The organism is Aeromonas sp. PS2Canimalfood6, assembly GCF_048276795.1.
Classification (GTDB): domain Bacteria; phylum Pseudomonadota; class Gammaproteobacteria; order Enterobacterales; family Aeromonadaceae; genus Aeromonas; species Aeromonas caviae.
Map to the genome: position 1 here is coordinate 1 of NZ_JBLUXC010000028.1, position 51,552 is coordinate 51,552.

General features: G+C 64.0%; 45 protein-coding genes. 19 read left to right on the forward strand and 26 right to left on the reverse strand.

What is annotated here, in order from left to right; genetic code table 11:
- Positions 1-148: 148 nt before the first annotated feature.
- On the reverse strand, positions 149-1,852 hold the full coding sequence (locus ACNPAA_RS12515) for an amidase (RefSeq protein ID WP_171865563.1): 1,704 nt from the start codon (positions 1,850-1,852) through the stop codon (positions 149-151).
- A gap of 127 nt (positions 1,853-1,979) precedes the next feature.
- Positions 1,980-3,077, reverse strand: coding sequence for an agmatine deiminase (gene aguA, locus ACNPAA_RS12520; RefSeq protein ID WP_171865564.1), 1,098 nt, complete (start codon positions 3,075-3,077; stop codon positions 1,980-1,982).
- Positions 3,078-3,232: 155 nt separating this feature from the next.
- Here aguA and ACNPAA_RS12525 point away from each other — a divergent pair, with 155 nt between their 5' ends.
- Entirely contained in the window at positions 3,233-4,144 is a 912-nt protein-coding gene (locus ACNPAA_RS12525) for a LysR family transcriptional regulator (RefSeq protein WP_201872771.1), read from the forward strand.
- 418 nt (positions 4,145-4,562) lie between these two features.
- Positions 4,563-4,898: an endonuclease domain-containing protein gene (locus tag ACNPAA_RS12530; RefSeq protein ID WP_010672925.1), complete on the forward strand. Its 336-nt coding sequence runs from the start codon at positions 4,563-4,565 to the stop codon at positions 4,896-4,898.
- A 145-nt stretch (positions 4,899-5,043) separates the two neighbouring features.
- Here ACNPAA_RS12530 and ACNPAA_RS12535 read toward each other — a convergent pair whose 3' ends face one another.
- Positions 5,044-5,610, reverse strand: coding sequence for a TetR/AcrR family transcriptional regulator (locus tag ACNPAA_RS12535; protein ID WP_114523140.1), 567 nt, complete (start codon positions 5,608-5,610; stop codon positions 5,044-5,046).
- 167 nt (positions 5,611-5,777) lie between these two features.
- On the opposite strand from ACNPAA_RS12535, the gene ACNPAA_RS12540 reads away from it, so the two are divergent.
- Together ACNPAA_RS12540 and ACNPAA_RS12545 are read left to right on the forward strand one after the other, a co-directional pair.
- Positions 5,778-6,815, forward strand: a complete 1,038-nt coding sequence (locus tag ACNPAA_RS12540) for an alkene reductase (RefSeq protein ID WP_161470181.1) — start codon at positions 5,778-5,780, stop codon at positions 6,813-6,815.
- Positions 6,816-7,006: 191 nt separating this feature from the next.
- Positions 7,007-7,918 carry a bifunctional helix-turn-helix transcriptional regulator/GNAT family N-acetyltransferase gene (locus tag ACNPAA_RS12545; RefSeq protein WP_113069660.1) on the forward strand — a complete coding sequence of 304 codons (912 nt, stop codon included), beginning with the start codon at positions 7,007-7,009 and terminating at the stop codon, positions 7,916-7,918.
- Positions 7,919-7,974: 56 nt separating this feature from the next.
- Here ACNPAA_RS12545 and ACNPAA_RS12550 read toward each other — a convergent pair whose 3' ends face one another.
- From ACNPAA_RS12550 to ACNPAA_RS12565, 4 genes are all read right to left on the reverse strand, one after another.
- Complete coding sequence (locus ACNPAA_RS12550) at positions 7,975-8,919, reverse strand: bile acid:sodium symporter family protein (RefSeq protein ID WP_113069659.1); 945 nt, start codon at positions 8,917-8,919, stop codon at positions 7,975-7,977.
- Between the two features lie 103 nt (positions 8,920-9,022).
- On the reverse strand, positions 9,023-9,361 hold the full coding sequence (locus ACNPAA_RS12555) for a nuclear transport factor 2 family protein (RefSeq protein WP_104451827.1): 339 nt from the start codon (positions 9,359-9,361) through the stop codon (positions 9,023-9,025).
- A gap of 168 nt (positions 9,362-9,529) precedes the next feature.
- On the reverse strand, positions 9,530-11,119 hold the full coding sequence (gene prfC, locus ACNPAA_RS12560; protein WP_089503670.1) for a peptide chain release factor 3: 1,590 nt from the start codon (positions 11,117-11,119) through the stop codon (positions 9,530-9,532).
- A gap of 243 nt (positions 11,120-11,362) precedes the next feature.
- On the reverse strand, positions 11,363-13,225 hold the full coding sequence (locus ACNPAA_RS12565) for a diguanylate cyclase (RefSeq protein ID WP_043155378.1): 1,863 nt from the start codon (positions 13,223-13,225) through the stop codon (positions 11,363-11,365).
- 195 nt (positions 13,226-13,420) lie between these two features.
- On the opposite strand from ACNPAA_RS12565, the gene ACNPAA_RS12570 reads away from it, so the two are divergent.
- Positions 13,421-14,425, forward strand: coding sequence for a sensor domain-containing diguanylate cyclase (locus tag ACNPAA_RS12570; protein ID WP_143238062.1), 1,005 nt, complete (start codon positions 13,421-13,423; stop codon positions 14,423-14,425).
- 12 nt (positions 14,426-14,437) lie between these two features.
- Here ACNPAA_RS12570 and viaA read toward each other — a convergent pair whose 3' ends face one another.
- Both viaA and ACNPAA_RS12580 read right to left on the reverse strand, forming a co-directional pair.
- Complete coding sequence (viaA, locus tag ACNPAA_RS12575; protein WP_417891799.1) at positions 14,438-15,892, reverse strand: ATPase RavA stimulator ViaA; 1,455 nt, start codon at positions 15,890-15,892, stop codon at positions 14,438-14,440.
- A 95-nt stretch (positions 15,893-15,987) separates the two neighbouring features.
- A complete protein-coding gene (locus ACNPAA_RS12580) occupies positions 15,988-17,601 on the reverse strand; it encodes an ATPase RavA domain-containing protein (protein WP_041211041.1) in 1,614 nt (537 codons plus the stop codon).
- A gap of 216 nt (positions 17,602-17,817) precedes the next feature.
- Between ACNPAA_RS12580 and ACNPAA_RS12585 the strand changes: the two genes are divergently transcribed.
- Both ACNPAA_RS12585 and rimI read left to right on the forward strand, forming a co-directional pair.
- Entirely contained in the window at positions 17,818-18,255 is a 438-nt protein-coding gene (locus ACNPAA_RS12585) for a DNA polymerase III subunit psi (protein WP_049635924.1), read from the forward strand.
- 74 nt (positions 18,256-18,329) lie between these two features.
- On the forward strand, positions 18,330-18,779 hold the full coding sequence (rimI, locus tag ACNPAA_RS12590) for a ribosomal protein S18-alanine N-acetyltransferase (RefSeq protein WP_113978432.1): 450 nt from the start codon (positions 18,330-18,332) through the stop codon (positions 18,777-18,779).
- A 72-nt stretch (positions 18,780-18,851) separates the two neighbouring features.
- Here the strand turns inward: rimI and ACNPAA_RS12595 are convergent, their stop codons facing one another.
- The gene (locus ACNPAA_RS12595; RefSeq protein WP_042016521.1) at positions 18,852-19,394 is read right to left on the reverse strand and encodes a hypothetical protein; all 543 of its coding nucleotides are present in this window, start codon (positions 19,392-19,394) and stop codon (positions 18,852-18,854) included.
- A gap of 181 nt (positions 19,395-19,575) precedes the next feature.
- On the opposite strand from ACNPAA_RS12595, the gene ACNPAA_RS12600 reads away from it, so the two are divergent.
- On the forward strand, positions 19,576-21,366 hold the full coding sequence (locus ACNPAA_RS12600; RefSeq protein WP_161470180.1) for an AMP-dependent synthetase/ligase: 1,791 nt from the start codon (positions 19,576-19,578) through the stop codon (positions 21,364-21,366).
- A 60-nt stretch (positions 21,367-21,426) separates the two neighbouring features.
- On the opposite strand, the gene ACNPAA_RS12605 is transcribed toward ACNPAA_RS12600, so the two are convergent.
- From ACNPAA_RS12605 to ACNPAA_RS12620, 4 genes are all read right to left on the reverse strand, one after another.
- The gene (locus tag ACNPAA_RS12605; protein WP_043155385.1) at positions 21,427-22,641 is read right to left on the reverse strand and encodes an aldose 1-epimerase family protein; all 1,215 of its coding nucleotides are present in this window, start codon (positions 22,639-22,641) and stop codon (positions 21,427-21,429) included.
- 227 nt (positions 22,642-22,868) lie between these two features.
- Positions 22,869-23,561 (reverse strand): aspartate/glutamate racemase family protein, encoded by a 693-nt coding sequence (locus ACNPAA_RS12610; protein ID WP_043155387.1) that lies wholly within the window; start codon positions 23,559-23,561, stop codon positions 22,869-22,871.
- Positions 23,562-23,696: 135 nt separating this feature from the next.
- Positions 23,697-24,287, reverse strand: a complete 591-nt coding sequence (locus tag ACNPAA_RS12615; RefSeq protein ID WP_010672906.1) for a LysE family translocator — start codon at positions 24,285-24,287, stop codon at positions 23,697-23,699.
- A 102-nt stretch (positions 24,288-24,389) separates the two neighbouring features.
- Positions 24,390-24,986 carry a LysE family translocator gene (locus tag ACNPAA_RS12620; protein WP_039039402.1) on the reverse strand — a complete coding sequence of 199 codons (597 nt, stop codon included), beginning with the start codon at positions 24,984-24,986 and terminating at the stop codon, positions 24,390-24,392.
- Between the two features lie 116 nt (positions 24,987-25,102).
- Here ACNPAA_RS12620 and ACNPAA_RS12625 point away from each other — a divergent pair, with 116 nt between their 5' ends.
- The 3 genes from ACNPAA_RS12625 (at position 25,103) to ACNPAA_RS12635 (ending at position 28,749) form a co-directional block, all read left to right on the forward strand.
- A complete protein-coding gene (locus ACNPAA_RS12625) occupies positions 25,103-26,476 on the forward strand; it encodes a PLP-dependent aminotransferase family protein (protein ID WP_417891800.1) in 1,374 nt (457 codons plus the stop codon).
- Between the two features lie 29 nt (positions 26,477-26,505).
- A complete protein-coding gene (locus ACNPAA_RS12630; protein ID WP_041211035.1) occupies positions 26,506-26,970 on the forward strand; it encodes a hypothetical protein in 465 nt (154 codons plus the stop codon).
- Between the two features lie 141 nt (positions 26,971-27,111).
- Positions 27,112-28,749, forward strand: a complete 1,638-nt coding sequence (locus ACNPAA_RS12635; RefSeq protein ID WP_210538377.1) for a hypothetical protein — start codon at positions 27,112-27,114, stop codon at positions 28,747-28,749.
- 36 nt (positions 28,750-28,785) lie between these two features.
- On the opposite strand, the gene ACNPAA_RS12640 is transcribed toward ACNPAA_RS12635, so the two are convergent.
- From ACNPAA_RS12640 to ACNPAA_RS12650, 3 genes are all read right to left on the reverse strand, one after another.
- The gene (locus ACNPAA_RS12640) at positions 28,786-30,099 is read right to left on the reverse strand and encodes a sodium-dependent transporter (protein ID WP_041211033.1); all 1,314 of its coding nucleotides are present in this window, start codon (positions 30,097-30,099) and stop codon (positions 28,786-28,788) included.
- Between the two features lie 412 nt (positions 30,100-30,511).
- Positions 30,512-31,825 carry a sodium-dependent transporter gene (locus tag ACNPAA_RS12645; RefSeq protein WP_128272362.1) on the reverse strand — a complete coding sequence of 438 codons (1,314 nt, stop codon included), beginning with the start codon at positions 31,823-31,825 and terminating at the stop codon, positions 30,512-30,514.
- A gap of 209 nt (positions 31,826-32,034) precedes the next feature.
- On the reverse strand, positions 32,035-32,874 hold the full coding sequence (locus tag ACNPAA_RS12650) for an isopenicillin N synthase family dioxygenase (RefSeq protein WP_010672899.1): 840 nt from the start codon (positions 32,872-32,874) through the stop codon (positions 32,035-32,037).
- A 199-nt stretch (positions 32,875-33,073) separates the two neighbouring features.
- On the opposite strand from ACNPAA_RS12650, the gene ACNPAA_RS12655 reads away from it, so the two are divergent.
- Positions 33,074-33,637 carry a DUF2799 domain-containing protein gene (locus ACNPAA_RS12655; protein WP_010672898.1) on the forward strand — a complete coding sequence of 188 codons (564 nt, stop codon included), beginning with the start codon at positions 33,074-33,076 and terminating at the stop codon, positions 33,635-33,637.
- 53 nt (positions 33,638-33,690) lie between these two features.
- Here the strand turns inward: ACNPAA_RS12655 and ACNPAA_RS12660 are convergent, their stop codons facing one another.
- Positions 33,691-34,512, reverse strand: coding sequence for a Cof-type HAD-IIB family hydrolase (locus tag ACNPAA_RS12660; RefSeq protein WP_069652461.1), 822 nt, complete (start codon positions 34,510-34,512; stop codon positions 33,691-33,693).
- 228 nt (positions 34,513-34,740) lie between these two features.
- Positions 34,741-35,979 carry an MFS transporter gene (locus ACNPAA_RS12665; protein WP_323938080.1) on the reverse strand — a complete coding sequence of 413 codons (1,239 nt, stop codon included), beginning with the start codon at positions 35,977-35,979 and terminating at the stop codon, positions 34,741-34,743.
- A 148-nt stretch (positions 35,980-36,127) separates the two neighbouring features.
- Here ACNPAA_RS12665 and ACNPAA_RS12670 point away from each other — a divergent pair, with 148 nt between their 5' ends.
- On the forward strand, positions 36,128-36,751 hold the full coding sequence (locus tag ACNPAA_RS12670; protein WP_041214535.1) for a helix-turn-helix transcriptional regulator: 624 nt from the start codon (positions 36,128-36,130) through the stop codon (positions 36,749-36,751).
- A 309-nt stretch (positions 36,752-37,060) separates the two neighbouring features.
- Positions 37,061-37,537, forward strand: coding sequence for an Lrp/AsnC family transcriptional regulator (locus tag ACNPAA_RS12675; RefSeq protein WP_010672894.1), 477 nt, complete (start codon positions 37,061-37,063; stop codon positions 37,535-37,537).
- Positions 37,538-37,666: 129 nt separating this feature from the next.
- Here ACNPAA_RS12675 and ACNPAA_RS12680 read toward each other — a convergent pair whose 3' ends face one another.
- From ACNPAA_RS12680 to ACNPAA_RS12690, 3 genes are all read right to left on the reverse strand, one after another.
- Positions 37,667-37,984, reverse strand: a complete 318-nt coding sequence (locus ACNPAA_RS12680; RefSeq protein ID WP_041211026.1) for a hypothetical protein — start codon at positions 37,982-37,984, stop codon at positions 37,667-37,669.
- 148 nt (positions 37,985-38,132) lie between these two features.
- A complete protein-coding gene (locus ACNPAA_RS12685; protein WP_029313696.1) occupies positions 38,133-38,363 on the reverse strand; it encodes a hypothetical protein in 231 nt (76 codons plus the stop codon).
- Positions 38,364-38,398: 35 nt separating this feature from the next.
- On the reverse strand, positions 38,399-38,824 hold the full coding sequence (locus ACNPAA_RS12690; protein WP_029313694.1) for a MarR family winged helix-turn-helix transcriptional regulator: 426 nt from the start codon (positions 38,822-38,824) through the stop codon (positions 38,399-38,401).
- Between the two features lie 176 nt (positions 38,825-39,000).
- Here ACNPAA_RS12690 and ACNPAA_RS12695 point away from each other — a divergent pair, with 176 nt between their 5' ends.
- From ACNPAA_RS12695 to ACNPAA_RS12710, 4 genes are all read left to right on the forward strand, one after another.
- Positions 39,001-40,005: an NADP-dependent oxidoreductase gene (locus ACNPAA_RS12695; protein WP_049635933.1), complete on the forward strand. Its 1,005-nt coding sequence runs from the start codon at positions 39,001-39,003 to the stop codon at positions 40,003-40,005.
- Positions 40,006-40,183: 178 nt separating this feature from the next.
- Positions 40,184-40,624 (forward strand): nucleotide triphosphate diphosphatase NUDT15, encoded by a 441-nt coding sequence (locus ACNPAA_RS12700; protein WP_104455281.1) that lies wholly within the window; start codon positions 40,184-40,186, stop codon positions 40,622-40,624.
- A 172-nt stretch (positions 40,625-40,796) separates the two neighbouring features.
- A complete protein-coding gene (chrA, locus tag ACNPAA_RS12705) occupies positions 40,797-41,939 on the forward strand; it encodes a chromate efflux transporter (protein WP_210538379.1) in 1,143 nt (380 codons plus the stop codon).
- 137 nt (positions 41,940-42,076) lie between these two features.
- Complete coding sequence (locus ACNPAA_RS12710) at positions 42,077-42,946, forward strand: AraC family transcriptional regulator (protein WP_161469971.1); 870 nt, start codon at positions 42,077-42,079, stop codon at positions 42,944-42,946.
- 70 nt (positions 42,947-43,016) lie between these two features.
- Here the strand turns inward: ACNPAA_RS12710 and msrB are convergent, their stop codons facing one another.
- From msrB to malQ, 4 genes are all read right to left on the reverse strand, one after another.
- Complete coding sequence (gene msrB, locus ACNPAA_RS12715; RefSeq protein WP_010672886.1) at positions 43,017-43,403, reverse strand: peptide-methionine (R)-S-oxide reductase MsrB; 387 nt, start codon at positions 43,401-43,403, stop codon at positions 43,017-43,019.
- Positions 43,404-43,459: 56 nt separating this feature from the next.
- Positions 43,460-45,598 carry a glycogen debranching protein GlgX gene (gene glgX / locus ACNPAA_RS12720; protein ID WP_244812840.1) on the reverse strand — a complete coding sequence of 713 codons (2,139 nt, stop codon included), beginning with the start codon at positions 45,596-45,598 and terminating at the stop codon, positions 43,460-43,462.
- The gene (gene glgB / locus ACNPAA_RS12725) at positions 45,598-47,775 is read right to left on the reverse strand and encodes a 1,4-alpha-glucan branching protein GlgB (protein WP_221365829.1); all 2,178 of its coding nucleotides are present in this window, start codon (positions 47,773-47,775) and stop codon (positions 45,598-45,600) included. Before glgB ends, glgX begins: the two co-directional genes overlap by 1 nt.
- An 82-nt stretch (positions 47,776-47,857) precedes the next feature.
- Positions 47,858-50,047: a 4-alpha-glucanotransferase gene (malQ, locus tag ACNPAA_RS12730; RefSeq protein ID WP_417891802.1), complete on the reverse strand. Its 2,190-nt coding sequence runs from the start codon at positions 50,045-50,047 to the stop codon at positions 47,858-47,860.
- Positions 50,048-50,393: 346 nt separating this feature from the next.
- Here malQ and gap point away from each other — a divergent pair, with 346 nt between their 5' ends.
- Complete coding sequence (gene gap, locus ACNPAA_RS12735; protein WP_010672882.1) at positions 50,394-51,389, forward strand: type I glyceraldehyde-3-phosphate dehydrogenase; 996 nt, start codon at positions 50,394-50,396, stop codon at positions 51,387-51,389.
- Positions 51,390-51,552 lie beyond the last annotated feature (163 nt).

Sequence of the window (51,552 nt, forward strand, 5' to 3'; positions counted from 1 at the left end):
AGCATTAATAATGGTCATAGGCTTCGCGCGTGTTGATTTTGTTTGGCGATAAAATTAGATCACAAACGAAGCCTTTTTTATATCTATTTCAATTGGTTGGCGCTAAAGATCCTGTACATGAACCCTAGCTATTTAATACCAAAAACAATCACCCCAACGGCGGCGTCCGCGGCGGCACCATACGCTTGCTGCCGGTGGACTCGAAGGCCGAGGCGACGCGCAGCAGGTTGTTGTCGTCATAGGCGCGACCGGCGAAGGTCAGGCCCACCGGCATACCGATATCGGTCATGACGCCCATGGGGACGGTGACGGTCGGCACGCCGAGGTGGCGAATAGCGAGGTTGCCGTTGGCAACCCAGATGCCGTTGCTCCAGGCGATATCGGCGGAGGCCGGATTCACGTCCGCGTCAGCCGGGGCGACGTCGGCGACGGTCGGGAACAGCACGGCGTCGAGCTTGAGCCCGTCCATCCACTCTTCCAGATCCAGCTTGCGGGTCTTCTCCAGACCACGCAGGCCGTCCGGCACAGAGGCAATCTCGTCGAAACGCTTGAGACCGCGCTTGGCCATCTTGACGTACTCGTCCATGCCCGCCGCCAGATCGCCCTCGCGGTTCGGCAGGGTGCCCGGATCGTGGGGGAAGATCTTCGGCCCATCGACATCTTCAAGTTTGTTCAACTTGGGATCGCCGTTGGCGCGCAGGAAGTCGTCAAATGCCCAGCCGGAGAGCTCCCACAGCTCGTCATTGAGAAACTCCGGGCTCACGATGCCGCGATTGAACACGGTCGGCGCGCCGGGTCTGTCCCCTTCGCAGTTGGAGACCAGCGGGAAGTCCACTTCGATGACTTCTGCGCCCGCGGCTTCCAGCGCCTTGCGCGCCTCTTCCCAGAGGGCAATCACGGAGTCGCGGGTATGGATACGCTGACCGGTCGGGCCGCCGATGCCGGGGTGCTCGCTGGTGCCGGCCAGTTCATCCTTGTTGATAAACATGCGTGGCACGCCGAGGCGCTTGCCCTTGAGGGCATCGGGCTTGGCAGCCAGCTCCAGATAGGAAGCCGGACGCACTTCGGAGGCCTTGGGCAGTTGCACCCAGGGCTGCATGCGCCACAGATCACCGCGAGTGTCGGCATCGTCGGCGACCACCACATCCAGCACTTCCAGCAAATCATTCATGGTGCGGGCATAGGGCACGACGACGTCCATGGTCGGGGTCAGCGGCCAGTTGCCACGCACCGAAATCACGCCACGGGATGGGGTGTAGGCACACAGGCCGTTGTTGGAGGCAGGACCCCGGCCGCTCGACCAGGTCTCTTCCGCCAGACCAAAGGCAGCGAAACTGGCGGCGGTGGCAGTACCGGCACCGTTGGAGGAGCCGGAGGCAAAGGGCGCGGTCAGGTAGTCCGCGTTGTAGGGGCTCTCGGCACGGCCATAGACGCCGCGCTGCATGCCGCCATTGGCCATCGGCGGCATATTGGTTTTGCCAAGGCAGATGGCACCGGCGGCGCGCAGCCGTTCCACGGTAAAGGCATCGCGCTGGGCCACCAGATCCTTGAAGGCCGGGCTGCCGGAGGCGGCGGTCAGCCCCTTGACCAGATAGCTGTCTTTGGCGGTGTAGGGGATGCCGTCGAGCGGGCTCAGGGTCTCGCCACGGGCGCGGCGGGCATCGGAAGCCTCGGCTTCTTTCAGCGCATCGGGATTGGCGACCACCACGGCGTTGAGTTTGGTGGCAGTCTCGGGGCCGTTGTAGGCCTCGATACGGGCCAGATAGGCCTTGACCAGTTCGACTGCTGTGGTGCGGCCTGATTCGAGCGCGGCACGCAGCTCGGCAATGGAAACCTCGGTCACTTCGATCATGGGGATCTCCTGTAAAAGGGTGACTGTTTGTCATGATGATCGCCGCATCAGCGCCTGCGACCATCACACCATCAAGAGAGAAAACCCCACGGCGTGGGGTTTTGAATTTCTACATTCTTCGACCAGTTTACTGACCTGAAGGGATCTGCTGGGTAATACAGTGGATATTGCCACCGCCCAGCAGGATCTCGCGAGCCGGTACGCCGATCACGGTGTGCTCCGGGAAGATCTCTTCCAGAATGCGCTGGGCTTCGCCATCGGTGGCGGCATCCAGCAGCGGGTAGACGATGCGATCGTTGGTGATCAGGAAGTTCACATAGGAACCGGCCAGACGGCCTTCTGCCTCGCGCGGCACACCGCTGCCGCTCTCGACACCGGCAGACTCCTCTTCGGTGCAGAACAGCGGGCCCGGCTGGGGCAGCTTCCACACTTTCAGCTTGCGACCCTTGGCATCCACCGCCGCTTCCAGCACCTTGAGGGCGGCCACGGAGCGGGCGTACTGGGGATCGTTCTGGTCATCAGTCCAGTGCAGCGCCACTTCACCCGGACGCACGAAGCAGCACATGTTGTCGATGTGGCCGTCGGTTTCGTCCATATAGACGCCTTCGTCCAGCCAGATAAAGCGGGTGACGCCCAGATAGTCGCGCAGGTGAGCTTCGATCTGCGCTTTGGTCAGGTGCGGGTTGCGGTTTTCGTTGAGCAGGCACTCGGCGGTGGTCAGGCAGGTGCCTTCGCCATCAACGTGGATGGAGCCCCCTTCCAGAATCAGCGGCGCATCGTAGCGAGCCATGCCGTGTTGGGTCAGCATCTGGGCTGCCACTTCCTCATCCTGATTCCACGGGTAGTAGAGACCGCCCTTGTGACCGCCCCAGGCGTTGAAGCCCCAATCCACCCCACGGCACTCGCCGGCCGCGTTGGTGACGATGGTCGGGCCGGTATCGCGAGCCCAGCAGTCATCGCTGTTCATCTCGACCAGAGTGACGTGAGCGGGCATGATGGCGCGGGCCTGCTCCATAAACTGGGCCGGTACCCCCATAAAGACCGGGGTGGCGCCACCGATGGCATCCGCCACCTTGGCGAAGGTCTCTTGCGCGAAGCGACCGGCTACGCGCCAGTTGTCCGGGCGAAACGGCCAGATCATCCAGACGGCCTGCTGGTGCGCCCACTCGGCGGGCATGGTGAAGCCGTCGGCGGCCGGCGTGGAGTTAATGGTCTTGATGCTCATCGCAAGGCTCCTTGCATGGATTGAGGCCCCCGTTTACGCCAGATGCGGCGCGGGAACCCGGAAAAATAAGAGTGGGTCGCAGATTAAGACGTTGCGCCCCCATCCATCAAATGAATAGGATGGATTGTCCCATAAACACGGCGAATAATCCCCCCATGAAACTGCACCAGCTCGACCTCAATCTGCTGCTCGCGTTTGACGCCCTGATGACGCAGGGCAGCGTCACCCGCGCCGCCGAAGCGCTCTTTATCAGCCAGCCAGCCATGAGCCACTCCCTTAACCGGCTGCGCACCTTTCTCGGCGACCCGCTTTTGGTACGCACCCCGCAGGGGATGCTGCCGACCCCGCGTGCCCAGCGGCTGCATCTCGGGGTGCAGCAGGCGCTGCGGCTGCTGGAGCAGCAGCTCACCGAGGAAGAAGAGTTCGAGCCGAGCCAGTCGAAGCGGCGCTTCGTGCTCTGCACCACAGATTACGTGGAGTGCGTGCTGATCCCGCCCCTTATCCAGCGCCTCAGGAAGCTGGCCCCCGGCGTCACCATCGAAATCCGCATCCTGCGCGATACCCTGCCCGAAGCCGAGCTGGCGAGCGGCGAAATCGACCTGGTGCTGGGGTTTGACGAGTACATGCAGGTACCGGGGTATCTGGGCAAGGAGACCTGGCTCACCGAACCCCTGGCCGGGCTGGTGCGCGCCACCCTGGAGCTGGAGGAGGAGCGCATCACCCTCGACCAGCTAATCGAGATGCCCCATGTGTTCCACTCGCCGCTCGGCACCTCGGAGGCGAGCCTCGACCGCTATTTGCAGAGCCTGGGCCATAGCCGCACCATCTCGGTCAACAGCCAGAGCTATATGTCCGCCGCCGCCATCGTGAGCCAGAGCGACCACCTCTTGGTACTGCCCAGCATGGTGGCCGAGCTGCTCGCCAGCCACTGGCCGCTGAAAAGCCTGCCCCTGCCCGACGACGTGCCGGACTATCACCTCAACTGCGTCTGGCACCCGGTCCACGCCCAGCAACCGGCGTTGATCTGGTTGAAGGCATTGATGAAGGACCTGGTGAATTCGGGCTAAGCGGCAGCGGCTGGCATACCAAAGCAGCATGCGCAGCAGCCGGCCCAGGTGTGGCTCAAGCATCTGATGAAAGAGCTGGTGACTCCTGAATAACCCGACGGCGTGTGACTCCCCTCCCTCATCCCCAACCCTTCTCCCGCAAGGGGAGAAGGGAGCGGATCTGCGCCACTGGCAGCATCGCAAACAACCTGTCTGCTAGGGCGGAATACATCCCACCAGCACATCGACCTATCGATTCATCAGTTCAATGTCACACCACACCACGATGGCCCCGAGATGACCAACAAAATGACAACTGTCACTCGATCTGTCCCCTCTCCCTCTGGGAGAGGGTCAGGGTGAGGGGACGCCACCCACTCAGTCACCAGACCGGGGAATGGCTATATCTAATAGGGTCAAACAGCTCTGGATAGGCACCATGAGAACCCATCCATTTGCCAGGCGCATGAGGCGAGAAGCCACCCTTGCCGAACAGAAGCTGTGGCTGCAATTGCGCGACCGCCGTCTGGCCGGGGTGAAATTCCGTCGCCAGATGCCCATCGGGCCCTACATTGTCGATTTCATCTCTCTTGAGCAGAGGTTGATCATCGAGGTCGATGGATCGCAGCACAACGAACCGGCAGGGCGGCAACATGATGGCGCAAGAACGGCCTACCTCAATCAGCAGGGCTTTCGGGTGATCAGGGTGTGGAATAACGATGTGTTGAGTCGGATGGAGGCCGTACTGGAACTTCTTTTGCTCTCTTTGCGCTGAGCACGAGCCCTCCCCCTCATCCCCAGCCCTTCTCCCATTCTTTTGTAAATAAGTGGGAGAAGGGAGCAAACAACCCGGCGGCGTGTGGCATCCCCATAAACAACCATGGCTCCCGCAGGAGCCATGGTTGTTTATGGGCGGCGCATCACGCCCGCAGGGCGCTCATCATCCGGGCGACGACACCGGCCAGCAGAGGGCGGTCGGGGTGGCACTGGGCGAAGGTGACCAGTCCCTGGATATGGACCTGCAAGAAGGCGGTCAGGGTGGGGATGTCCCCCTCTTTTGCCAGCTCTCCCTGCGCCTTTGCCAGGGCCAGCTGCCCGGCCAGATCCTGTTCCAGCTCGCCGTAGATGGCCTTGAAGCGAAGGTGCAGCTCCTCGTCCTGCTCCGCCAGCTCCATCAGGGTGCGGGTCAGCAGGCAGGAGCCCTGCAGGGCATCGTCCACCACCTGCTCGAGGAAGGCGTGCAGCCCCGCCAGCGGGCTGGGCTGTGCCAGGCAGCGGCGGCGCAGGGCCCCCTTCTCTGCCACATAGTGATCGACCGTCGCCAGCAGCAGGCCGCGCTTGTTGCCAAAGGCGGCATAGAGGCTGCCCGGGTGCAGGCCGGTTGCGGCCACCAGCTCCTGCATGGTGGTCTTGGCATAGCCTTTGGCGCGAAAGGCTTCCATGGCGTTTCGCAAGACGGCATCCCGATCGTATTCGGCGCTGCGCATGGGGTCTCCGGTGGCAAGGTCCCGCGGGACGGAAAAAACAGGGCGGCAAGTTTACCCCAGCCTCCCCCGTCAATCCATGTTGAATGCTTGCTCAAAAAATACTTGCACACAAACCAAAAAACGTCTTGAATGCCCGTTCAAGAATCACTCCCTCAGGACAGACGATCATGAATACCCTGTTTCAGCCCTATCGCCTCAACGACACCCTCACCCTCGCGAACCGTTTCATGATGGCCCCCCTCACCCGCTGCATGGCGGGCCCGGGTCTGGTGCCCACCGAACAGATGGCCGCCTACTACGGCCGCCGCGCCGACATCGGCCTCATCATCTCCGAAGCCACCATCATCCGTCCGGACGGGCAGGGCTACCCCAATACCCCGGGGCTCTACAGCGCCGAACAGATCGCCGGCTGGAAGAAAGTGACCAGCGCCGTGCATGCCAACGGCGGCAAGATCTTCGCCCAGCTGTGGCACGTGGGCCGTCTCTCCCACCCCTTCTTCCACCACGCCGAAGTGCTGGCCCCCTCCGCCATCGCCCATGAGGGCACGGTGCCGCGCATGCGCGAGCTGGTCTATCAAGTGCCGCGCGCCCTGACCGGGAGCGAAATCGCCCAGCTGGTCGAGGATTACGCCCAGGCCGCCGCCAACGCCATCGAGGCGGGCTTTGACGGGGTGGAGATCCACGGTGCCAACGGCTACCTCATCGATCAGTTCCTGCACCACGCCAGCAACCTGCGCACCGACAACTACGGCGGCAGCCCCGAGAACATGAGCCGCTTCGCGCTGGAGGTGGTGGATGCCATCGCCGCCCGCATCGGCGGGGATCGCACCGGCCTTCGTCTCTCCCCCGGCGCCTATGTGCACCTGGAAGGGGATGCCCGGGATCGCGCCGTGTTCGACCACCTGCTGGCCGAACTGAACCAGCGCACTCTGGCCTATCTGCACCTGGGCATCTTCGATGACAGCCTCACCTTCGACTACCTGGACGGCCGCGCCTCCGACTACCTGCGTGCCCGCTACGACGGCCACCTGGTGGGGGTGGGCAACTACAGCGCCGAGACCGCGCTCGAGGCCATCGAGGCGGACCGCTTCGACCTCGTCGCCATCGGTCGCCCCCTCATCGCCAACCCGGACTACCTCGCCAAGGTGAAGCAGGGAGAGGCGCTGACCCCCTATGCCGACACCATGCTGGCGGAACTGGTCTAACCCTCGCCGGCGCCTTGCCTGACCAAGGATGGGATCCGCGCCCCCGCGCGGGTTTCCAATGTTTGGGCCCCCTCCCGGGCCCTTTTTTCTGCCTGCCTGTCCCCTTTTTCACGCAAATAGTTGTCACCAACAACCAAAAGATGGTATTGGTTGCGCATAACAACCAAATGCCATCACAAGGAGACAACCCCATGGATCCCCGCCCCCTGCGCGCCCTGTCGAGGGAACTGGTACGCGAACTCGGCATGCTCTCCCAGCAGTGCGGCTCGCTGGCCCTGAGCCCCCTAGAGGCCCACCTGCTCATCGAGCTGGAGAACGGTCCCGCCACCAACCAGCAGCTTGCCGAGCGCCTTCGCATCGACAAGTCCAACGCCAGCCGCCCCCTGGCCCGCCTCGCCGAGCGGGAGCTTATCGCCTGGCAACCCCACCCCTCGGACGGGCGCAGCAAGGAGGCGAGCCTCACCGAGCCGGGCAAGGCACAGCTTGAGGAGCTGCACCGGCAGATGGACGAGACCATGGCGGGGGCCCTGGCCCAACTCTCCCCCGCCGAGTGCGAGCAGATCTGGGAGGGCATGCGGCTCTATCGCAGCGCCCTCTCCCGCGCCCGCCGCCAGCAGGGGTTCGTCATCCGCCCCATCACCCCGGCCGACAATCCCCGGATCGCCGCCGTGGTGCGCGCCGTCTCCGCCGAATACGGCCTCACCGCCGACAAGGGGTACGGGGTGGCGGATCCCAACCTCGATTTTCTCCACGAGACCTATCAGGGGGAGCGCAGCCGCTACTGGGTGATTGAGGGACCGGACGGCACCATTCTTGGCGGGGGCGGCATAGCGCCGCTGGCGGGGGCAGCGGATGTGTGCGAGCTGCAGAAGATGTACTTCCTGCCCGCCCTGCGGGGGCTGGGGCTGGGACGGCGGCTGGTGTTGCAGGCGCTGGCCGAGGCTCGCGCCCTGGGTTACCAGCGCTGCTATCTGGAGACCACCGCCGTGCTGCGGGAAGCCACCGCCCTCTATGAATCCCTGGGCTTCGAACACCTGCCGGGGCCCCTTGGCTGCACAGGCCACGACGCCTGCGAGATCTGCATGGTGCTGGCGCTCGACTAGCTCAAACAACAACAAGGGGCCCATGGCCCCTTATTGTTTCATCTTGCGCCCCCTGATCAGCCAGCGCGCTGCTCCAGGGTCCCAGCAGGCCGGGAAAGCGGTCGCTTGGCCCAGACCCCGGCCAGCAGAGAGCCGGACAGGTTGTGCCAGACCGAGAAGAGGGTGCCAGCCATGGCCGAGGCGGGAGTGAAGAATTTCATGGCCAGCGCCGTGGCGAGGCCAGAATTCTGCAACCCCACTTCGAAGGCCACGGTGCGGCAGATCCGCTCCTCAAAGCCCAGCCAGCGACTGACCCAGTAGCCCGCCACAATGCCGATGCCGTTGTGCAGGATCACCGCCAGCGCCACGATGGGGCCGATGCTGGCGAACTGCCCTGCGTTGAGGGCGACCACGATGGCGATGATCATGACGATGGCGGCCATGGAGACGAGCGGCAGCACGGGCTCGATACGTGCCGTCAGGGAGTGGAGGAAGACATTGGCAACCACCCCGAACACCACAGGGATCAGCACTATCTTCACCAGGCTCAGCAGCATGTCCAGCACCGGCACGTCGACGCTCTTGCCAGCCAGCAGCTGCACCAGCAGGGGGGTGACGAGGACCCCGAGCAGGGTGGAGAGAGCTGTCATGGTGATGGAGAGAGCCACATCGCCCTTGGCCAGATAGCACATCACGTTGGAAGAGGTGCCACCGGCGACGCTGCCCACCAGCACCATTCCCACGGTCAACTCGGCATCAAAGCCCAGCAACAGGCTGACCAGCAGAGCGGCCAGCGGCATCACGCTGAACTGCAATACCAGCCCGAGGCCGATGGCCTTCTTGTTGCGCACCACGTCGAGGAAGTTCTGGGGTTTGAGGGTCAGCCCCATGGCCAGCATGATGATGGTCAGCAGCGGCACTATCTGGCCCTTGAGGCCGACGAAGGGCTCGGGCTGCCAGTAGGCCAGCAGGGAAAACAGCAGGGCCCAAAGCGGGAAGAGGTGGGTGATGCGTCCAAGCATGGTGTACTCCTTGTTATTGTCCAGACGCGGGCAGACCAGGGGATGCCCGCAGGGAACTTTCTCTTATACCAGCTTTGTCGCCGGCAGGCCCGTGTCGCGGCGCTCAGGAAGGGAAATAGAACCAGGCGGTCTGGATAAGACCCTCCTTCACCTCGAACACCGCCACGCTCTCGATGGGCTCAAGGGAGAGGCCATGGATCAGCTCGTGATCAAACACCTTGTTGCCCAAGACGGTGCGTGACAGCAGCTCGGCCTTGAGCAGCGGGTTGTTGAATCTGTGCTCCGCATAGAAGGCCCGCAGCGCCCCCTTGCCGACTGTGCTCGGCGTCTCGGTCGGCATGCGATAGCCTTTGAAATCCGGGGCAAAGCAGGCCACGAAGGCATCGAGATCGTGGGCATTGTAGGCGGCAAACTGCGCCTCTACGGGTTGGGTGACGGACATGTCTCTCTCCATGGGTGAAATTTAAATCACTTATCCTTGATTTTTATTCATTCATCAAGCCCCGGATGGGGATCGCCGCCCCTTCCAATGACACGCCCCATAACAAAAAACCCCGCCGAAGCGGGGTCTCTCTGGTCATCAGCCACCCGCTGGGTGCGGGCAGGGTGATCAGTGTTCGCGGGTCTGGCGGAAGTGAACGTCCGGGTGACGCTCCTGGGCCAGGCGCAGGTTGACCATGGTCGGCGCGATGTAGGTGAGGTTGTCACCCCCATCGAGGGCCAGGTTGACCTCGTTCTTGCGCTTGAACTCCTCGAACTTCTTGACGTCGGTCCCTTCCACCCAGCGGGCGGTGGCGACGTTGACCGCCTCGTAGATGGCCTCGACGTTGTACTCGCTCTTGAGGCGCGAGACCACCACGTCGAACTGCAGCACACCGACCGCACCGACGATGAGGTCGTTGCTGATGAGCGGACGGAACACCTGCACCGCCCCCTCTTCGGAGAGCTGCACCAACCCCTTGAGCAGTTGCTTCTGCTTGAGGGGGTCACGCAGGCGGATACGGCGGAACAGTTCAGGTGCGAAGTTCGGGATGCCGGTGAACTTGAGATCTTCACCCTGGGTGAAGGTGTCGCCGATCTGGATGGTGCCGTGGTTGTGCAGACCGATGATGTCGCCGGCACAGGCCTCGACCGCCTGTTCACGGTCACCGGCCATGAAGGTGACGGCGTCGGAGATGTTCACGTCCTTGCCGATGCGCACGTGGCGCATCTTCATGCCCTTGCTGTAAGTACCTGACACGATACGCATGAAGGCGATACGGTCGCGGTGTTTCGGGTCCATGTTCGCCTGGATCTTGAACACGAAACCGGAGAACTTCTCCTCAGTCGCCACCACTTCGCGGCTCTCGGCCTTGCGCGGCATGGGGGCTGGCGCCCAGTCGGTCAGGCCGTCCAGCATGTGGTCGACACCGAAGTTGCCAAGGGCGGTCCCGAAGAAGACCGGGGTCATCTCGCCGGCGATGAAGGCGTCGTGATCGAACTCGGGAGAGGCGCCCTGCACCAGCTCCAGCTCGCCACGCAGCTGGGCAGCCAGATCGTCGCCGATGGCGGCATCCAGCTCGGGGTTGTTCAACCCCTTGACCACCCGCTTCTCCTGGATGGTGTGGCCCTGACCGCTCTGATAGAGATAGGTCTCGTCCTTGTAGAGGTGATAGACACCCTTGAAGGATTTGCCACAGCCAATAGGCCAGGTGATGGGGGCGCACATGATGTTGAGCTCGCGCTCCACCTCGTCCATGACCTCCATCGGGTCGCGCACTTCGCGGTCCAGCTTGTTCATGAAGGTGAGGATGGGGGTGTCGCGCAGCCGGGTCACTTCCATCAGCTTGCGGGTCCGGTCTTCAACACCCTTGGCGGCGTCGATGACCATCAGGCAGCAGTCGACCGCCGTGAGGGTACGGTAGGTATCTTCGGAGAAGTCCTCGTGACCCGGGGTATCGAGCAGGTTGACCAGGCAGTCGGCGTAGGGGAACTGCATCACGGAAGTGGTGATGGAGATACCGCGCTGCTTCTCCATCTCCATCCAGTCGGATTTGGCGTGCTGGCCCGAGCCACGGCCCTTGACGGTACCGGCGCGCTGAATGGCCTGTCCGAACAGCAGGACCTTTTCGGTGATGGTGGTTTTACCCGCATCCGGGTGCGAGATGATCGCAAAAGTGCGTCTCTTGGAGACTTCACTCAGAAATTCAGCTGACATAATTCGACGTTCTTCTATTGAGCGGCGGCCTGGAGCCACCGTGGGAAAAATGCGGGACAGCACCTTGGAATCAGGGCGCCCATGCAGACAACGACACCACGCGGGCGGGTCAGTGACCGCCGGTGGAGACAGGAGAAGCGCGTTGCATTACATGGGTCTGGCCCCGGATCAAAGCAAAATTGCGCGGCATTATACCCGCGCGAGTGAAAAATACCCAGCCCGCTATCACGGGGCCCGGGGTCGGCCTCACCGGGCCGTCATCACCCGGTTGCGCCCCGCCAGCTTGGCCTCGTACATGGCCTCGTCGGCCCGGCGTACCAGCTCGCCCAGGTTGTCATCCTCGGGTTTGTACTGGGCGCAGCCGATGCTGATGCGGATGGGGTGATCCGCAGGCACCCCCTCAATCTCGAGGCAGGCGACGGCGAGGCGGATCCGCTCCGCCACCTCGACGGCCTCGCCCAGAAGGGTATCCGGCAGCAGCACCAGAAACTCCTCGCCGCCGTTGCGCCCCACCCTGTCGAGGCTGCGCAACTGCTCCTCGATGCACTGGGCCACGGCGGTGAGCACCCTGTCCCCCACGTGGTGGCCCAGCTGGTCGTTCACCTTCTTGAAGTGATCCACATCCAGCAGCAGCACGCACAGGGGTTTGCCCTCCTCCCGCGCCTGGGTGAACCATTTGCGCCCCTTGGCCTGGATCTGGCGCCGGTTGTGGATGCCGGTCAGTTCGTCCGTCATGGCGAGGCGCTGCATCTTGCGGGTGCGCCCGCGCTGGTGCACCACCAGGGTACCCATCACCACCAGCAGCAGGGCCACCACCAGGTATTGCCAGTAGCGCCGCTCCTGCAACTGCTTGAGTTTCTCCGCCTGCAACTGCTGCTGGGACCTGAGGGTCTGGTTTTCCAGCTCCTTGCGGGCGAGATCGAACTCGAAACGCATCTGCAAGGAGCGCTGTTCCCGCAATCTGAGCTCGAGGGCCTGGCGGGTCTCGACATAGGTCTTGAGGCTGGTGAGGGCCGATTGGATATGCCCCTGACGCTCCAGCACCCGGGCCCGTGTCTCATGCACCCGGGCGAGGAAGCGCAGGTTCTGCTCCCGGGTAAAGATGGGCTCGGCCTCGTCCAGGTGCCGCAGCGCCTCGCCGGGTCGGTTCAGGGCCTCGAGGACCTCGGCCATGACGAGGTGCCAGTGGCCCAGGGTGACGCTGTCCGCCCCCTCCCCTTGATGAAGGGAGGCTGCCGCCTGATCGAGCTTGATCATGGCCTGGTCCGGCTTGCCCTGTTTCTGCAGGATGGTGGCCAGCTCGATTCGGCTCCAGGCCAGGACCCCTTCCTGGTTTGACCCCAGATAGTAACGCTCCGCTTCGGCCATCAGGGGCAGCGCCTTGTCGTACTCTTCGGTGTCGATGTAGAGGAGCCCCTGCTGGCTGTGAATGTCCACCAGGTACTCCTCGACCCCGAGCTGCCGGTAGTCGTGCTCCAGCTCCTTGAAATAGCTCTCGGCCCGCTCATAGAGCCCCATCCTGCGATAGGCATTGGCAATATTGGCGAGCACCTCGCGCCCCTTGGCCTCCAGCCCGAGCGCCTCGTAGCGCTGGTGGGCATCGATGAGATCCATCAGCCCCTCCGCCAGCTCCCCCTGGTAGGAGTACATCTCCCCCCGCAGGCTCAGGATGTCGGCACGCTGACGCTCATCCCCGAGTCGGCGAGCCAGGGTCAGGGCGGCGTCGTAATCCTCCCCGGCCCCGGCCATGTTGCCGAGCAGTTGCCGGTGATACCCGCGGCAGGCGAGCAACCCCACCTCGGTGACCCTGTCCTTGCGGGCACGGGCCTGCGCCAGCCCCTGCTCGGCAAACGCCACCGCGCGGCGAAACTCCTCGTCTCGTTCACTCGGCTGGGCCCAGCACTGCAGCCGGGCAAGGCGGCCCTGCACCTCGAGCGGATAGTGTGCCTGTTCGGCAGTCAGGGCGGCGACGCGCTCGCGAAACACCTGCACCGGCATCGTCGACTCTTCCAGTCGCTGCAACGCCAGTTGCAACTCGTCCCCAGCCAGTGGCGTCGCCTGGGCCAGGGCAACCCCCAGCAACAGACCACCTCCCATCAGGATCTTCATGCGGACATTTTCTCCTCTTCACTGGCCGGACGCCGCGCTCACCGCTGTCATCATATCCCCACAGACTCTGGGCGCACAGCCGCCAGAGGGTGAGAAAACTCCTCATATCGAACAAGAGCCTCCCCTATCCCCTTCTTTACAGAAGGAGAGAGTGCATCGACTATATATGCTTTCGAACAGGGGAAGGGATGAGGAATGACCTACGAGGAGCTGAGGGAGGCTTACGACAGGTTGTTGCTGGAGAACGAGCGTCTCAAACGCATCGCGGATGACGCGCGGGAGAAGCTGGACGCAGCCATGGATGGCACCGGCCTGTGCATCTGGCAGAACCATGTGCCCACCGGCAAACTCATCATCTTCAACCGGCGCTGGGGCTCCATGCTCGGTTACCAGCCCAAGGAGCTGTCGGCCCACTTCGACGTCTGGCGCGCCCACCTGCACCCGGAGGACAGGGAGCAGGTGCTGCAGGCCTTCTTCGACCATCTGGAGGGCAAGAGCCCGTTTTATCAGGCGATGCACCGCATGATCGCCAAGGATGGCAAGACCACTTGGGTGCTGGACCGGGGCCGGGTGGTGGAGCGGGATGATCAGGGCAACCCCGTCCGGGTGATGGGCACCCACATCGACATCACCCACGAGAAGGAGTACGAGCAGCAGCTCGCCCAGCTTGCCCACCGGGATCCCCTCACCGGCCTGTTCAACCGCACCGCGCTGCACCGCCACTTTCCCGGGGAGTACCAGGCCATCTGTTTCATCGATCTCGATGACTTCAAGCTGGTGAACGACAACCTGGGCCACCGGGCAGGTGACGAACTGCTGGTCTCCCTTGCCCAGCGCCTTCGCCACTGCTGCGCCGAGGAGGTACGGCTGGGACGCATCGGCGGGGACGAGTTCGTGCTGCTGCTGCCCTGGGCGTGCGACGATCCCCGCACCAGCCACCTCGCCCGCCAGTGCATCGATGCCATCGCCACCCCCTTCGAGCTGCCCAACGGGGACGCCTCGGTGGGACTGAGCATGGGGATTGCGGCCATCCGGCCCCAGGACGATTTCGGCGCAGCACTGGCCCGGGCGGATCAGGCCATGTACAGGGTCAAGCGCAGCGGCAAGCGGGGTTTTTACATTGCCCAGCCAAGCGGTCAGCCGCTGCTGGATCAGGAGCAGGTCAACGAACGGGGCCTCTACCACAGGCCCACGCTCTGAGCCTGAGCGCCCTCAATGGCGCTGCCAGCGCCGCAGCAGGCGTCCACGCAGGCCGCAATCGAGCAGCCAGCTGTTGTCGAACACCCGCAAAATGGCCGCCTTGGCGTGACGGGACATGGCGACCGCATGGAAGCGTGTCTGCTGCGCCCGTCGCCGGTTCATCCGCTCGAGCAGGGCGTGGGGCAGGTTCTGGGCGATGAAGTCGGAGATCACCAGCACGTCGGCCTTGGCAAAGGCGGGTTGTTCAAGCTGGGTCAGGGCCTGCTCCAGGCAGGGCACCAGATCGGTCCCCCCGTGAAAACTCATGGAGAGAAAGCGCTCCGCCTTCTCAAGCCCGGTGTCGGCGGTGATCTCCAGGGTCGCCACCTCGGTGGAGAAGAGCATCAGATAGCAGCCCCGCTTCTCCTCCATCGCCCCTTTGAGCAGGGCGAGAAACAGCGCCTTGGCACACTCCTCCGGATAGCCCCCCATGGAACCTGACGTATCGACGCAGACGATGAAAGGGCCACGCGGCTGCACCTCCTGCCCTCCCTGCTCGGGGGAGCGCAGCATCAGACGCTGGCGCGGCAGGGTGCCCCGCGACTGGTAGCTCAGCAGGCGCCGCTCCAGATAACGGCGATAGAACTCCAGCTCCAGCTCCGGCAGCGCCAGCATCACCGCCTCGCTCGGCAGGAGGCGCATCAGATCGCTGGCCGGGTGCACCCCCACCAGATCGTCGGGCACATCGTCACTTTGCACCTCCTCCAGCTCGTGCACAGGCACCGGCGGCAGCGTCCTGTCCTCGCTGCGCCGCTCCCGCTCGCTGCGCCCAAGCAGGGCGGCGATCTCCGCGAGCAAAGGCTCCTGCTGCAACATGCCGGCGTACTGCTTCACCAGCGCCAGGCTGCGCTTGTGCCAGCTCCCCTGGGCCAGATCCCAGAGCCCCCCGGCGGAGATCTGGTGCGGATCCAGGGCAGCGGCCAGGGTCCGGTTGGCCAGCAGTTGATCCTCTATCTCCTGGCGCTGCTTCTCCCGCTCCGCCTCCGCTATCTGCTGCTGCAACTGCAACAGGCTGCCCACCAGGCTGGCGCGCCACTTCTCGATGAAGAGCTGGCGCAGCCCCTCGGTGGGCTGGGCCACTATCTGGCGCACCAGGCTGCGGGCATCCCCCGCGAAGGGGCTGTGCTGCTCAAGGGCTTCCAGCAAGGCGGGCAGGCGCCCCACCAGCTCCGGCAGGGGCAGTTGCCGGTGGGCCTGATAGAGCAGGTATTCCCGCTCGAGAGCCACCGGCACCGGCTTGTGGCGCATCTCCTCCCCAAGCTGTTCGCTCCAGGTCTGGATGCGCTTTCTGAGCAGCTTCCCCTGCAGGGGCGAGCGCTTGAGGAACTCGGAGATCTTGGGGGTGGAGGCAAGCAGCAGCGCCATCTCCCCCGCCAGCTCCCCCTCCCCCATGAGCAGCCCCAGGTCCATCATGCCGATCTCTAGCATGGGCCACCCCGGGCGTTGAGATGTGATGGAATATCATGCTGACGAAACATGTTTTTCATCCTGTTTATTTCACCAATCCCACGTCAGGCGCGACGTCACCCCTGTGCATCGAGAAGAGGCAGACGATCCCGCCACTGCTGCAGCTCGGCCCCCAGCCGCTCCAGGTCCCGGCTCAGCACGAAGAAGCTGTCCTCCACCTGACGCAGCCAGTTGTCCCCCACGAACAGATGGGGCTGGTGACGGTCGAACAGGTTGCGCTGACCCTTGAGATTTTGCAGCACCCGGTTCACCTGGCCCGTCAGGTCGTCCAGGGCCGACAGCCAGGGGGCCATCACCACCTCGGGGATGGGGGTGCGCTCCACCAGCATCAGTGGCACGGGCTGGCGCTGGATATCCAGCACGTGCAGCCGCAACTGCTCGTCCAGCACCAGCTCGTAGTGCCCCTCCTTGGGGTTGCCGAGGGGCCAGCCCACCAGCGCCTCCCCGGTGGGGTGCCAGTGAGAAAGCAGGGTGCGATCGAAGGTGAGGGTGCCGGTGAGGCGCTCGGGATCGCTGCCATCCAGGGGCGCCGGGGTGAGCAGCTGGAAGTGCACCAGCTTGCCGAACGGCCTGGCGTTGGCCAGCGGCAGTTCGGTGCCGCGGGCGCGGCGGCCGAACCACTGCTTGCGCTTGACCGCCTTGCAGCCGATGCGCAGGGCGACCGCCCCCTGCAACTGCTTGAACTGCTCGCGCAGGGAGAGCAGCTCCCGGGTCAGCGCCAGTTGCTGGTAGCCGTAGAGGCGGGAAAACTCGCCGATCATCTCCAGCAGCGCGGTGCGGGAAGCCTCGTCGTGCCAGAGGCAATCCTTGAACAGCAGCAGATCCAGGGGAGCCACCTCGTCGCGGCCATTGAAGAAGGCGCTCGCCTTGATGAGCCGCACCGCCTTCTTCCAGCGCCGATCCGAGACATAGCAGCCGTGCCCGAGCTGACTGTCGAGCTGCTGGCGTAGCTGGTAGATGAGTTCGAAACAGGCGTCCGGCAGGCGCACCTGCTCGATGGCATCCTGCCAGGCGTCGTACTCTTCCCCCCGAATCTGCACCGAGGGGGTCAGGTTCTGATGGGACTGGCCATCGCTCGCCAGCATGGCCTGGAAGTTGGATTTCTCCTGCACCCTGTCCATCCAGACCCGCACCAGCATGCGGTCGTAGAGCGCCTCCAGCCCGCTGTCCGGGGCCGGCAGCTCGTTCGAGGCGGTGACCAGCAGCCGCATGGGAATGGGGTGCTGGCTGTCGCCGTTGCGAAACTGCCGCTCGTTGATGGCGGTGAGCAGGGTGTTGAGGATGGCGGGGCCCGCCTTCCAGATCTCGTCGAGGAAGACCACCTCGGCCTCCGGCAGGTAGCCGCTGGTCAACCGCAGGTACTTGCCATCCTCCTTGAGCGCCTGGATGGAGAGGGGGCCGAACACCTCCTCCGGCGTACTGAAACGGGTCATCAGGTATTCGAAATGGCGGGCATCCTGAAACGCCAGCTTGAGGCGCCGCGCGATCAGGCTCTTGGCGATGCCCGGGGGGCCCAGCAGAAAGACGCTCTCGCCACTCAGGGCCGCCAGCAGGCCGAGCCGCAGGGCATCCTGGCGCTCATACAGTCCCTCACCAAGGGCGGAAAGGAGCCGTGGCAGACGCTCATGAATGGGGGTGGCACGAACAGTATTCTGGGCTAAAGGCGGCATAGGCACAGTTCCGAAGCTAATAGGTCATCCGTGGTGACGGGGTCCGGCCTCTGGCCCCGCCCCACTCTCATTGTCTGTCATCTCTGCCCCCGGGGAGGCGCTCGTTTGCCATCGCCACAGGGCGAAAAGCGCACGTCCGGGGTGCAGCAAATCCCGCGAGAGTGTACTCTGCGCATCATTATTTACCCCAACGCAGATCAAGAGTGAGCCTTCGCCATGCAAGATCCCCTGCTGGACCCGCTGCGCCAGCGCATCCTGGCCCGCATGGGCATCCCCCTCTGGCAACAAAGAGGCCGACTCCTGGCGGGAGGCACCAGCCCCGACGGCGCCGCGCAGCCGGCAAACACGCCCGCCGACGAGGTGCTGGCCCCGCAGGAGACTGCCCCTCTGCCGACCGGCAAGCTCTGGCTGCTGGCAGAGACGCTGCCCGCGCCCTCCCTGCTCGGGGACATCTGCCGCTGGCTCGGCCTTGGCACCGACGAGGTCTCCCTGCTGTCCGAGATGCCTTCCCTGCCCGCGGGGGCCACTTCGCCCCTGCTCTGGCTGACGGCGCCGGACCCTCGCTGGCCCGATGCCCTGGTCTGCCCGCTCAAGCCCGATGGGGCGCACAAGCGCGCCCTCTGGCAGCAGTGCCGGCAGCGCCACACCCCTTGATGCTCACGACCATGGCACGGCCATGGTGTCCATCGCAAGCCTGAATCCCGTCCGGAGTGACCATGTCTGACCTCTTGCCCCACTTTCGCCCCCTGCTCGAATCGGACTTCGAAGCCATCTACCCCATCGAGCAGGCCGCCCACCAGGAGCCCTGGAGCCAGGCCAACCTGCTCTCCTGCTTCGGGCCGCGCTATCTCAACGGCCTGATGCTGGTGGACGGACGACCGGCCGGTTTCTACATCTCGGATCTGGTGGCGGGAGACAGCTCCCTGATGAATCTCTGCGTGCACCCCGATTTTCAGGGCAAGGGGCTGGGGCGGGCGCTGCTCAGGGAGTACCTGGTCCGCAGCAAGGCCGGCAAGGCCGAGGCCTGGTTCCTGGAGGTCAGGGCTGGCAACCGCACCGCCATCAACCTCTACGAGAGCGAGGGGTTTGCAGAATATTGCCGCCGCGCCGACTACTACGGCACCGGGCAGGAGAGGGAGGATGCCGTGCTGATGTCCCGTCTGTTCGACTTCGGCTGACAACCCACAGCAGACCGCCGTCAGCGGGCGCCCCCCTCTGACCTCCCTGACTCCCCCGCTTCGCTTCCCCCCTCAGGGCAGGGGCGCGTTGTCGATGGAGGGGTCTTCCAGGCTCAGGGTCACCCTCAGCACGGCCTCGAAGGCGGCTCCCGAGAGGGGCATGAAGAAGCCGCGGCCGTAGGTGACACCGGGCATCCAGATCTGTTCGATATCCACCGCGATCTTGATGGGGCGAAGCGGCTCACCCGGTCGCTGGACATAAATGCCAGGGGCCGTCGCAACCTGGGGGAAGCGGCGCAGAATGTGCTCGCTGCCATCCCCCGCATCCGGGTTGAGTCGCACCTTCACCAGCCCCGCCAGGGCGGATTGCATCTCGGGGGCACGCCACAGCCTGGTATTCAGCGCCTTGCAGCGTCGGCACTTGGCGCGCTCGATCACGTAGAGCAAGGGGTATCCTTCCCTCAGCGCCAGCCGCTGCGCCTGCTCATAGCCCTCGGCGCCACTCAGCCAGGGATTATCCTGCTCCCCCGCGCCCCCCAGCAGATACCAGAGGGCGCCTGCCCCCGCCAACAGCAGCAACACGCCGGTGAACAGGCTCTTGATCCCGATATTCATGGTGCAACTCCCTGAATGAATCCGATCCCTGCCCCCTATCATGCCTCACTCTCATCTGGTTGACGACTTTGTGATCCAGGACAAATGGCGCACACTTGTAAGCTGTAATGTTAGAGTTTAAACTCCAGCCCCGATTTTGGTGCCCCTGCGGGCGCACAACTGTTACTTGAGGATGCGTGAGATGTCGCAGTTTCATCTGGTTAGAGTGATGCGTGAGCGTATTGCCCGCCTTGGCAACAAGGCCGCCCTGCGCGTCCAGCAGGATGGCCAGTGGCGCGCCATCGGCTGGCGCACCCTGGGTCAGGCCATGGATTATTGCGCCCAAGGCCTGATCCGGGCGGGCCACCAGTCCGGCGAGATGGTCGGCATCTATGCCCGCAACATGCCCGAGTGGACCCAGGCCGACCTCGGCATCCTGGCCGCCCGCGGCGTCAGCGTGCCCATCTACCCCACCAGCACCCTCGATCAGCTGCGCTACATCGTCAAGGATGCCGGCATCAGGATGCTGTTCGTGGGGGAGCAGCCCCAGTTCGATCAGGCGCTGCACCTCATCGACAGCGGCGAGATAAGCCACATCGTCGCCCTGGACGGCACCGTCGATCTGCGCGGCTGCGCCGCTGCCAGCCACTTCCAGACCTTCCTCGTCTCCGGCAACCACCCACCCAGCGAGCTGGTGCTGCGCGAGCGCGAGCGCCACTACCGCATGGACGACCTGCTGACCCTCATCTACACCTCGGGCACCACGGGCGAACCCAAGGGGGTCATGCTCGATTTCGCCAACATGGCCGCCTGCTTCGAGATGCATGACGCTCGCCTCGACCTCAGCGAGCAGGATGTCTCCCTCTGCATGCTGCCGCTGAGTCATGTGTTCGAGCGTGCCTGGAGCTACTACGTGCTCTATTGCGGCGCCGAGAACGTCTACATTCGCGACCCGCAGAAGGTGATGGATGTCATCGGCGAGGTGAAGCCCACCGTGATGTGCGCCGTGCCCCGCCTCTACGAGAAGGCCTACGCCATGATCCAGGCCAAGGTCGCCCAGGCGCCGCGCCTGCGCCGCGCCCTGTTCGGCTGGGCCACCCGGGTGGGCAAGCAGATGGTCGCCACCCGTCAGGCGGGCAAGTCCGCCTCTCCCCTGCTCTATGGCCAGCTCTGGCTTGCCGAGCGCCTGGTGTTTCGCAAACTGCGCGCCCGTTTCGGCGGTCGTACCCGCTTCCTGCCGGTGGCGGGCGCCCGTCTCGCGGACGAGGTGAATCTCTTCTTCCAGGCCATGGGGCTCAACCTCAAGTACGGCTACGGCATGACCGAGACCACCGCCACCGTCTGCTGCTATGAAGACACCCAGTTCAGGCTGGGCTCCATCGGCACGGCGCTAAACGGCATCGAGGTTAAACTCGGCGAGAACAACGAACTGCTGGTGCGCGCCCCCACCGTGATGCGTGGCTACTACAACAAGCCGGAGGCCACCGCCGAGGTGATGACCGAGGATGGCTTCCTGCGCACCGGCGATGCAGGCGAGCTGGATGACGAGGGCAACATCTACTTCACCGAGCGCTTGAAGGAGCTGATGAAGACCTCCAACGGCAAGTACGTGGCGCCGCAACTGGTGGAGGGGACCCTCGGCAAGGATCGCTTCATCGAGCAGATTGCCATCGTCGCCGATGCCCGCCACTTCGTGTCGGCGCTCATCGTGCCCTGCTTCGAGTCCCTGGAGGAGTACGCCCGCTCCATCAACCTGCAGTACCAGTGCAAGACCGAGCTGCTGCGCCACTCCCGAGTGATGGAGTTCTTCGAGGCCCGCATTCAGGATCTGCAAAAGGAGCTGGCCAAATTCGAGCAGGTGAAGAAGTTCACCCTGCTGCCGAGCGCCTTCTCCATGGAGCTCGGGGAGATCACCCCCACCATGAAGCTGCGCCGCAAGATCATCGAGGCCAAGTACCAGCGCGAGATAGAAGCCATGTACAGCCACGTCTGATCGACGGGCCTGATATGAAAAAGCCGCTCATGGAGCGGCTTTTTGCTGGGCGTCTCTCCCTTATGGCAGCTTGACCAGGGGTTGCTCGCGCAGCTCGGTGGCCCGACCGCCCTGGATCTTCTCCACCTGGGCCAGGGCCTGCTTCACCTCGTCGGCATTTTGCAGCAGGCGATAGGTCAGATCGAAGGTCTTGGTCTCCCCCGGCTGGATCTTGGGGACCAGCCCGAGCGGGCGCTGGTACTTGGTGCTGTAGGCATAGCTGGTACCGGGTTCGATGCCGGTCACATAGCCCTGGGCCCGGGTGTCGGTGTTCTTCCACAGGGTCAGCACCGGCAGCTGTCGGGTGTTGTAGCCCACCGCCACTCCGGCGTTGCCGGCCCGGTTGTTCAGCACTGCCAAGGTATTGCCGTCGGCGTCGCTGTAGGGCACCAGGTTGAACACCATCTCGTCGAAGCCCTTGGTGGGCCCCAGATAGGTTTGCCAGCCCTTGAGTCCGGCCTTCGCGTAGTCATTGAACGGGGAGATCTGCTTCACCGGCGTGCTCACCCTGGCTCCCTCCTCCAGAATGGGGGCCCCGAAGTTGCCGTGATAGATGATCTGGTACTCGTTCTCGTAGTCCGCGTGGTTGGTCAGCTTGTCCTGCAGGGCAAACTCCGCCTGACCGGGCACCACGCTCAGCTGGGTCCAGGTGACCAGTTCGCTCATCTTGAAGGTGCGCTCGTCCACCCGGCCCAGCACGTGGATGGCATAGGGCGGCTCTTCGTCCACGGTCACGCTGACCACGGAGGCGGGAATGTTCTGCACCCGGCCATGCAGGCTCTTGAGGCGGCCGTCGTCATCCACTCCGGGATGACCCGTCCACTCGTAGCCGCAGCGCACCAGCATCTCGTTGAAGCCGTCGAGCCAGCCGAGGCCGCCACGGCTCTCGAGATCGATGAAGGCGGGATTGACCACCTCCCTGACCGGTGAATCCCAGCCGAGGCGCAGATCCGCCGCCTTGACCTCCTTGATCCCCATGCCGCGGGTCGGCACCAGGGTGATTTTCATGACGCCGTTGTCGACGATGAGCAGATCCACCCCTTCCTGGCGGCCGCCGTGCAGGCGTTTCTTCTCGATGGTGAAGGGAACCGGGCTCTTGATACCGAGCTTCTCGCTGGTGATCTTCCAGTCCCCCACATCCAGCCCTTGCTGGGAGTCGGTCAGCAGAAATTCGGCGGCGTGACCCGCGGTGGCGCCCAGGGCGAGCAGCACGGCAATGGAGAGTTTCTTCAACATGGATATATCCTCGTGTCTCTTGTTTTTGTGAAAGCTGAATCGTTTCAGTGATCGAAAACTAGGCGTCTGATGCCCCGGACTCAAGAGACAAAAAGAGGAAATGTGAGCCGATTGACAATAAAAACGGCTTCAGCCCTGCTGAAATGAAGGCTGACTCACAGTTATGAAAGGAGGAAAAAACAGGCGGGGCGCCGAGAGGGGCGCCCCCTCACCCCGCCCGCACCACATCAGGCAAGGGCCAGCGTCACCGCGGCTTCGGCGTGGATGGCGGTGGTGTCATAGAGAGGCACGGCGGCCTGGCACGCCCCCACCAGCAGGGCGATCTCGGTGCAACCCAGGATCACCGCCTGGGCACCGGTCTGTGCCAGATCGGCGATGATGGCCAGATACTCGGCCTGAGACGACTCGCGAATATCGCCGAGGCAGAGCTCGTCATAGATGATGCGGTGCACCCGCTCCCGTGCAGCGTCATCAGGCACCAGCACCTCCAGCCCGAAGCGCTCCTGGAGCCGCCCCTTGTAGAAATCCTGCTCCATGGTGAAGCGGGTGCCGAGCAAACCCACCCGGGTCACCCCGTCGGCCTGGAGGCGATGGGCCGTGGCATCGGCGATGTGGAGCAGGGGAATGTCGATAGCGGCCTCGATCTCCGGCGCCACCTTGTGCATGGTGTTGGTCCCGATCAGCAGGAAATCGGCACCACCGGCCTGGATGGCCCTGGCCTCGGCCGCCAGCAGACGGGCGGTGGCGGGCCAGTCACCGGCGTGCTGCAACCGCTCTATCCCGGCAAAATCCACGCTGCTCAGCAACACCCGCGCCGAATGCAGACCGCCGAGCCGCTCGCGAACCCCCCGGTTGAGGGCCTGGTAATAGCTGACGGTGGACTCCCAGCTCATGCCACCCAGCAGACCGATACATTTCATGGGATCTCCTTATGTCACCCGATGGTGCAAACCAATGCCGCAATCCCTCAGGGGGCGCGTTTGATTGCACCGCCCCGGCAATAAAAAAGGCCCCGAAGGGCCAACAAGACAGCCGGTAAAGGCTCAGGCCGAGGCCTAAACCCAGATCATCAGCACGCAGGCCGCCGTAGCGAGCCCCATGCCCAGATTGAAACGACGCCAGCCGGTGGCGGTGCGGATGAGGCGGCGCACCTGGGCACCGAACAGCACCCAGAAGGCACCGGTATAGAGGCCGGTCACGAAGAAAATGCCGAGCACCCAGCCTGCGGACGGCCAGTAAGCCTCCCCCGCCAGGGTGAAGCCGCTGATGGCGGAGAGCGCCATCATCCAGGCCTTGGGGTTCAGCAGTTGCAGCATGGCCCCCTGATGGGCCGGGATGAGCGGCCGGTTCCCCTCCGCCGGGCCACTGGCGTTGGCCACCTTCCAGGCCAGCCAGAGCAGGTAGGCCGACCCCACCAGCTTGAGGCCGTCGTGCAGCAGGGGCAGACGCTCGAACACCACCCCGAGCCCCAGGGCCGTGGCCAGGATCATCAGGTTGATGCCCCCCACCACCCCCACCAGCAGAGGCACGGAGCGGCGAAACCCCTGGGCGGCACCGGCACTGGTGAGCAGCATGTTGTTGGGGCCCGGCGTGCCACAGGTGATAAGGGCAAAGCCCGCCAGGGGGAGCAACCAGTTCAGATCCATCTCAACCTCGTTCAGATACGGCAAGCCTCCTAATATGCAGAGCCGACGCCCTGACGACAAGGTCAGCAATGCATTTTCTTTGCATGAAAAATCAAGGTGCTGTTAATACCAGAGCATCACCACGCACAGGGCGGTCAAGGCACCCAGGCTGCCGTTGAGACGACGCCACCCCTTGTCCGAGTTGATCCAGCGGCTGAGCTGATGGCCAAACATCACCCAGGCGAAGCAGACCGGGAACCCCGCCATGGGGAAGACACTCATGATGCCCCACATGCTCGGCCAGTAGTCGCTCCCCGGCAGGCTGAACAGACTGATGGCCGAGATCCCCATCATCCACGCCTTGGGATTGAGGAACTGGAAGCCCAGCCCTTCAAGCAGGGTCAAGGGGCGGGCACGGCTGGCGGGATCTCCGGGGGCGCCTGCCACCGCGATGCGCCACGCCAGCCACAGCAGGTAAAGGCTGCCCAGCACCTGCAGGCTCAGCTTGAGCAGGGGCCAGCGCTCGAACAGCGGATAGAAGCCGAGCGCCAGCACCAGTTGCAGCACAGGCTGGCCCACCGCCACCCCGATGAGATGGGGCAGGGTGCGACGCACGCCGAAGTTGGCACCGGACGCCGTCAACATCAGGTTGTTCGGCCCTGGCGTGCCGCAGGTGAGCAGGGCGAAGCCAAACAGGGTGGCATACCATTCGATGGTCATGGGGAGACTCCTTTCTCGCCACATTGTACCGATACAATGTGTGCTTGTTGGTTGTGTATAGGCTGATAATCACGCTATATTGCGGACAATCTTGGATCAATGGATTTATTGTCACCATGACAATCTGGACTCCCGACCTCACCCCTTTCGAGGGGCCCCTCTACCTCAAACTGGTCAAGGCCATCGAGCAGGCCATCGCCACCGGCATCCTCTCACCCGAGACCCGGCTGCCGACCCACAGGGCCCTGGCAGATAAGCTGGGGGTCACCGTGGGCACCGTCACCCGCGCCTACACCGAGGCGGAGCGACGGGGCCTGCTGGCGGCCCGGGTCGGGCACGGCACCTGGGTCAGGGGAGAGGCGGATCCCGCCAACGAATGGGTGATCCGCAATGAAGACAGCCAGCGCATCGAGTTGTGGCAGAACCTCCCGGTCCAGCTGGACAGGGGCGCCATCATCAGGCCCCTGCTCACCGAGCTGGCGCAGGGGGATCTCAACGGCCTGCTCGGTTATGACAAGGAGGCGGGACGCCCCGCACAGCGCCAGCTGTTCGTCGACTGGCTCGCCGAGCAGGGCATCACGGCGAGCGAAGATCGCCTGCTGTTCAGCCATGGTGCCCAGCACGGCATCATGCTGGCCCTGCTGGCCACCGGCTGCGTGGGAGAGACCCTGTTTTGCGAGGGACTGAGCTACCCCGGCATGCTGGGCAATGCACGCCAGCTCAAGAATCAGGTGGTGGGACTGGCGATGGATGAGGAGGGACTGCTGCCAGAGGCGCTGGATGCCGCGTGCCGTACCCGCCGGGCCAAGCTGCTCTACCTCACCCCCACCCTGCAAAACCCCACCACGGCCACCATGAGCCTGGCGCGACGCGACGCCATCGTCGCCATCGCCCGTCGCCACGATCTGCTGATCGTCGAGGATGACGTCAACGGCCTGCTGCCCGAAAGTGCGCTCCCTCCCCTGGTCAACCTGGCACCGGAGCGGGTCATCTACCTCGGCAGTCTCGCCAAGATCGCCTGCGGCGGCCTGCGGGTCGGCTTCGTGTTGTCCCCTCCCGCCCTTCGCAACGGCTTCGCCCAGGCGATGCGGCTGTCGAGCTGGATGGTGAGTCCGCTGCTCATCGAGCTGGCCTGCAAACTGGTGAGCCAGCGCCAGATCATGCCGCTCATCGAACACCAGCGAAAAATCCTGGCGCGCCGGGGTGAGCTCCTGCACCACCTGTTGCCGGGAGCGCGCTGGCAGCCGGGGTCCATGCACGCCTGGCTGCCGCTGCCCGAGCCCTGGCGCAGCCAGGAGTTTGCGGAGGCCGCCAACGCCCTTGACGTGGGGGTCGCCAGCGGAGAACACTTCGCCGCCGGCCAGTTTGCCGCCCCGCAGGGAGTACGCCTCAGCCTGAGTCAGCCCGCCACCGACGCCCGCGTCGCCGAAGGGCTGGAGCGCCTCGCCGGGCTGCTGAGGGGCACGCCGCCCACCAATCCCCTGCTATAGTCATTGACCCTGGCACCCGAGGAACCTTCATGTCTGCCGTCCGTCCCGCCCTGCTGATCGCGACCCTGCTGCTGGGAGGCTGCGCCTCCCCGGCCCATCAACAGCTTGGCGCCGCCCTGAGCGGGCTGGAGGGGGAGCTGACGCGGCTGGAGGAGGAGTTGGCAGCCATGAACGGCCTTCACTATCAAAAAGCCATCGACGCCCCGGTGGCGCTGCGCCGCTATCTCAAGGCCCCCGCACCGACGGCGGAGGGACTGGTGCCCGTGCAAAGCCGGCTGCAAGATGGCCCCCTGCTGCGCTACGACTACCGGCTGCCCGCCGGAATGACACAGCTGCCCACCGACAACCCCTGCCTGCGCTACGAGTTCGAGCTGCGCCGCCTCGGGCGCCTGGGCCAGCTCGAGCTCGCCTGGCAGGGAGAGTCGGGAGCCGGGGAGCTGCGAGTCCCCCAGCGGGACTGCCCCTTCTCGGCCAGGGGGCCCGGCCTTCAGTGATGCTTTCTTTGCCCTGCCCAAGGCTGGCACTGAGCCATTCCTGACCCAGGTGGGGTATTGACCCCCTCTGGCTCTCGCGGGAGAGTGGAGGCTAACTTTGAATCCAACCTCGCCCCCCCGACCGGCGAAGGAGCGTCAAAGATGCAGATCCTCCTCATCGAAGACGATGCCATGATGGGCTCGACCCTCACCCAGGGACTGAGTGATCTGGGGCTGCCCCCCACCGAGCTGTTCCACTGCAAAGAGATTGCAAGCCTGCCCGCCCTGCTGCGCCAGCACGCCTTCGATGCCATTCTTTGCCGCCAGTATCACCACCAGGCCCACGAGGGAGTCAGGCTGCTGCATGAAGCACACCACCTGGGCCTGCTCGCGCCCGGCTGCGTGCTCCTGCTGCTGGAGCAGGACGAGGACACCGGCCAGTTCCCCCCCTCCGACCTCTATTTCGCCCTGCGTCTGGCCGTGCCCTTCACCACGGAGCAGTTGGCGCACAGCCTGCAAGCGCTGCTGGCACTGACCACGGTGACCCGCCCCCTGGCCACCCCCATGACGCTCAGGGAGTGGCGCAGCGCCTGCGCCCAGTGCGAGGATCTGCTTTACCGGCACGCCAGCCACAAGGGGCTGGAAGCACAGATGGACAGGGTAAAGGGCTACATGCTGCTGCAAGCCGGGGAACGGGTGCAGGCCGCCCAGCACTACGCCATCTGCACCACGGAGCACGATGCCTGGTGGCCACGCCAGGGACTGAACCAGGCTCTGCTCGGGCTGAACCGGGTGGAGAGCGCCCACAAGGATCTGGCCCGCAACCGGGAGCGACTGCCCCCCGTCATCCATCAGGCGCTGGTTCTCGCCTGCCAACTGCACGAGGCGCAGTGGGATCCGGCCTGGGAAACCTTGTCAGGCTTGCTCCAACGCTGCCCCTGGCAGCCGCAGTGGCGCCAGGTGGCCATTTTGCTGGCCTTACTGCGAAGGGATGAAGGTCAGGTGCTGGCGCAGGCCAGCGATTTCATCCTGCGCTACTTCCCCAAACAGACGTTTCGCCACTCTGTCGAACGCTGCCTGCTGGATGCGACCCTGGCGGTGCTCTGGCATCCACCGGGAGAGGCCAGAGTTCATGGGCTGCAGCAGGCCCTGGAGGAGCTCGGCCAGCAGGCCGTGACCCTGCGGGCCCACGAGGAGGGGCTGCTGCGCGCCCTGATGCTGGGTCTGGATTATCGATTCGATGACGCCTTGATGCTGCTGGCCAAGCACCCGCCGGAGGCGGCGCGGGACAATCACCTCAACCAGTTGCTCGGGGTGGCCGTCAGCCAGTTCTGCGGGCTTCCCCACCATGCCCAGCGTTATCTGGCCCAGCTCGGCCAATATCAGGGGCCGGTGGCACAGACCCCGCTGTTGCAGGGGCTCATTTTGCAGGTGGTCGACGATCTGGCGCGGCAACTGGCGCAGCGGGAGCAGCTGCTGACCCAGCTGCGCGAGGAGCGGCAACGGGCCATGACCACGGGTCAGCTCCAGCTCGCCGTGCAGAGTGCTCTGACCCTGCAGGAGCGATTCCCGGCCCAGGCGGGGGATGCCTGGCAACTGCTGGTATTGCTGACCCAGTGCTGGCCCGCCGGCATGGCGGCCCCGGCGGTGGCCCGCCTGGTGGACAGGCTGGAGCAGCGTCTCAACCACAGTGCCGCCTTCCTGGAACACCATGGGAACGCCTATCGGGAGACCCTGCAACAGGTGAGATCCCACCTAGCCCCCAAACTGCCGCCCCTCGGTCCCCATCAGGGCCTATAGCCATCCAGGGCGGTGCATGCCGCCCTGGCAGGTGCGTTACAACAAGCCCCGCACCAGGATCCCCGCGATCAGCAGGGGGGCGACCAGCCGCCAGCACCAGAGCAGCGCACCACGCATCAGCGGCGAGAGATCCGCAGGCACAATACTGTCCCCCAGCTTCCAGCCAAGCAGCAGGGTCAGCACCAGACCGAACAGGGGCATCATCAGGTTGGAGGTGAGGTAATCCAGCAGATCGAACAGGGTCTTGCCAAACAGGGTGTAGTCAGCCCAGGGCCCGAACGACAGACTGACCGGAATGCCGCAGGCCATGATGAGCAGGGTCAGGACCCGGCAGGCATTGCGGCGCGACCAGCCCCACTCCTCGGTGGTGAAGCGCACCAGGTGCTCCAGCATGGAGATGGAGGAGGAGAGCGCCGCCACCAGCAGCAGCAGGAAGAAGATCACCGCCAGCCCCTGACCGAACGGCAGGTGGTTGAACACCGCCGGCATGGTCATGAAGGTGAGGCCGGGGCCGGCGGCAGGATCGATGCCGGTGGAGGCCAGCACCGGGAAGATCATCAGCCCCGCCAGCACCGAGATGCAGCTCGCCAGGGTGACCACCCAGACCCCGGAGCGCAGCGCCCCGTCACTGCTCGGCAGGTAGGCGCCATAGGTGGTGTGTACCCCGAGGCCAATGGAGAGGGAGAAGAACGCCAGCCCCAGGGCGTCGAGCACCCCCTGCCCCGTCAGGTGGGAAAAGTCGGGCATCAGGAACTGGCGTACCCCGGCCATGGCCCCCGGCATTGAGAGCCCGGTCACCACCAGGAGCAGCATCATCACGAACAGGGCCGGCATCATCCAGCGCAGCGCCCGCTCCACCCCCTGTTGCAGCCCTCCCTGCACGAACCACCAGGTGAGCCCGGCGAAGACGAGATGGGTGAGGGCCGGCCAGAGGGGATCGCTCACATAACCGGTAAAGAGTGCGGTGAGGGTGCTCGCCTCACTCAGGTTGAGCTCGCCGCCCACGGCCAGGGCTGCATAGCCCACGGTCCAGCCCCCCACCACGCTGTAGAAGCTGTAGATGAAGAAGCCACACAGGATCCCCATGTAACCCATCCAGCGCCAGTTCGGCCCCACCAGCTTGTGGAAGGCGCCGAGCACGCCGCGCTGGCTGCGGCTGCCGAGCAGGGTCTCCCCCACCAGCACCGCGACCCCCAGGGTGAAGCTGAAGAGCAGGAACACCAGCAGGAAGGCACCGCCACCGTTGGTGGCTGTCACATAGGGAAACTTCCAGATGGCGCCAAGGCCGATCGCCGAGCCGGCGGCCGCCAGCACATGACCAATACGGGAAGACCACTGAACCTGGCTCATACAACCTCCGGGCAAGACAACATCAGTTCGATACTCCATGGCTAGACGCGGTGTGCGCCGCAACAAAAAAGGCCGCCTGAGGGCGACCTTGGCAATGAACAGTCAGACAAACGACACCTGCAAGGTCACCTCTCCAGGAAGGGGCTAAATCGGCCACAGAGAGCGATAAGGGGTGACATGGGAGGGCGACGCCTGCACGGTAAAAAGGAGCCACAGCCTAAACCATGGCAAGAGAAGTTGACAGGAAATAGTCTAAAACAGAACCAAAAACAGATTTAACCAAAATAAAATATCGAAATTTCAGACAGTTACTCTGTTAATTTTTAATTAACAGATTTTTATAAAGAGTCAATCCTGCCACCCCACTCCCCGGCCAGCCCGGCCGGGGAGTGGCAGAGATGACCAAGCCTCCCTACACCAGGCCGCGCACCAGAATGCCGCCAATGAGCAGGGGAGCCAGCCAGCGCCAGCAGCCCATCAGCAGTGCCCGCCAGTGGGGAGCCAGCCCTTCGGGCAGCGCCTGGCGACCGAGCCGCCAGCCCAGCAGCAGCGTCAGGGCCAGCCCGAACAGGGGCATCATCAGGTTGGAGGTGATGAAGTCCAGCAACTCGAAGATGTTCTTGCCAAACAGGGTCAGGGTGGCCCAGGGACCGAACGACAGGCTCACCGGGATGCCACCCGCCATCACCAGGGCAATGACCAGGTTGCACGCCGCGCGGCGGGACCAGCCCAGGCTCTCGCACAGGAAGCACTGCAAGTGCTCCAGCAGGGAGATGGAGGAGGAGAGCGCCGCCACCACCAGCAGGGAGAAGAACACCACCGCCAGCCCCTGGCCGAAGGGCAGTTGCTGGAACACCGCCGGCATGGTCATGAAGGTGAGGCCCGGGCCCGAGGCCGGGTCAATACCGGTCGCCGCCAGTACCGGGAAGATCATCAGGCCCGCCAGCACGGCGATGACGCTCGCCAGCAGCACCACCCAGAGGCTGGAGCGACCGACCCCTTCACTGGAAGGCAGGTAGGCGCCATAGGTGGTGTGGATGCCAAGGCCGATGGAGAGGGAGAAAAAGGCCAGCCCCATGGCGTCCAGCACACCCGACATGCCGAGCTTGCTGAAATCGGGCATCAGGAAGTGGCGCACCCCGGCCATGGCGCCCGGCAGGGTAAGGCCGAAGGCCACCAGCAGCAGGATCATGATGAAGAGGGCCGGCATCATCCAGCGCAGGGTGCGCTCCACCCCTTGTTGCACGCCGCCCCGCACGAACCACCAGGTCAAGCCGGCAAACAGCAGGTGGGTCAGCACCGGCCAGAGCGGATCACCGACGTAGTCGTTGAAACGGGCGGTCAGTGCCGTGCCGTCCCCCTGTTGCAGCTCCCCCGCCAGGGCCATGCCCGTGTACCCCAGGGTCCAGCCGCCCACCACGCTGTAGAAACAGAAGATGAGCAGGCTGCACAGCAAGCCCATGGCACCGACCCAGCGCCAGCGCCTGCCCATCAGTTCACCAAAGGCGCCCACCACCCCGCGCCGGGTCAGGCTGCCGATCAGGGTCTCCCCCATCAGCACCGCCACCCCCAGGGTGAAGCTGAACAGCAGAAAGACCAGCAGGAAGGCGCCGCCACCGTTGGCGGCGGTGACATAGGGGAACTTCCAGATGGCGCCGAGACCGACCGCGGAACCTGCGGCGGCCAGGATGTAACCGAGCCGGGATGACCATTGGGACTGCTTCATAAGAACTCCACGGGAAGGGCCTGCCAGCGAGGCCCGAAATGGCGCTCAGAGTACGCCCGCGGGCGCGCAATCACTCGGCGTATATCCGATATAAAACTCAGTTTTTAGCATCATTAACCAATAAAATTCGGATAACCAACCAATCGTGCCACAAAATAAAAACCGGAGCGGGGATGCTCCGGTTTGTTGTCTGCCCGGGTCTGGCGGGATTAGATGACCCCCAGTTCCCGCAACCGCTCCATCAGATAGCTGTGGGCGGTGTGGCGCTCCGAGAGCACCACATCCGGACGGGGGTGCAGGAAGAGCGGCAAGGAGATGCGGGACTTGGCGGCACTGCCCCCGGTCGGGTTGATGACCCTGTGGGTGGTAGAGGGGTAGTAGCCGCGGGAGGCCTCCTGCAGCATGTCACCGATGTTGATGATGAGGGTGCCGAAATCGCAGGGCACATCCATCCACTCCCCGTCTGAACCTTTCACCTGCAGGCCCGGCTCGTTGGAGGCGGGCAGAATGGTCAGCAGGTTGATGTCTTCATGGGCGGCGGCGCGGATGGCACCCGGCTCCTCGGTGCCGTCGAAGGGCGGGTAGTGCAGCACCCGCAGCAAGGTCTTGTGGCTCTCTTCGATCATGGAGGAGAGCGGGCAGCTGTAATGGGCGGCGATGTCCCCCGGGGTGTGTTGCTCCACCCAGCCCAGCAGCTCGGCGGCCAGATCGTTGGCGAGGCGGTAGTACTCCATCGCCTGCTCTTTCAGCTCTGCCGGCATCTGGCCCCAGGGATAGATGTGGAAGTACTCCTTGATGTCCTTCTGGCTGTGGCCCTTGGCCACCTCGGACACCGAGGGCGGGAAGTAGCCGTCCTGGGTCTCGCGATTGAACAGGAAATCCTGCTTCTGTTCGCTCATGAAGAAGCGATACCAGTTGTCATAGATGGACTGCACCAGCTCCTTCGGGATGGGGTGGTGAGTCAGCACTCCGAAGCCGGTGGTGCGCAGGGATTCGGTGAAGCGCTCGGCCGCATCGGGGGAGCGATAATCGACGGTCAGGACTTTCATTGTTTTTATGTTACATGCCAGTTAAAAGTAGGCGCAGTTTACCCTGCCTCCCCCGGCAAGAAAAGGCTGCCAGAAGCCCGTCTACAATGGCTTGAAAATACTGATAAAAACATCATGATACGGCCCCCTCGCCCGGTGCTTGTCCCGGACGGGCCTCCTCTTCTAGAATGCCCCACCCCTTTGCTGTCGGAGCCCCCTCATGTCCCCCAAGATCCTGTTGTTGACCCTTCCCTTCCTGCTCGCCGGGTGCAGTTCCCTTTCGGAGGAGGAGTGCCGTGCCATGAGCTGGTACAACCAGGGCTATCAGGACGGGGAGCAGGGCAAGACCCGAAGCGCCACCCGCGACTATCAGAAGACCTGCGGGGAGTACGGCCTCAAGGTGGATGAGGCGGAGTGGCAGCGCGGCTACGCCAAGGGACTGGAGCTCTATTGCATCCCCGAGCTGGCCTACAGCAAGGGACGGGAGGGGAGCGAATACCTGGGGGTCTGCCCCAACGACACCAGCTTCCTCACCCAGTTCGAGCGCGGCCGCAAGGAGTACCTGCTGGAGCAGCGCCTCGGCGAATTGCAGCAGGAGCTGGAGCGCACCGAGCGGAGCATCCACCAGTTGGATCAGCAGATCCGGGGCGAGAGCGACAGCCGCCAGCGCGACTACTACCGTGCCCAGCGCGAGCGCGCCATCCGTCACTACGAAGGGGTATACCGGGACTACAACCGGCTGCGCTTCCCGGATCGGGTGATCCAGTTCTCCTTCGGGAGCTGACAAAAAGGGGCCGACATGGCCCCTTTCTGTTTATGCCGTAGACTGTTTTCCCCTCAGGCGGGCAGGACCCAGCGCTGCAACGCCAGGGCGATGCCATCCTCGTTGTGATCCGCGGTGACCCGGTCTGCATGGGCCTGGATCTGGGGCGCCGCATTGCCCATGGCCACCGCCAGCCCCACCTGCTCGAACATGCTGATGTCGTTGTTGTTGTCACCAAAGGCCACCAGGTTCTCCATGGCGATCCCCTCGCTCGCCGCCCACTGGGCCAGCCGGTTGCCCTTGCTGCAACCGGGCTGCACCAGCTCCACCGCATAGGGGGCCGCCCAGTCACGGGTGAAGGGCAGTCTCTCCACCACCTCCCCGACGAAACGGTGCAACCGGCCGGGATCCTGGTTGAACAACTCCAGCTTCCAGATGGGGGACTGCAACCAGAGCTCGATATCCTCGGCGGGCAGCAGGGAGACCTTGAGGTGATCTGGCTGGGTTGCCGACCAGCGCCGCATCCGGCCCACGTGCTCCTCGCAGCCCAGGTAGCCGATGCCGTCCCCCAGGTGGAACAGCGCCCCCATCTGCTGGGCTTGCACCTCCTCCAGCAGGGTGGTGAGAGGCGCCACGGCCAGGGGATCCCCGGCGAGGATCCTCTCCTGCACCGGATCATAGAGATAGGCCCCGTTGCTGCAGATGATGGGGGTGTCGAGGGCCAGCTCGTGGTGGAAGGGACGGGCCGTCATGAAGTGGCGACCCGTCACCAGCAGTACCTTGATGTCGTGGGCCCGGGCCTGGGCCAGGGCCGCCCGGGTAGCGGACGAGATCTTGTGATCCCGGTTCAGCAGGGTACCGTCCATGTCCAATGCAATGGCCTGATAACGACTCATATCACCTCCAGGAATGTCGAGACGGGTGCGGCGCCATCCCGTTGCCAGTGCCACGACTCATCTCACCGCCAGGAATGCGGACTGGGCATCGCAGGGTCCATGATGGGAGACGCGCTCACCGGGGGATCGGGAAAAGCGGTGCAAAGAGCCATACCGTCCCAGACTCGGCGCCGCGATGCAAGTCCGGCCCGCCACCCCGTCGCCGAACTGTGATCCCCGCGCCCTTCGTCAGCCCGCCTCGGCGCACCCGGCCACGATGTTTCGCCTGTCCGCCCGTCTGCGCAATCCGTAGAAACCGAAGGCACAGATCACGCCGCAGAGGCCGGCCAGGTAGAAGGGCCACTCGGTCCCCGCCAGCAGCACCAGACTGCCCAGCACCACCGCCAGGATCTCGCTGCCCACCGCCAGACCGCGGTAGAGCCCCATCGCCTGCCCTTGCTGGCTGGCATGGCTGCGGTTGGAGACCGCCACCGAGGTGGCCAGCTCCCCCAGACTCATGCCGATGCCGGCCGGGATGAAGGTGAGCGCGAGCCCCCACCACTGGGTCGGCAGGATGAACATCAGCATGCCCGCCGCCATCACCAAGTGGCCGACGATGCCAAGGGAGCTGCCGCGCCAGTGCCGTGCCAGCTGCTCACCGATCCAGGAGCCCAGCATCATGGGCACGCTCACCAGCACGGCGGCCTGGGCCAGTTGCACCGGATCCCATGCCAGCCGCTCCACCAGCCAGACATTGAAGTAGGTGAAGTAGAGCTGCACCGCCCCGTAGCTTGCCAGGGTCAGGGCAAAGTAGGGCAGGAGACGAGGTTGCAGCAGCAGTTGGCGGGTCGAGAGGGGAGCTTCATCCCGGGTCGCCGGCACCGGGGGACGATTGGGCAGCAGCCAGAGCACCAGCAGCAGGTTGATCACCGTCATCCCCACCGCCAGCCAGGCCGCCAGACTGTAATCCCCCGAGACCACGGCCGCATAGCCCCCGATCATGGGGCCCACCACCCAGCCCAGGTTCATGCCGATGTTGATGCGGGCGAAGTTGCGGGCTTTGGTCCTGGCCGTGCTCATGTCCGCCGCCATCGCCTGCACGATGGCGATGTCGCCGTTGAAGAAGCCCTCCACCACCCGGCTCAGCAGCAAGAGCGGCAGGGAACGCCAGGCGATGCCGAGGGCCATCAGCACATACCCCGCCAGCACCCCCACCAGACAGAGGGTCAGCACCGGCTTGCGCCCATGGCGATCGGAGAGGCGGCCAAGCAAGGGGGCCCCCAGCAGTTGAAACAACGGATAGAGCCCCATGATGACGCCAAGCCACACCTTGCGGCTCCAGTCCGACGCCTGTGGCGTCAACATGCCCTGGGCCGGATCCAGCAGCAGCGGTGCCAGGACGGGGGAAGGCAGGCTGAACCCCGCCACCGCCAGCGTCACCGTCATCACCAATACCCAGAGGGTCGCCTGTCCCTTGATCCCTTCCATCTTCGCCTCATTAAATAAAGTTATCGGTTTATTTATATTGTGAGGGGTCGTCCATTAAGTAAAGCAGATTGTTGATTTAAATCTCCCTGCTACCCATAATGACCTCATCCAGGCCGTCACCGCACCGATACCCACCACCGGAGCCCCCATGAACGCCAGTACCGACAAGATCCTCTATCTGCTGAAAACCCGCGGCCCCCAGAGCGCCGCCGAACTCGGCGACCAGTTGCAGATGACGTCCATGGGGGCACGCCAGCACCTGATGGCCCTGGAGTCAGAGGGCTGGGTGGGGTTTAGCGACGAGGCCCGCGGCCGTGGTCGCCCGGTGCGCCTGTGGCACCTCACCGACCAGGCCTGGCAACGCTTCCCCGACACCCATGGCGATCTGACCCTGCAGCTGATCGACGACATCCGGCAGGTGTTTGGCGACGCGGGCATGGAGCAGCTCATCACGCGGCGGGAGCAGCAGATGCAGGCACGCTATGAATCCAGGTTGACCCAGCCGGCGCTGGCAGACAGGCTGATGACGCTCAAGGCACTGCGCACCCAGGAGGGGTATATGGCGGACATGTCGCAGGAGGAGGACGGCAGCTGGCTGTGGTGGGAGAGTCACTGCCCCATCTGCAGTGCAGCCAGGGCCTGTCGGGGCTTTTGCCGCAGCGAGCTGGCGCTGTTTCGCCGGTTGCTGGCGCCGGCCGAGGTGGAGCGGGAGCAGTATCTGCTGGAGGGGGACAGCCGCTGTCTCTATCGCATCCGGCCGCCCCGCCCCTGAGCGGGCGGAACGCAAAAACAACAAAGCAGGCGCCGGGATGCCTGCTTTGTTGCCTTCGGGGAGGGGGTGCTCTCGTTCCAGCCCGTTGTTTCCCGATAAGGTCGAACGGCTGATGGGGCTCTTGACCCGGTAAGGTCCTTCACCACAGGTGCCTGGTCGGGCGCCTGTCTTGCCACCGGAAGATGTAACCATGGTACTCCCCGCGATGCGGTGAGTGGTTGTGAAGTAGCAGGTATTTTCAGTTGTTTTTGCAATAGTTCACCCTTAATCTAGGAAAAGTGGATTAGTAATTGCGAAGAGGTACGGAGAATGCTGAAACTTGATCGTATAGACAGGCATATTCTGGAGCTGATGCAGGAAAATGGCCGCATCAGCAACCTGGAGCTGGCCGAGCTGGTCGGGCTCTCTCCCTCCCCCTGCTCGCGCCGGGTCAAGGCGCTGGAGGATGCCGGTCTCATCGATACCCATGTCACCCTGCTCAATGCCCGCCAGCTGGGGCTGACCCTCACCGCCTACATTCACATTTCCATGGACAGGCACACTCCGGAGCGGTTCGAGAACTTCGATCGCGCCGTCAAGGATCTGCCCGAAGTGCTGGAGTGCGACCTCATCACCGGCAACGATGCGGATTACCAGCTCAAGGTGGTGGTGCGGGACATGGAGCACTACCAGCACTTCCTGCTGGACAAGCTGACCCACATCTCCGGCGTGACCGGGGTGCGTTCGAGCTTCGTGCTGCGCCGCATCAAGCACAAGACCGCCCTGCCCCTCAACCACCTGGGCTGACCCCCGTATCCGGGGAGCACCAAAAGCAAGAGGAGGCCCGGGCCTCCTCTTCTTGTCTCTGCTATCAAGGGTATTCGCGGTCAACACAGCCCCCGGGCGCCATCGCGCCGCCAGGTGGCGAACGCCTGGTCATGCCTCGACCTGGCTGACGTCCTGCACCTGCAGCAACCAGCCGCTCTGCTCCTGCAGGGGTTCGCCGCGCAGCCGCAACCGCTCACCGGTCGACACCCACTGCCCTTTGGGCAGAGAGATTTCCAGGCTCTCGCTGCCATTGTCGAACACCCAGCGATCGGCACCCAACGACTCCATCAAGTACCCTTCCATCTCCACTCTGGACTCGGCCTGCCAGGAGGGGGAGGCGGTATCACGGCTCTCGATGAAATCCCCCTGAACACCAAAGCTGGCCAGCCCCCACAGAATGGAGAGCCCGACGATGGATGATTGCATCTCTCTCTCCTGTTGGTTTGCTACCTTGAGGGCCAGTATGGGAAGAGAAAAATGAGTGCACCATGAACAAGGTGCCAAAGTGCTGGCAAGATCGCGAAAAAAACCGGCCCCATGGCCGGTCATGTCATTTTATGTCGTACAGGTCACACTACTTGGCCGCTTCTTCTGCCATCCGTGCAGCCCTTGGTTTATTTGTCCACATGGCCACCCCGCGGTGATCCGCACAGATCCCCTCGTCGGTGACCGCCCGCACCCGGACCCCGTCCTTGCAGATGGCCTGCCAGGCATCGGCATCGTCGATCTGCAGCTCGGAACGGGGATAGGAGGTATCGGCGCAGGCGCACAGCAGGATGGCAAACAGAGGCAGCAGGGATTGCATGGGTTTCATCGGGTCACTCCTGACGGGAAAAGGGATCAGCGCCCCAGCTGCGCCGCCACGCGATCGCAAAGCTGCTTGAGCTGGGCCAACTCAGCATCGGCCAGATCCACCTGATTGCGCAAGCTGTCCGCCAGACAGCACTCCCTGACCTCCTGCTGCAACTGGCGTCCCGCCTCGGTCAGACTGATGCACTTTTGCCGCTCATCCTCGTGGGAGACGGTTCGGGTCAGCCACCCCTTGCTCTCCAGCCGCTTGACGATGGGGGTCAGGGTGCCCGCATCCAGTCCGGTCTCCTGCCCTATCTCCTTGAGGCTGACCTCGTCCCGGGCCCAGAGCGAGAGCATCACCAGGTACTGGGTATAGGTGAGATCCAGCTTGTCCAGCAGCGGCCGATAGGCACGCATCACCGCATTGGAGGCGCTGTAGAGGGCAAAACAGACCTGCTTTTTCAATTCGCTCATGGAGGACCTCGCTGACGACAAGGGGGGCAGTATACCCCATCAACTTCGGGGCTGAATAGTTTGCACACAAAACAGTTGCCAGCCCCCGCGTTCAGGACTACCCTGATTTTAGTTTGCACACAAACAAAAATGCCAGGCCGCCGCCCGACGCGCGGCCCCACTGCCGGAGAATGCCCATGAATGCCATCAGCCATCAAATCCAACTGCTGCGTCGCCCCACCGGTCTCCCCACCCTGGAGGACTTCGCCCTCCGGGACGTGCCCCTGCCCGCCCTGCAGGAGGGAGAGGTGCAGGTCGCCAACCAGTGGCTGTCGGTGGACCCCTACATGCGCGGCCGCATGAGCGAGGCAAAAAGCTACGTTCCTCCCTTCCCCCTCAACGGTCCCCTCGACGGCGGCGCCATCGGCACGGTACAGGCATCGCGCCACCCCGATTTCAAGGTGGGGGACAAGGTGAGCAGCATGCTGGGCTGGCGGGATGCCTTCGTGGCAAACGCCGCCCAGCTCACCCGCCTGCCCGACACCACCCTGCCGCCCCAGCGCTTCCTCGGCGCCCTCGGCATGCCGGGCATGACCGCCTGGGCGGGCCTGCACAAGGTGGCACACCTGAAGGCCGGTGAAACCCTGCTGGTCTCGGCAGCCTCCGGGGCGGTCGGCACCATGGCGGTCCAGCTCGCCAAGCAGGCGGGGGCCAGGGTCATCGGCTCCACCGGCTCGGCCGACAAGGTCGCCTACCTCAAGACCCTGGGAGCCGATGCGGTGATCAACTACCGGGAGACCCCGGATCTCGACGCCGAGCTGGCCCGCCTCGCCCCCGAAGGCATCCACGTCTACTTCGAGAACGTGGGGGGCGCCATGCTGGATGCCGCCCTCAACCACCTGGTGGTGCACGGGCGCATCGTGCTGTGCGGCCTCATCGAGCAGTACAACAGCAACGGCCAGGCCAGCGGCCCGCGCAACCTCTCCCAGGTGATCCGCAAGCGCATCCTGATGCAGGGGCTGCTGGTCTCCGATCACTGGCAACACTACGGGGCGTTCCTGGCCGAGGCCATGCCGGCCTTCGAGGCGGGCACCCTCCAGGCCGAGGAGACCGTCAGCGAGGGGCTGGCCAGCATGCCGCAAGCCTTTATCGGACTGTTCCAGGGCCGCAATACCGGCAAGATGCTGGTCAGACTGCCCTGATCCGGAGGCATTTCCCATCTATTTAACAGATAGAATATCGCCAGACCCATCCATTTAAGCGATGGAAAATCGGCATCCGATCGCCCTTGAACAGGCGGCTTGCACAACGGGCCCATCCCCCCTAAGGTAGGCCCGTTTTCCCTGGCGCACCCCGCCGTCTCAGCAAGGAGCCTCCCCTATGTCTACCCCCTATCCCCGCGTCGGTGTCGGCGTCATTCTCACCAATGGCCAGGGCCAGGTACTGCTTGGCAAGCGCAAGGGCAGCCATGCCCCCTACTGGTCCATCGCAGGCGGTCATCTGGAATTGGGGGAGACCTTCGAGTCGGCAGCCATCCGGGAGGTGGCGGAGGAGACCGGCTTCGTCATCCACCAGCCTCGCGTCATCGCCGTCACCAACAACCTGGAGACCTGGCGCGAGAGCGGCCTGCACTACATCTCGGTCACCTTGCTGGCAGAGGTGGACGGGGAGCCGCAACTGCTGGAGCCGGAAAAATGCGAGGGCTGGAGCTGGTGCGACCCGCACACTCTGCCCGAGCCTCACTTCGATGCCAGTCGCCAGTCCATCGCCTGCTGGCTGGCGGGACAATGCTACCTGCCCCAGGCACAACCGGCCCCCTGACCCTCACCGGCAGGCTGCCGCGCGTCACCCCGGTACCTCTCGTCTGCTGGCGGAGGCGACCAGCCCCCCGCCAGCCCCTGTTGATGGCAGGCAGCGCGGGAGGGCGTACCGTCACCAAACTGTCACTTTTTTGTCATATTATCCGGGCCAGGATGATGACGAGGAGGGGAAGATGGGACAGGTATTCATGCAGTTCTTGTGGCTGGGGTGCATCAGTTTTGGCGGGCCGGCCGCCCATATCGGCTATTTTCAGCGCACCTTTGTCCAGCGGCTGGGCTGGCTGAGCCAGGCGGAGTTCGCCCAGTTGCTGGCCCTGTGCCAACTGCTGCCGGGTCCGGCCTCCAGCCAGCTCGGCTTTGCCATCGGCCGCCACCGCGCCGGCATCAGCGGCGCCCTGGCCGCCTTCGTCGGCTTTACCCTCCCCTCCTTCCTGCTGTTGCTGGCGGCCGCCGTCGGTCTGGGTCAGCTTGCGGGCAGCCTCTGGCTGGACGCCGCCCTGCACGGCCTCAAGCTGCTGGCGCTCGTCGTGGTGGCGGATGCCGTGCTCACCATGAGCCGCCAGTTCTGCAAGACGGCACTGCAACAGGGGGTCATGGTGGCCACCGCCGCCGCCCTCTGGTGCGCCCCCGGGCTTCTGACCCAGGTCGCCATGCTGCTCGGCGCGGCCCTGCTCTGTGCCTTGCGCGAGCCGCACCCGGGGAGTCAGGGCCTCGCGTCCACTCCTGCTCGCCAGCCTCACTGGCCGACCCTGCTGCTGTTCGCCCTGCTGTTCGTCGGCCTGCCCCTGGTGGCGAGCGGCCCCGTCAGCCAGTTGCTGGCCGAGTTTTACCGGGCAGGCAGCCTGGTGTTTGGAGGTGGTCACGTGGTGCTGCCCCTGTTGCAGGAGAGCCTGGGTCACCACCTGAGCGAGCAGCAGTTCCTGACCGGCTACGGCCTGGCCCAGCTGGTACCCGGCCCCATGTTCACCCTGGCCACCTACCTGGGCGCCGTGCTGCTGCCCGCCACTCCCCTCATCGGAGCGCTGCTGGCGACCCTGGCGCTCTTCCTGCCGGGTTTCTTGCTGCTCTGGGCGCTGGGCCCCTGCTGGCAGCACTGGCTGGCCCGCCCCCGTCTGGCGGGGGCCGTGGCCGGTATCAACGCCGCCGTGGTGGGGCTGCTGCTGGCGGCCCTCTATCAGCCGGTGTGGCAGAGCGCCGTGCTCTCCCCCACCGATCTGGCGCTGGCCGCCGTCGGCTTCTACCTGCTGCGGGTGCCACGGCTCCCCGTGCTGCCCCTCGCCGCCCTGCTGACGGGGGCAGCCCTGTTGTTGGCCTGACGAACCCGCGACAAGTCAGGCAGCGCCCGCCGGGCTGTCGGTCGTGGATCTTCTCCCCGAAGGGAGGCAAAGAGAGCAAGATCCGTCAGGACAGCTCGGGCCCGTTGGCCGATAGTGGGCAGCACAGAGGAGAGACCATGGATCACAACCAGACAGAGGCCTACCGCCGACGCTTTCAAACGGTGACAGAGCACATCGAGCGCCATCTCGACGACGACCTGTCGCTGGAGCGGCTCAGCGCCGTGGCGCACTTTTCGCCCTTTCACTTTCATCGGCAATTTGCCGCTTACTGCGGCGTGCCGCTGGGACGTTACATCCAGCTGCTGCGGCTGAAGCGGGCCTCTTACCGGTTGGCATTCGCACCTCTGGACAAGGTGACTGATATCGCCCTCGATGCCGGCTTCCAGCATGGCGAATCTTTCAGTCGCGCCTTCAAGCAGACGTTCGGCCTGACGCCCAGCCAGTTCAGGCATCACCCGGACTGGGCCAGCTGGCATCGCTGCCTGCCACGGCCCCCCACAAAGAGGATTGACCCCATGCGAGTCGACATCATCCAGTTCCCGCAGACCGCCGTCGCCGCCCTGACCCATCAGGGCCTGCCCGAGCGCATCAACGACACCGCGGCGCGCTTCATCCAGTGGCGCAAGGCCACGGGCGGCTCCCCGGTCGCCACCAGCCGGACCTATGGCCTGGCGCCGGACGACCCCGCCACGACGGAGGGTGCGGCGTTTCGCTTTACCCTCTGTGGCAGCGTCGAGGCCCCCGTCACCGAGGACAATGAGTGGGGTGTGAAGAATGCCCTCATCCCGGCCGGACGCTGCGCCGTGGTACGCCACCACGGCTCCCACGACCTCCTGGCCGACTGTGCCCGGGCGCTCTACCGCGACTGGCTGCCCGCCAGCGGCGAAGAGCTGCGGGATTTTCCGCTCTTCTTCCACTACCACAACTTTGTACACGAGGTGCCCACCCATGAGCTGGTCACCGACATCTACCTGCCGCTGGCATAGCCCGGCACCTGACAGGGGGAGATAAAAAAGCGGCGCCTCCGAAGGGAGGCGCCGCTGGTCGTGTCGGGGATCAGGCGTCGGGCTCGAAATCCAGGCTCAGGCTGTTGACGCAGTAGCGCTGGCCGGTCTCGGTCGGCCCGTCGGGGAAGACGTGGCCGAGGTGGGAGCCGCACTGGCTGCAGGTGATCTCCACCCGCTTCATGCCGTGGCTGTTGTCCTCGGTGTAGGTCACCGTCCCCTCGATGGCCCGGTCGAACGAGGGCCAGCCGCAGCCCGCGTCGAACTTGGCTCCTGAGTGGAACAGCACCTGCTTGCAGCAGACGCAGTGGTAATCGCCGCTCTTGCGGTTGTGCAGCAGGGCACCGCTGTAGGGACGCTCGGTCCCTTTCTCCCAGCAGACGTGGAACTGCTCTGCACTCAGCTTGTCGCGCCACTGTTCAGGGTTGTTACTGCTCATTCCGGCTCCTCACCACTGATAACGGTGCCCAGCATACCCAGTCAGGGCGCCTGGCTCTACCCCGCCAGCGGGAACTGTGATCCCGTTGGCAACACGGCGACAACATCTGCTGCCACCACCCCTTCGCTCGCCAGCACCGCCGCCGGCAGGGCGACCCGCTCCAGCAGCTTGAGGGAGTGGGCACGCCCCACCGCCACCTGCCGCTTGATGTCGTCCGGCAGGAAGGGCAGGCCGTCGTTGGTGGCGGTGTCGATGGTCTGGATCCACTCCATGCCCTCCCCCGGCGGCGGCAGGCGGAACTGGATGTCATAGTCGCTGGCGTTGAACAGCACGTACCAGCGCTCCCCGGTGCAGCCGATCATGCCGATGTCCATGGCAAACGCCTGCCCCATGGGGGCGTGCCAGTCCTGATCGGTGAGCTGATGGCCGTCCGGGTGATACCAGTTCACCTGGTGACAGCTGGTCGCCTTGCCGTTCCAGCCGTCGTCGCTCAGTTGCAGGTTGGAGAAGACCCCGGACTCCGCCCGCAGCGCCATCATCTGGCGGGTGAAAGCGAGCAGCCGCTCGTCCTCCGGACGCAGTTGCCAGTTCACCCAGCTTATCTGGTTGTCCTGACAGTAGGCGTTGTTGTTGCCGAGCTGGCTGCGGCCCATCTCGTCCCCGGCCAGGAAGTGGGGCGTCCCCTGTGACAGCAGCAGGGTGGCGATGAGGTTGCGCTTCTGCTGCTGGCGCAGGTTGTTGATGCGCGGGTCCAGGGTCGGCCCCTCCACCCCGTGGTTGCTGGAGAGGTTGTTGCCGTGGCCGTCCCGGTTGTCCTCGCCGTTGGCCTGGTTGTGGCGCTGGTTGTAGGAGACCAGATCCTCGAGGGTGAAGCCGTCGTGATAGCAGAGGTAGTTGACGCTGGTGTGGGGGGAGCGCCAGTTCTTCGGGAAGAGATCCCGCGAGCCCACCAGACGGGTGGCAAAATCCCCCATCTTGCCCGCATCCCCGCGCCAGAAGGCGCGCACCGTGTCGCGGTAACGATCGTTGATCTCCAGCCACTGGCTCGGAAACTGGCCGAGACGATAGCCGAAGGGGCCGATGTCCCAGGGTTCGGCAATGAGCCTGACCCGCGCCAGCACGGGATCCGCCATCATGGCCTTGAAGAAGGCGCTCATGGGATCGAACTCCCCTGCTTCCCGCGCCAGGGTGACCGCCAGATCGAAGCGGAAACCGTCCACCTGCATCTCGGTGACCCAGTAGCGCAGGGCATCGAGCACCAGCCGCAGGGTGTTGGGGTGATCCAGATTGACACTGTTGCCGCAGCCGGTGACGTTGGCGTGGCGATGGTAATCCGGACCATGGGCACCCGACTCGAAGGCGTAGTAGCCCGCGTTGTCAAACCCCTTGAGGGAGAGCATGGGGCCGTCGAAGCCCGACTCCGCGGTGTGGTTGTAGACCACATCCAGGATCACCTCGAGCCCGGCCCGGTGCAGCTCGCGCACCATGGTCTTGAACTCGGTCACCGCATCCTTCGCCCCGTAGCGCGGTTCGGGCGCGAAGAAGGCGATGGGGTTGTAGCCCCAGTAGTTGGTCAGCCCCAGCTGCTCGAGCCTGGGCTCGGACATGAAGGCCGCCACCGGCATCAGCTGGACCGAGGTCACCCCCAGCCCCTGCAGATGCTCGATCATCAGCGGGTGGCTGATGCCCAGATAGGTGCCCTGCAACGCCTTGGGGATGCCGGGGTGCTGGCGGGTGAACCCTTTGACGTGGGTCTCGTAGAGCACGACCCGCTCCGGCGGGATGCCGGGCTTGCCGGCCCCCTGCCAGTCGAAGGCATCGTCCACCACCACCGACTTGCCCACCATGGCCGCGCTGTCCCCCTCGTAAAGGGCATCGTCCCAGTGGGTGGCACGGCTGAGCGCCCGGGCGTAGGGGTCTATCAGCAGCTTGTCCGGGTCGAACAGCAACCCCTCCTGGGGAGCGCCATGCACCCGGTAGCCATAGCGCTGACCGGCCTTGACCCCGCGCACGTGGCCGAACCAGTACTGGCCGCGCCGACCGGGCAAGGGGAGACGCGCCAGCTCTTGCTCCTCGTCGTCGAACAGGCAGAGCTCCACCTTGTCCGATTGGGGAGCCCAGACACAGAAGTGGCAGCCCGTCTCGTCCAGACGAGCGCCAAGCGGGTGATCTACCCCGTTTTCCATTTCAAACATCAGGACTCCTGTTTGATGAACAAGGTCGCGAGCGGCGGCAAGTCCAGCACCAGGCTGTGTGCCATCCCCTGCCAGGGGGTCGCCTCGGCGACGAAGACCAGACCCACATCATAGTTGCTGCCCCAGTAATGCTCGCTGTCGGTGTTGAGCACCACCCGATAGCGACCGGCAGCCGGCACCCCGAGACGGTAACCGATGCGCGGCACCGGGGTGAAGTTGCAGGCCACCACCAGCGGATGGGCCCCCAGCTTGTCGGCCCGCAGCCAGGCGAAGATGCTGTTGTCGGCATCGTTGTGATCCAGCCAGCGGAAACCTGCCTGTTCATAATCCGCCTGATACAAGGCAGGTTCATGACGATAGAGGTGGTTGAGATCCCGGATCAGCCGCTGCTGGCCGCCGTGCCTGGGGTACTGCAACAGGTGCCAGGGCAGCTGGGCATCATGATTCCACTCGTTGCTCTGGGCGATCTCGGTGCCCATGAAGTTGAGCTTTTTGCCGGGGTGGGCATACATGAAGCCCATGTAGGCGCGCAGGTTGGCGGCCTGCTGCCACTCGTCCCCCGGCATCTTGTAGAGCAGGGAGTGCTTGCCGTGGACCACCTCGTCATGGGAGAGGGACAGAATGAAGTTCTCGTCATAGTGGTACACCATGGAGAAGGTCATGTCGTTGTGGTGGTAGCGACGGTGAATGGGCTCTTTTTGCATGTAGCTGAGGGTGTCGTGCATCCAGCCCATATTCCACTTGAAGCCAAACCCCAGGCCGCCAAGGAAGGTGGGGCGGGAGACCCCGGCAAAGGCGGTGGACTCCTCGGCGATGGTCATGGCGTGGGGGTACTTGCCGTACACCTCCTCGTTGGTCCACTTCAAGAGGCTGATCGCCTCGTAGTTGTGGTTACCGCCATCGACGTTGGGCACCCACTCACCGGCGTTGCGGGAGTAATCCAGATAGAGCATGGAGGCGACCGCATCCACCCGCAGGCCGTCGATGTGGAACTTGTCGAGCCAGAACAGGGCGCTGGCCACCAGGAACTGGCGCACGGTGTCGCGACCGAAGTCATAGATGTAGGAGTTCCAGTCCGGGTGCCAGCCACGGCGCGGATCTTCGTACTCGTAGAGCGGCGTGCCGTCGAAGCGGGCCAGGCCGTGGGCATCGGACGGGAAGTGGGCGGGCACCCAATCCAGAATCACGCCGATCCCCGCCTGGTGGCACTGATCCACGAAGTATTTGAAATCGTCGGCCGTGCCGTAGCGGCTGGTGGGGGAGAACATGCCCACCGGCTGGTAGCCCCAGGAGCCGCTGAAGGGATGCTCGGAGACTGGCAGCAGCTCGATGTGGGTGTACTCCATCTCCTTGATGTAATCCACCAGTTCCACCGCCAGCTCGCGCCAGCTCAGGCTGTCGCCGTTGGAGTGACGCTTCCAGGAACCCACGTGCAGCTCGTAGATGGAAAGGGGCTGCTCGCGCTTGTCATTGAGCTGACTCTCGCGCCAGTCGGCGTCCTGCCACTGGTACTGGCCGTGGTCATAGACCACGGAGGCGAACGAGGGGTACTGCTCGCAGTAGAAGCCCACCGGGTCGCTCTTGTGGGGCAGGCGATTGCCCGCCGGGTCTTTCAGTTCGAACTTGTAGCGATCCCCGGCCTTGAGCCCCGGCACGAATAGCACCCAGTGGCCGCACTGGCTGCGCTGCATGGGGTGACGGCGGCCATCCCAGAAGTTGAAATCGCCGATGAGGCTCACCGCCGTGGCGCTCGGCGCGTAGACGGCAAAGCGTACCCCTTCCACCTGCTGGCCGAGGTGCGTCACGGTGCGCAACTGGGCGCCGAGGGTGTGGTAGAGGTTTTCCGGTTGCCAGGTGAGTTCCGCCAGCCCTTCCCAGGCGGCAGCCTGGAACTGATAGGGGTCGATGATGTCGGCACTGGCGTCGGCGTAGGTCGCGATGAGCTGGTAGGGGAAGGGATTCTTGCGGCGGGTGAAAACAGTTTCAAAGAGGCCCGCTTCGTCAGCGGCGGTCAGGGTGGCAACTATCTTGCCTGACTTGAGATCCCTGACCCGGACCTCGAGTGCATCGGGCAACCAGGCGGTGAGTTTCAGGCCTGGCCCATCCGGATTGGCCAGCAGGCCTAGATGGGAGAAGGGATCGGCACAGCGGGCGGCAACCAAACGTTCAACGGGCATCGACATTTCCTTTGATGGCTGAACATCCGCTTCGGCCGAAGCCAAAGCGGATGAAAGTGAGTCACATGTTGGCGTTCAAGGCTCAACGGCTGGCCTCGTCACGGGCCCGGCTCATCTTGCCCGCCAGATTCTTGAGCGCCTCGTCGGCGAAGATATCCTCCAGATCCCGGGAGAGCTTGCGACGCCAGTTGGGGTACTCGTAGCTGGTACCCGGCACGTTGACCGGCTTGTCCATCTCCAGCCAGTCTTCGAGCTGGGTGCTGAACAGGGCACAGCTGCCGCGGGACATGTGCAGTTGCAGACCGTGGTTGAGCTCGGTATTCATGCCGACCCAGTTCACGTCGTGACTGATATTGCCAGAGATGACCCCATGAGCATGCAGGCTGTCAAGGATCCGCTGCTTGGCCTGGTGGCGATCAGCATACAGGGTCTTGAGTACGTCTTCATCCGGGTACAGGCCCAGTTCGCGTCCCAGCGCCAGATCGTCGCAGTGCCAGAAGCCTTTGAGGGTCGGCATGTCGTGGGTGGTCAGGGCGGACATCGCCTGCTCGGCGTAGTGCGCCGGGGAGATGAAGCCACCATCGTCCTTGGAGCGCTCGAAGAAGAACACCTTGTAGGAGTGGACGCCGTTCTCTTTCAGGGTCACGTCGATCCCCTCCGGCACGGTCCCCAGATCCTCGCCGATCAGCAGGCACTGGTTGCGATGAGACTCGAGGGCCAGGATCCCCAGCAGATCGTTCACCGGATAATAGATGTAGGCCCCCTTGGCGGCCGACTCTCCGGGCGGCACCCACCACAGGCGCAGCAAGGCCATCACGTGGTCGATGCGCAGGGCGCCGCAGGAGCGCATGTTGGCACGGAACAGATCCACCATGGGCTGGTAGGCGGCCTCGAACAGCTGGTTCGGGTTCATGGGGGGCAGGCCCCAGTTCTGGCCGAGGGGGCCGAGAATGTCGGGCGGTGCACCGACCGAGGCTTTCGGGCAGTAGAGATCCCGGTTTGCCCAGATCTCGGTGGAGCCTTCGGAGACGCCGACCGCCAGATCCCGGTAGATCCCCATCACCATGCCGGCGGCCTTGGCGCGGGCATCGGCCCGGGCCAGCTGCTCGTCAGCCAGGAACTGCAGATAGAGATAGAAGGCCACATCCTGCTGGTGCTCGGCCATCCAGGCCGCCACTTCGGGGTTGTGGTAATCGCGCAGCGCCTCGGGCCAGACCGGCCAGCCCCAGGCATTCTCGCCCTTGGCATAGAAGTGGGCCTGCAGGGCGTCAAACGCTGCCTGCTGTTGCAGGCTGTCACCGCCGGCAGCCACGAAGGCATCGAACGCAGCCTGACGCTCGGCGCTGAAGCTGGACTGGTCGAACACCTGGCGCAGCATCCCGATCTTGGTCTGGATGACGCCGGTGTAATCCACGTTGTCCTTGACCCGCAGGGAGGTGAGGTGCTGCTGGAAGGCCGGGCTCGCCACCTCCGCTTTCAGGCGATCGTTGCCCAGGAATTCGGGCACCGCTTCCACGTCGATATAGGCGACGTTGAGCCAGCGACGGGAAGAGGGGCTGTAGGGGCTGGCACTCTCCGGGTTCGCCGGATAGAGGGCATGAATGGGGTTGAGACCGACGAAGTGGGCTCCCCAGGCGGCGGCATTCTCAACCAGCTGGCCGAGATCGCTGAAATCGCCGATGCCCCAGTTGTGGCGGCTGCGCAGGCAGTAGAGCTGGACGCTCGGGCCCCACACCTTGCGACCATTGGCGATGGGCGCCTGCTTGTAGCAGGACTTGGGGGCGACGATGAGACGCATGGTGGCCAGCGGCTCGTCATTGCCCTCTTCCAGCAGGATGAGCTGGTGATAACCCAGCGCAGGCTGCACATCCAGGGTGACGCGATAGGCCTGACACTCCATCTCCTCGAACTCGGCCACCCCGACCAGCTCACCCTCGATGGGGGTGAGTTGACCGGACAGCACTGCACCCTGCTCCTGCTGGAGCTGCCAGGTGAGGGCATCGTTGACGAATTCGATGGGGAGGCGAACCTCAAGAGTAACGGCGTCGCCGCTGCGTACCACCATCACGGGATCCAGCGCGCGCAGCCAGTGCTGGCGGTGCTCCTGCTCAAGCTGTTCGGACAGGGCGGCCTCGTCGTCGACGCGGTAGCCCATGGCGCCCAGCATGGCGGCCTTGCTCTCTTCCGATACCAGGGCCGGCTGGCCCCAGGCATCAACATACTCACTGGCAATGCCTTTGGCGGCAGCCAGCTGTTCAATCAGGGTGGTCATAGTTTGAGAATTCCCGCTGTGGATTCTGTCTACGCTATTTTGTGATTAATTTTTATGGTTGGTACTTGAACAGTGGCTCTTTGGCCATGCTGAACCGCGCACATTTTTACATATCTCCCCGGCTGGATGTGTGACCGGGCAGGCACTATTGTTGTTCTCTGCCACCGACTTTGCTGATGATGCATTCAACAAAAGTTGGTAGCCAGTTACATAAACCGAAAATAAATTTCACAGTTTTTCATGATATAGCGCAATTTCGCGCAGATTGTTGGTTGACTCGCGAGGGAGTTCTAGTAAATTTACAAACGGAATTTTCTTTGACTACTGAACAGTTAGGTAACCAATTATGACTATCAAAGTAGGTATTAACGGTTTTGGCCGTATCGGTCGTTTCGTTTTCCGTCTGGCCGCTGAGCGTGCTGACATCGAAGTGGTTGGTATCAACGACCTGATCGACGTTGACTACATGGCTTACATGCTGAAGTACGACTCCACTCACGGTCGCTTCAAGGGCACTGTTGAAGTCAAAGACGGCAACCTGATCGTCAACGGCAAAACCGTACGTGTTACCGCTGAACGTGACCCGGCCAACCTGAAATGGGGCGAAATCGGTGTTGACGTTGTTGCCGAAGCAACCGGTCTGTTCCTGACCGACGAAACCGCTCGCAAGCACATCGCTGCCGGTGCCAAGAAAGTCGTACTGACCGGTCCGTCCAAAGACGCCACCCCGATGTTCGTCATGGGCGTCAACCAGGATTCCTACGCTGGCCAGGACATCGTTTCCAACGCTTCCTGCACCACCAACTGCCTGGCCCCCATCGCCAAGGTTCTGAACGATACCTTCGGTATCGAATCCGGCCTGATGACCACCGTTCACGCTACCACTGCTACCCAGAAGACCGTTGATGGTCCGTCTGCCAAAGACTGGCGCGGTGGCCGCGGTGCGGCTCAGAACATCATCCCGTCCTCTACCGGTGCTGCCAAGGCTGTTGGCGTGGTCATCCCGGAACTGAATGGCAAGCTGACCGGCATGGCCTTCCGCGTGCCGACTCCGGACGTGTCCGTTGTTGACCTGACCGTCAACCTGAAGAAAGAAGCGTCCTACGCTGAAATCTGCCAGGCCATGAAGGCTGCCTCCGAAGGCGCCATGAAGGGCGTGCTGGGCTACACCGAAGACGAAGTGGTTTCCACCGACTTCCTGGGCGAGCGTCAGACTTCCGTGTTCGATGCCAAGGCTGGTATCCAGCTGAACAAGACCTTCGTGAAAGTCGTCTCCTGGTACGACAACGAAATGGGCTACTCCAGCAAGGTTCTGGACCTGATCGCTCACATCTCCAAGTAATTTGGGATGCGCAATCGCGTAGCTTGAAAAAAGGCGGCCAATGGCCTAATGCCAGTCAGTTAAGCCTGACTGGCATTGTTTTTACTAGGTTTTCTCGTCGCATACTTCTGTGGTTTGGCTTTGATGCACCTTGGGTAACTTCGTTCTCGGCGGGCGGGTAACT

Coding starts and splice junctions, on each gene's coding strand:
- ACNPAA_RS12660 (WP_069652461.1), bottom strand. CDS start 34,512: ATGAGTCGTTATCAGGCCATTGCATTGGACATGGACGGTACCCTGCTG.
- ACNPAA_RS12565 (WP_043155378.1), bottom strand. CDS start 13,225: ATGAAGATCCTGATGGGAGGTGGTCTGTTGCTGGGGGTTGCCCTGGCC.
- ACNPAA_RS12615 (WP_010672906.1), bottom strand. CDS start 24,287: ATGGATCTGAACTGGTTGCTCCCCCTGGCGGGCTTTGCCCTTATCACC.
- ACNPAA_RS12515 (WP_171865563.1), bottom strand. CDS start 1,852: ATGATCGAAGTGACCGAGGTTTCCATTGCCGAGCTGCGTGCCGCGCTC.
- ACNPAA_RS12550 (WP_113069659.1), bottom strand. CDS start 8,919: ATGCTTGGACGCATCACCCACCTCTTCCCGCTTTGGGCCCTGCTGTTT.
- malQ (WP_417891802.1), bottom strand. CDS start 50,047: ATGACCACCCTGATTGAACAGCTGGCTGCCGCCAAAGGCATTGCCAGT.
- ACNPAA_RS12620 (WP_039039402.1), bottom strand. CDS start 24,986: ATGACCATCGAATGGTATGCCACCCTGTTTGGCTTCGCCCTGCTCACC.
- ACNPAA_RS12645 (WP_128272362.1), bottom strand. CDS start 31,825: ATGAAGCAGTCCCAATGGTCATCCCGGCTCGGTTACATCCTGGCCGCC.
- ACNPAA_RS12610 (WP_043155387.1), bottom strand. CDS start 23,561: ATGAAATGTATCGGTCTGCTGGGTGGCATGAGCTGGGAGTCCACCGTC.
- ACNPAA_RS12585 (WP_049635924.1), top strand. CDS start 17,818: ATGCAAGATCCCCTGCTGGACCCGCTGCGCCAGCGCATCCTGGCCCGC.
- ACNPAA_RS12630 (WP_041211035.1), top strand. CDS start 26,506: ATGTCTGCCGTCCGTCCCGCCCTGCTGATCGCGACCCTGCTGCTGGGA.
- ACNPAA_RS12595 (WP_042016521.1), bottom strand. CDS start 19,394: ATGAATATCGGGATCAAGAGCCTGTTCACCGGCGTGTTGCTGCTGTTG.
- glgB (WP_221365829.1), bottom strand. CDS start 47,775: ATGCCCGTTGAACGTTTGGTTGCCGCCCGCTGTGCCGATCCCTTCTCC.
- ACNPAA_RS12605 (WP_043155385.1), bottom strand. CDS start 22,641: ATGTTGAAGAAACTCTCCATTGCCGTGCTGCTCGCCCTGGGCGCCACC.
- ACNPAA_RS12640 (WP_041211033.1), bottom strand. CDS start 30,099: ATGAGCCAGGTTCAGTGGTCTTCCCGTATTGGTCATGTGCTGGCGGCC.
- ACNPAA_RS12685 (WP_029313696.1), bottom strand. CDS start 38,363: ATGCAATCCCTGCTGCCTCTGTTTGCCATCCTGCTGTGCGCCTGCGCC.
- ACNPAA_RS12530 (WP_010672925.1), top strand. CDS start 4,563: ATGAGAACCCATCCATTTGCCAGGCGCATGAGGCGAGAAGCCACCCTT.
- aguA (WP_171865564.1), bottom strand. CDS start 3,077: ATGAGCATCAAGACCATTAACTCCACGCCGGCCGCCGACGGCTTCACC.
- ACNPAA_RS12635 (WP_210538377.1), top strand. CDS start 27,112: ATGCAGATCCTCCTCATCGAAGACGATGCCATGATGGGCTCGACCCTC.
- ACNPAA_RS12680 (WP_041211026.1), bottom strand. CDS start 37,984: ATGCAATCATCCATCGTCGGGCTCTCCATTCTGTGGGGGCTGGCCAGC.
- ACNPAA_RS12600 (WP_161470180.1), top strand. CDS start 19,576: ATGTCGCAGTTTCATCTGGTTAGAGTGATGCGTGAGCGTATTGCCCGC.
- ACNPAA_RS12655 (WP_010672898.1), top strand. CDS start 33,074: ATGTCCCCCAAGATCCTGTTGTTGACCCTTCCCTTCCTGCTCGCCGGG.
- ACNPAA_RS12695 (WP_049635933.1), top strand. CDS start 39,001: ATGAATGCCATCAGCCATCAAATCCAACTGCTGCGTCGCCCCACCGGT.
- ACNPAA_RS12665 (WP_323938080.1), bottom strand. CDS start 35,979: ATGGAAGGGATCAAGGGACAGGCGACCCTCTGGGTATTGGTGATGACG.
- ACNPAA_RS12580 (WP_041211041.1), bottom strand. CDS start 17,601: ATGCCGCCTTTAGCCCAGAATACTGTTCGTGCCACCCCCATTCATGAG.
- ACNPAA_RS12540 (WP_161470181.1), top strand. CDS start 5,778: ATGAATACCCTGTTTCAGCCCTATCGCCTCAACGACACCCTCACCCTC.
- ACNPAA_RS12675 (WP_010672894.1), top strand. CDS start 37,061: ATGCTGAAACTTGATCGTATAGACAGGCATATTCTGGAGCTGATGCAG.
- msrB (WP_010672886.1), bottom strand. CDS start 43,403: ATGAGCAGTAACAACCCTGAACAGTGGCGCGACAAGCTGAGTGCAGAG.
- ACNPAA_RS12690 (WP_029313694.1), bottom strand. CDS start 38,824: ATGAGCGAATTGAAAAAGCAGGTCTGTTTTGCCCTCTACAGCGCCTCC.
- ACNPAA_RS12570 (WP_143238062.1), top strand. CDS start 13,421: ATGACCTACGAGGAGCTGAGGGAGGCTTACGACAGGTTGTTGCTGGAG.
- glgX (WP_244812840.1), bottom strand. CDS start 45,598: ATGTTTGAAATGGAAAACGGGGTAGATCACCCGCTTGGCGCTCGTCTG.
- ACNPAA_RS12555 (WP_104451827.1), bottom strand. CDS start 9,361: ATGTCCGTCACCCAACCCGTAGAGGCGCAGTTTGCCGCCTACAATGCC.
- gap (WP_010672882.1), top strand. CDS start 50,394: ATGACTATCAAAGTAGGTATTAACGGTTTTGGCCGTATCGGTCGTTTC.
- ACNPAA_RS12535 (WP_114523140.1), bottom strand. CDS start 5,610: ATGCGCAGCGCCGAATACGATCGGGATGCCGTCTTGCGAAACGCCATG.
- ACNPAA_RS12700 (WP_104455281.1), top strand. CDS start 40,184: ATGTCTACCCCCTATCCCCGCGTCGGTGTCGGCGTCATTCTCACCAAT.
- ACNPAA_RS12525 (WP_201872771.1), top strand. CDS start 3,233: ATGAAACTGCACCAGCTCGACCTCAATCTGCTGCTCGCGTTTGACGCC.
- ACNPAA_RS12670 (WP_041214535.1), top strand. CDS start 36,128: ATGAACGCCAGTACCGACAAGATCCTCTATCTGCTGAAAACCCGCGGC.
- viaA (WP_417891799.1), bottom strand. CDS start 15,892: ATGCTAGAGATCGGCATGATGGACCTGGGGCTGCTCATGGGGGAGGGG.
- ACNPAA_RS12625 (WP_417891800.1), top strand. CDS start 25,103: ATGACAATCTGGACTCCCGACCTCACCCCTTTCGAGGGGCCCCTCTAC.
- ACNPAA_RS12545 (WP_113069660.1), top strand. CDS start 7,007: ATGGATCCCCGCCCCCTGCGCGCCCTGTCGAGGGAACTGGTACGCGAA.
- chrA (WP_210538379.1), top strand. CDS start 40,797: ATGGGACAGGTATTCATGCAGTTCTTGTGGCTGGGGTGCATCAGTTTT.
- ACNPAA_RS12650 (WP_010672899.1), bottom strand. CDS start 32,874: ATGAAAGTCCTGACCGTCGATTATCGCTCCCCCGATGCGGCCGAGCGC.
- ACNPAA_RS12710 (WP_161469971.1), top strand. CDS start 42,077: ATGGATCACAACCAGACAGAGGCCTACCGCCGACGCTTTCAAACGGTG.